Raw genomic sequence first — 52,240 nt, forward strand, 5'->3', positions numbered from 1 at the left:
CAGCGGCAACGAGGTCTACTGGAAGACGCGCTACGAGCCGTCGATCGACCCCAGCCACACCGCGTACCGCACGCTCGTCAGCTACAAGGAGACGTGGGCGAACCAGAAGATCGACCCCTCCGACGAGTGGACGGGGACGTGGCGCGACCCACGGTTCGCCCCGAAGAGCAAGGGCGCCGGCGTGCCCGAGAACGGGTTGACCGGCACGGCGTACATGTCGAACTTCACGGACATGGCAGTGACCGTGTCGGCGGCCGAGGGCAAGACCAGACTCTGGCGCAACACCTCCTTGGCCAACCTCTCCTCGGGCTCGGTGGCGCTCGCCCCGCACACGGTCGGGTATGAGTCGGATGAGGACCTGCTCAACTCCTCGCGCCCCGGTGGCCTGATCCGCATGTCGACGACGACCGGATCGGTGACCGACTACCTCCAGGACTTCGGGAACACCACGGCCCCCGGCACGACCACGCACCACCTGACGATGTACCGGGCCAGCAGCGGAGCCCTGGTCTTCAGCGCCGGCAGCGTGCAGTGGACCTGGGGGCTCGACAGCGAGCACGACGCACCGACCACCCCGTCGCCCGCCGACGTACGCATGCAACAGGCACAGGTGAACCTGCTCGCCGACATGGGAGCCCAGCCGCTGACGCTGATGAGCGGGCTCGCCCCCGCCGCGGCGTCGACGGACACGACCGCGCCGACCGTCTCGATCAGCAGCCCGGCCGCAGGGTCCGCGCAGGCGAACGGTGCCCAGGTCACGCTCTCCGGGACGGCTGCGGACGTCGGAGGCATCGTCGCGGGTGTCGAGGTCTCGACCGACGGCGGCCAGTCGTGGAAGCCTGCCACCGGCACGACGACATGGAGCTTCAGCTACGTCCAGGACGGGATCGGGTCTGTCCCCGTCCAGGTGCGCGCGATCGACGACAGCGCCAACATCGGATCGGCCGTCACGCGTTCGTTCACCGTCGCCTGCCCGTGCAGCGTGTTCGGAGCGACCGCGCCGACCGCCCCCGGCGTTGCTGCGACGACCGACGCGTCCGGCGCCGAGCTCGGGCTTCGCTTCACCCCGGTCGCCGACGGCTACGTGACTGGCGTCCGCTTCTACAAGGGGACCGGCAACACCGGCACCCACGTCGGCTCGCTCTGGAGCTCGGCAGGGGCACGGCTCGGCACCGTGACGTTCTCGAACGAGTCGGCCTCGGGATGGCAGACCGCGTCGTTCGCAAGCGCCGTCCCGGTCACCGCGGGCCAGACCTACGTGGTGTCCTACACGGCACCGAGCGGCCACTATGCGGCGACGCCCAACGCGTTCTCCGCGGATCCGGTCGACTCGCCACCCCTCTTCGTCGACGGCGGCTACGGGGCGCTTCCCGCAGGCGTGTACGCCGCCCCCGGCGGCTTCCCGACCTCCACCTACTTCAACACGAACTACTTCGTCGACCCGGTCTTCACCACCACCGACGACTCGCCGCTGATCGCCATGACCCAGTGGCCGGCCCCCGGCTCGTCCTCGGTGGCTCGTAACACGACGGTCAGCGCTCGCTTCTCGAAGCCTGTCGTGGCCTCCTCGGTCGCACTCTCGCTGAAGGACGCGAACGGCACATCGATCCCCGGCACCACTGCGTACGACGCGGCGACGCGGACCGTGACCTTCACCCCTTCCACCACGCTGGCAGGGTTCGTCGTCCACACCGCGACGGTGACCGCGACGGACTCGCTCGGCAACACCGTGTCGACCGGCAGCACCTGGACGTTCCGCACGGCGAAGCCACCGGCCACGCCGGGAGTCTGCCCGTGCTCGCTCTTCGACGAGGACACGGTGCCGACCGTCGTCGAGGACGTGGAGCACGCCGACCTGACGTTGGGCGTCCGCTTCACGGCGGACACCACGGGCAAGGTCGACGGCATCAGCTTCTACAAGGGCGTGAACAACGTCGCGCCCCACACCGGCACGCTGTGGTCGGCGACCGGCACGGTCCTGGCCCAGGGCACGTTCTCCAACGAGAGCACGTCCGGCTGGCAGACGCTCACGTTCGCGCAGCCCGTGTCGATCCAGGCGAACACGCAGTACGTCGCGTCGTACCGCACGAGTGGCGCCTACTCGGCGACACCGAACGCGTTCGCCAGCGCAGACCTGTCCAAGTCGCCGTTGCACGTGACGGCGTCGTCCGGGGCGTATGCGTACGGGAACAACTTCCCGTCGTCCTCGTCCGCGTCCAGCTATCTGGTGGACGTCGTCTTCGAGAAGGGCACGCCGACGATCTCGGTGTCGTCGCAGGACCCGGCACCGGGTGCGACCGCCGTGCCGCGCGGCACGACCGTGGGCGTGACGCTCAGCAACCCGATCACCAGCGGCTACTCCTTCACGCTGGCCAACGGGTCGACCGCGATCCCGGGCACGGTCGCGCTGAGCTCGACCGGCACGACGCTCACGTTCACGCCGACGTCGATGCTGCCTGCCGACACCGACATCACGGCGACGCTGAGCGGCGTCGTCTCGGTGGACGGCGCGGCGCTGCCGACCCAGCGGTGGACCTTCCACACGCGTGCACCCGAGTCGACGTCGGCCCAGACGATGTTCGGCGACCAGGTCCCGGCGTCGTGGTCGGCGGACGACTCCTCGCCCGTGGAGGTGGGAACGGCCTTCACCCCGACGCGGGACGGCACCATCACGTCGCTGCGCTTCTTCAAGGGAGCGGGCAACGCCGGGACCCATGTCGGCTCGCTGTGGAGCAGCTCCGGTGCACTGCTGGCCCAGGCGACCTTCACCAATGAGACGGCGACAGGCTGGCAGCAGGTCGACCTGGGCACGCCGGTGGCCGTCACGGCAGGGACGACGTACGTCGTGTCGTACCTCGCCCCGCAGGGTCACTACGCCGTCTCGTCCGGCTTCTTCAACAGCGCGTGGACCTCGGGCGACCTCACCGCCCCGGCGGGCAGCAACGGCCGCTATCTGTACGGCGCCGCCGGTGGCATGCCGACGTTCAGCTACAACGCCACGAACTACTTCGTGGACGTCGTGTTCGCCCGCTCCTCGACCGTCTCGCTCTTCGGGGGTGAGCAGCCGACCACGCCGGCGGTGAACGATCCTGACCCGATCGAGGTCGGCACGGCCTTCACGGCCTCCGAGCCGGGGGTCGCGACCGGGATCCGGTTCTACAAGGGCGCGACGAACACCGGCACCCACGTCGGCTCTCTCTGGGACTCGAGCGGTACGCGGCTCGCCTCGGTCACCTTCCAGCAGGAGACGGCCAGCGGCTGGCAGCGCGCGCAGCTGAGCACGCCCGTCCGGCTGACGCCGGGAGCTGAGTACGTCGTCTCGTACCTGGCGCCGAACGGCAACTACTCAGCCACCAGCGGCTACTTCGCCACCAACCCGAAGGTGTCCGGCAGCCTCACGGCACCGGCCGGCAACAACGGCCGCTACATCTCAGGCGCGGCTGGCGGGTTCCCGACGAACAGCTTCAGCTCGACGAACTACTTCGTGGACGTCGACTTCCTGCCCGACAGCGCGGCGACGCAAGCGGCCCTGAGTCCGTCGCCGACCCCGACCCCGACGCCGACTCCGACGCCTACGCCGACGCCTACGCCGACGCCTACGCCGACGCCTACGCCGACGCCTACGCCCACGCCTACGCCGACGCCTACTCCGACGCCTACGCCGACGCCCACGCCCACGCCTACTCCGACGCCGACAGCGACGCCCACACCACCGGCTCTGACGATCACCAGCCGCACGCCGGCCTCGAACGCGACGAACGTCGCGCGGTCGACCAAGCCGGCCGCGACCTTCTCGGCGGCGCTGTCGGCCGGGACGATCAGTCTCCGGCGGGGGACCACGAACGTGACCGGCACCAGTGCGCGCTCGGCCAACAACCTCACGCTGACGTTCACCCCCAGCTCCTCGCTCGCGATCCTGACGACCTACACGGTGACGATCACCGGCGCGAGGACGGCGGCAGGCGCCACCCTCGCCACCACGAGCTGGACCTTCACGACCGGTCTGATCTGACCGCGGCCACTGCCGAGTCGGCGCTTCCTCGCAGCAAGGTCGCGAGGATGCGCCGACTCGACGTGTGTGGGCCGCGAGGATGCGCCGACTCGGTGGTGCTCCCCAATTGAGGGGATACCCGGCGACGGCCCGCCGGAGTCGCTTTACCACTCGATTGCATGGAGCCTCGAGCGTCGGTTGCTCGACGCCGCGTACATCAGGGGGAGACGACACATCATGACCGCAGACGTGACCGCGCCGTTCGGGGTGGCGGTGGTCGGCGCCGGCTACTGGGGCCCCAACCTCATCCGCAACTTCCGCACCAGCCGCGACTGGGACCTGGTCGCCGTGTGCGACCTGGACACCGAGCGCGCCGAGGCGGTGCTGGGGGCCCGCAGCGGCGTCCTCGTGACCGACAGCCTCGACGAGGTGCTCGCCCGCGACGACGTGAACGCGGTCGCGATCGCGACACCGGCCCGGACGCACCAGGCGATCGCGGAGGCCGCGCTCCGCGCCGGCAAGCACGTGCTGGTGGAGAAGCCACTGGCCGACAGCGTCGCGGCCGGCCGCTCGATGGTCGAGACGGCAACCGAGCTCGGCCTGGTGCTGATGACCGACCACACGTTCTGCTACACGCCGGCGGTCCAGAAGATCCGCGAGCTGGTCCACAGCGGCTCGCTCGGCGAGATCCTGTTCGTCGACTCGGTCCGCATCAACCTCGGCCTGGTCCAGCCCGACGTCGACGTGTTCTGGGACCTCGCGCCGCACGACCTCTCGATCCTCGACTACGTGCTCCCCGACGGGCTGCGGCCCACCGGCGTCGCCGCCCAGGGGGCCGACCCGATCCGAGCCGGCAAGTCGTGCGTCGGCTACCTGTCGCTGCCGCTCCCGGGCGGCGCGCTCGCCCACGTGCACGTCAACTGGCTCAGCCCCACCAAGATCCGCCAGATGGTCGTCGGCGGCAGCGAGCGGACCCTGGTCTGGGACGACCTCAACCCGCAGCAGCGGCTCAGCGTCTTCGACCGGGGCGTCGACCTCGTCCAGCAGACCGTGGACAGCGCCGACCGGCGTACGGCGTCGATCAGCTATCGCCTCGGCGACACCTGGGCTCCCGCGCTCCCGGAGCGCGAGGCGCTCGGCCAGATGGTCACCGAGTTCGCCGCGAGCATCAGGGAGGGCCGCCCACCGGCGACCGACGGCGCGGCCGGTCTGCGGGTGCTCTCGGTGCTCGAGGCGGCCGCGACCAGCCTGCGGGCCCGCGGCGCGCAGGTCGAGATCGCGGAGCAGGCGCCGGCGCTGGAGCTGGTCCGATGACCGCCCTCGCAGGTGCCGACGTCCTGGTGACCGGCGGCGCCGGCACCATCGCCTCGACGATCACCGACCAGCTCCTGGAGGCCGGCGTGGCGCACGTCGACGTCCTCGACAACCTCGTCCGCGGTCGGCGTGCCAACCTCGACGACGCCCTGGCCACTGGCCGCGTCACCCTCGTCGAGGGCGACATCCGCGACCGGGACCTGGTGCAGGACCTCACTCGCGGCAAGGACCTGGTCTTCCACCAGGCCGCCATCAGGATCACGCAGTGCGCCGAGGAGCCTCGGCTGGCACTCGAGGTGCTCGTCGACGGCACGTTCAACGTCGTCGAGGCGGCGGCGGACGCGGGCGTCGACAAGCTGGTCTACGCCTCGTCGGCCTCGGTCTACGGCCTCGCCGACGAGTTCCCGACCACCGAGCGCCACCACCATCACAACAACGACACGCTGTACGGCGCCGCGAAGTCCTTCAACGAGGGCCTGGTCCGCAGCTTCCGGGCGATGCGGGGCCTGGACTACGTCGGGCTCGCCTACTTCAACGTCTACGGCCCGCGGATGGACGTGCACGGCGCGTACACCGAGGTCCTGGTGCGCTGGATGGAGCGCATCGCCGACGGCCTGCCGCCGCTGATCTTCGGCGACGGCCGCCAGACCATGGACTTCGTCTGCGTGCCCGACATCGCCCGGGCCAACATCCTCGCCGCGGCGAGCGGAGTCGTCGACGGCCGCTACAACATCGCGAGCGGAAGCGAGACCAGCCTCCTCGAGCTCGCCGAGGCCCTGCTGCGGGCGATGGGCTCCGACCTCGGCGTCGAGCACGGTCCCGAGCGCGCTGTGAACGGCGTGACGCGGCGGCTCGCCGACATCGACGCGGCCCGCGTGGACCTCGGCTGGGCGCCGACCATCGGGCTCGAGGACGGGCTGCGGATGCTCGTCGAGTGGTGGCGCCCGCTCCGCGAGGAGATCGCGGCCGGACGGCTGGTGACGGCCCGATGAGCCGCCTCAACGTCATGCAGCCCTGGCTCGGCCAGGAGGAGGCGGACGCGCTCACCGAGGTGATCGAGTCGGGCTGGGTCGCGCAGGGCCCGCGGGTCGCGGCGTTCGAGCTCGCGTTCGCGGAGAGCCAGCAGGCGGAGCACGCCGTGGCGACGTCCAACTGCACGACCGCGCTGCACCTGGCCCTGCTCGTCGCGGGAGTCGAGCGCGGCGACGACGTGGTCGTCCCGTCGTTCTCGTTCATCGCGACCGCCAACGCCCCCACGTACGTCGGCGCGCGGCCCGTCTTCGCGGACGTCGACGGGGTCACCGGCAACCTCACCGCCAGGACCGTCGAGCAGGCGCTGACCGAGCGCACCAGCGCGGTGATCGCCGTCGACCAGGGCGGCGTCCCGGTCAACCTGGACGCGATCCGCGCGGTGTGCGACCCCCGGGGCATCGTGGTCATCGAGGACGCGGCCTGCGGCGCCGGGTCGACGTACCGCGGGCGGCCCGTCGGGGCCGGTGCCGACATCGCTGCCTGGTCCTTCCACCCCCGCAAGATCCTCACCACGGGCGAGGGCGGCATGCTGACGACCTCGCGCCGGGACTGGGCCGACCGCGCCCGCCGGTTGCGCGAGCACGCGATGAGCGTCTCGGCGGCCGCGCGCCACGCGAGCGTGCTCGCGCCCCCGGAGCAGTACGACGAGATCGGCTTCAACTACCGGATGACCGACCTGCAGGCCGCCGTCGGGCTCGTGCAGCTGCGCCGGTTGCCCGAGGTGGTCGCGCGTCGCCGCGAGCTCGCTGCCGCCTACACGAAGGAGATCACCGAGATCTACGGCCTGCGTGCCGTGGCGGACCCGGTCTGGGGCACGTGCAACTTCCAGTCGTTCTGGGTGGAGGTCGAGGCCGGCTACCCGCTCGACCGGGAGGAGCTGATGGGGGCGCTCGCGGCGGCCGACATCTCCGCGCGACGCGGCATCATGGCGGCCCACCGCCAGCCGGCGTACGCCGGTCGCGACACGTCGCCCCACCACGACGGGGCGCGGCTGCCGGTCACCGAGTGGTTGACCGACAGCACGCTGATCCTGCCCCTCTTCCACCAGATGTCGGAGTCCGAGCAGGCGCGGGTCATCGACGTGCTGCGCGATCCGAGGAGGGCCCTGTGAGCGCCCTGCTGCTGCTCGCGGCGAGCGGCCTGGCGCGCGAGGTGATCGCGGTCGAGTCCGCCATCGGCGCCTACGACGAGCTGTACCTGCTCGACGACGACCCGGCCCTGCAGGGCACATCGGTCGACGGCGTGCCCGTCGTCGGGCCGATCGCGCTGGCGGCCGACGAGTTCGACGGCGACCTGCTGATCTGCGCCGGCAGCGGCCTGGCCCGCCGGCACATCGCCCGTCGGCTCGCGGCGATGGGCGTCGGGTCGTCGGCGTACGGGCGGCTCGTCCACCCGACGGTCGAGCTGCCGCCGGGGTGCAGCGTGGGACCCGGCTGCATCGTCCTCTCCTCGGTCGTGATGACCACGGCGGTGCACCTGCACCGGCACGTCGTCGTCATGCCGCACGCGATCCTCACGCACGACGACGTGGTCTCCGACTACGCGACGCTGTGCGCCGGCGTCGCGCTGGGCGGTCGGGTCACCGTCGAGGAGGGCGCCTACCTCGGCATGAACTCGAGCGTCCGCCAGGACGTGAGGGTCGGGCGCGACAGCGTGCTCGGCATGGGCGCCGTGCTGCTGGAGGACCTGCCCGCCGAGCAGACCTGGGCCGGAGTGCCCGCCCGCAGCGTCGCCTCGAGGAAGCAGATGGTGCCATGAACGTCCCCTTCGTCGACCTCGCCTCGCAGCAGGCGGAGATCGCCGACGAGGTCCGCCTCGGTCTGGACTCCGTCTTCGAGCGGACCGCCTTCATCGGCGGCGCCGAGGTGGCCGACTTCGAGCGGGAGTACGCCGCGTACGTCGGCGTCGAGCACTGCGTCGGCGTCGGCAACGGCACCGATGCCCTCGAGCTCGCCCTGCGCGCTCTCGGGGTCGGCGCGGGCGCCGAGGTGATCCTGCCCGCCAACACGTTCATCGCGACGGCCGAGGCCGTGTCGGCCGTGGGCGCGACGCCGGTGCTCGTCGACGTCGACGAGGAGCACCTCCTCATCGACCCGGCGGCCGTCGAGCGGGCGATCACCGACCGCACCCGGGCGATCGCGCCGGTGCACCTGTTCGGGCAGTCGGCGTTCGTCGAGCAGCTGCTCGGCTTCGGCATCCCGGTCCTGGAGGACGCCGCCCAGGCCCAGGGCGCTCGCCGCGCGGGCCGTCCGGCCGGGTCGCTGGGCAGGGTCGCCGCGACCAGCTTCTACCCGGGCAAGAACCTGGGTGCGGCGGGCGACGCGGGCGCGGTGATGACCGACGATGCCGGCATCGCCGAGCGGGTCCGGGTGCTGAGCGCGCACGGCTCGCCGACCAAGTACGTCCACGAGGTCGTCGGCCGCAACTCGCGCCTCGACACGGTCCAGGCCGTCGTACTGCGGGCGAAGCTGGCGCGGCTGGAGAAGTGGAACGAGCTGCGCCGTCAGGCGGCTGAGCGCTACGCCACGCTCCTCGCCGACGTCCGGGGTGTGCGGGTGCCGGCCTCGGCCCCGGGCAACGAGGACGTCTGGCACCTCTACGTCGTCCGCGTCGCGGACCGCGACCGCGTGCTCGCCGCGCTGACCGAGGCGGGCGTCGGCGCCGGGATCCACTACCCGACCCCCGTGCACCTGACCGAGGCGTACGCCGACCTGTGCCTGCCCGCCGGCACCTTCCCCGTCGCTGAGCGGGCCGCCGGCGAGATCGTCTCGCTGCCGATGTTCCCGCACCTGACGGGGGAGCAGCAGGAGTACGTCGTCCAGCGGCTCCGCGCGGCGGTGAACCGGGTGTGACCCGAGAGCTCACCTCGGACCTACGGGAGGTCCGGTCCGTCGCAGGGGGATCCGAGGATCGCCTGCGAGTGCTGATCGGTCTCGCGGGTCTCCAGCTCGGCGGGTGTCAGATCAACGCCGTGGACCTCGCCCGCGAGCTGCGCAGGCTCGGCCACGACGTGAGCCTGTTCGCGGTCGCCGACGACTCGGTCGAGCTGACGATCCTTCCCTATGCCGAGGCCGCCGGCTTCTCCGTGGTCACGCTGCCTGTCCGTCCAGGGCTGCGTGACTCGGCCCGCGAGATCGCGGCACTCGCCGATGCGCGGGACGCGGACGTGGTCCACGTCTTCGCGCCGTGGCTGGCCCGTCCGCTGGGCGTCGCCGCCGCGGGCTGGTCGCGGCGCGCCGCGGTCGAGACCAACTGGAACATGGTGAATGCCTTCTGGGGCTCCCCGCGGGTGCCGCTCGTCGTGGGGACCGGCGCGATGCGCGACGAGGCACAGCAGCGCCGGCGCGCGGCCGTCCACCTGATGGAGCCACCGGTGGACCAGGAGACCGACCGTCCCGATCCCGCCCAGGGTGCCGCCTTCCGGGCCCAGCACGGAGTCGCTCCCGACGACTTCCTCGCGGTCGTCGTCAGCCGACTGGACCGTGAGATGAAGGCCGAGGGCATCCTGCTGACCATCGACGCACTCGAGCGCACGGCCGGGCGCGACCTGCGGCTCGCCGTCGTCGGGGACGGCGACGCAACCCGAATGATCGCCGATGCGGCCGACCGCGCCAACGCGAGGCTCGGTCGCAAGGCGGTGCTGCTGACGGGCGCGCTGCTGGACCCCCACCCGGCGTACGCCGCCGCGGACGTGGTCCTCGGCATGGGCGGGGCCGCGATCAGGGGTCTCGCCCACGGGAAGCCGGTCGTGGTGCTCGGCGAGCGCGGGTTCTTCCTGCCCTACGACGTGAAGCACGTCCGGCACTTCCGGCGCGAGGGCTTCTACGGCATCGGGGGCCCGCTGCGTCCTGCCGACGAGCTGGCGCGACTGCTCGAGTCGTTGAGCGCCGACGACCTGCGCCGCGCGAGGATGGCGCGGTTCGGTCTCGAGGACGTCGACCGACGGTTCGGCCTCGGTGCCGCGACGCGGTCCCTGGTCGACATCTACCGGGCGGCGCTCGACGCAGTGCCCGGACGCCTCCCGCGCAGCGTGGCGGCGCGGCGCATCATCGCCCGTGACGCCGCTGCGTCGCTGAGGGCCCGGGTCTCCCGGAGGTCGTCGTGACCTCGACGACCGATCGCGACACCGGTGTGGGTGACGCGACGGTGCCGGCCCTCACCCGCTCCGCGGTCTTCTCGGGTGCGCTCTGGACGGCCGCGAGCAGCCTCCTCATGCGCGTGGCGAACATCGGTGTCACCGCCGTGGTGGCCCACGTGCTCACCCGCGCCGACTTCGGCGTGTTCGCCGTCGCCGCCGCCGTCTACCTCGTCGTGAGCAGCCTGGCCGAGCTCGGCCTGGGTGCCGCCGTGACACGGTCGACCGAGGATCCTCGCGCGATCGCCCCGACCGTGACGACCCTCGCGGTCGTGTTCGGCGGCGCGCTCGCGGTGCTGATGTATGCCACGGCCGGCCCCTTGGCTGACCTCCTCGGCTCGCCCGGCGCCGCGGGTCCGCTGCGCATCCTGTCGCTGTGTCTGGTGCTCAACGGTCTCCTCGCGGTCCCGTGCGCCCAGCTGACCTGGGAATTCCGGCAGGGCCGGATGTTCTTCGCGAACGCCGCCGCGTTCATCCCCTCCAACATCGCGCTCGTCCTGCTGGCGATGCATGGCGACGGTGCGACCGCGTTCGCCTGGTCGAGGGTCATCGGCCAGGTGGTGACCGGCGTCGTCGTGGTGACTGGGCTGAGCCGCTTCTACTGGCCCGGGATGGCCCCGCGCCTGGTCAAGGGACTGGTGTTCTTCGGGCTGCCGCTCGCCTTCGCCAACCTGGTGAACTGGACGCTCCTCAACGCCGACTACCTCGTCATCGCCCATGCGTCGAGCGAGGTCCTCGTCGGCACTTACATGCTTGCCTTCACGGTCGCGAGCTGGCCGACAGTGGTCATGGGCAGCGTGCTCAACGGCATCGTCGTGCCGGCTCTGGCGCGCGTCGGTGACGAGACCCGCGCGCGTAAGGCGGCGCTGGTGACCTCCCTGCGGATCGTGTCCCTGTGCGCCCTACCGGTGGGCGCGCTCGTTCTCGCGCTCGCCCGTCCCGTCGTCCTCACCCTGTACGGCGACAAGTGGGCCGAGTCGATCCCGGTGCTGCAGGTGCTGGCGGTGTACGGGACGGTCTTCGCCTACTGCCTGCTGCTGGCCAACGTGATGGTGGCCCTCGGGCTCACCTGGCGGCTCCTCGCGATTCAGGTCGGATGGATCGTCGTGCTCACCCCGCTCATGCTGCGGCTGCTGGACGTGTCCGGCCTGGTCGGCGTCGCGTGGGCACACGTCCTCGTGGTGACGGTCGTCGCGCTCCCGCTCTACGTGCTGAGCGTGCCGAGGTCGCTGCGCTGGACCGTCCGCGACCTGCGCGCCGCGGTCACCCCCGCACTGCTCGCCTCCGCTGCTGCGGGGGTCACGGCCTGGGGCGTCGCGGCCGCGACGAACGCGTGGCTGCACGCCGACCCCGTCGCCCTCCTCGCCGGCGGGACGGCCGGCGTCGTCGTCTACTTGCTGGCGGTCGGCCGCTCGATCGTCCGTGAGCTCCCCGATCCCGTCGAGAGGCGGTTGGTGTCCATGGTGCACAGACTCGTCCTGTCCCTGCAGCGCAAGGCCGTCCTGCTCCCCGGCCCGGTCCGGCGCGCCCTGCGCGCCCTGGTGCCCGGTGCGCTGCAGGGTCGACGCACGGGGCCGCGGGACTGGTCCTCCCCGCTCATCCCCGGCTCCGGGGGAGTGGGGCTGGACCGACCGGAGCCGACGCCGCAGCCCGTCGTCGGACTCGTCGGGGCGCCCGCGCAGCCGCTGTCCTGCCTGGTGGTGACCGGCTCGCTGGACGTCGGTGGGATGGACGGGTTCGTCGACTTCCTCGCACGAGGTCTCCGGTCCCGCGGTGTGCGCACCGAGGTCCTCGTCGCGGCGGACCGGCCGGACCAGGTCGTGGGCAGGTTCGCCGAGGGTCTCCGGGCGGACGGCTTCGACGTGCTGGTCTCCGACCCTGAAAGCGCCGCGCAGAACCTGGACGGTGGCTCCTGGGACTGCCTCAGCGTCCACGGCGTGCCGGACTGGATCGTCGAGGCCGCCCACGACCGGGGCATCCCCGTCGTCGAGACCCTGCACGGCATGCACACGTTCTACGACCGCGAGCGGCTGGCCGCCCGCGCCCAGATGCTGACCGCGGTCGTCGCGGTCAGCGAGCTGGTCGGCCGGCAATACCTCGAGTGGGTTCCCGCCTTCGAGGAGCGCCGTCTTCTGGTCGTACCCAACGGCGTGCCGTCGCGGTGGCGGCCGACCGAGGTGCGAGACGACGCCCGCGCCGCGCTCGGCCTGACCGGCGAGTTCGTCTTCACGTGCCTGGGCCGGTACTGCCTGCAGAAGAACCAGTACGGGCTCGTCGTCGCGTTCGACGCCGTCGCGGACGCCGTGCCCGACGCCCATCTCGTCCTCGCCGGGCGCGTCGACGACGAGGCCTACTTCGCACAGGTCGCCGACCGCCGTGAGCAGTCGCCGCACCGGGACCGGATCCACGTCCGTCAGCACTCGACCGCCCCCGGAGCCCTGCTCGCCGCCTCGGACGCCTTCGTGCTCGACTCCTTCTTCGAGGGGTGGTCGCTGGCGTCGACCGAGGCGCTGACCGCCGGGCTGCCGGTGGTCCTCGCGGAGGTCGGCGGTGCGGTCGAGCAGGTCGACTGGGACGTGGCGCCGGGGGTCGTCGTGCCGAACCCGCTCAGCGACCCGCTGGGCGTGACCTGGGACCGCATAGCCGCCGCCCGGTTCCGTGACCAGCCGAACGCCGCGGCGCTCTCCGAGGCGATGATCGGTATGGCTACGCAGCGCGCGACGTGGGCGGCTCGCCGGGAGCCGATCGCGCATGAGGCCGAGGCGCGGTTCTCACCCGAGGTCTGCCTCGACCGGCACCTGGAGATCCTGGTCCGGTCCTCCCAGCCGGTCGGAGTGGTCAGATGAGCGCGCGCGCCCCTGGCGGGGCCGTGGGGAGCCTGGTGCGACGCCTGCGCCGCGAGACGCCGAGATCGACGGCACAGCGGGTCGTACGCCGCTTGCACGCCCGGCTCGGCGCCGCGGAGCTCGACTTCCCCCTGCTGCCCGGCGACGTCGCCGACTCGACGAGGCTGGCCGCGCGAGCCCCGGCTCCGCGCGACGACGGTCGGCACACGGTGGGGTTCCTGTGCACGCCGCCCAGCCGAGGGTCGGGTGGCCACACGACCATGTTCCGGATGGTGAAGGCGCTGGAGGAGCGCGGTCACCGGTGCGTCGTGCTCCTGTACGACCGGCACGGCGGCGACGCGGTCGAGCAGGCCGCCGTCGTCCGGGCGGGATGGCCGTGGGTGGCAGCGGAGGTGCGCTCGGTCGACGACGGCTTCGCCGATCTCGACGCCTGCGTGGCCACCGGCTGGCCGACCGCCCACGTGCTGGCGAGCCGGGCGCCCGACGACGTGCACCTGCTCTACCTGGTGCAGGACTATGAGCCGTTCTTCTTCCCGCGGGGCTCGGAGCACGAGCTGGCCGCCGACACGTACCGGTTCGGGTTCACCAACGTCGCGCTCGGCCACATGGTGCAGGACCGGCTCCGCGTCGAGCTGGCGGTCGGGTCCGAGCTCATCCCGTTCTCGGTCGACACCTCCGTCTACCACCTCCACAACGTCGGTGCGCGCAGCGGGATCGTGTTCTACACCAAGCCCGACGTCGCGCGCCGTGGCTACCGGTTGGCGGCCCTGGCCCTCGAGGAGTTCCACCGGCGCCACCCCGAGCAGCCGATCCACACGTACGGCGACGAGGCGGCCGGGCTGACCGTCCCCGTCGTACGCCACGACCGGATGAGTCCGGAAGACCTCAACGCGCTCTACAACCGCTCCGTGGCCGGCTTCGCGATGTCGTTCACGAACATCTCGCTGGTCGCGGAGGAGATGCTCGCGTCGGGCTGCGTGCCGATCGTCAACGACCACCCCGACGCTCGCGCCGACCTGGACAACCCGCGCGTGGCGTGGTCGCTCCCCACGCCCGGGGCCTTGGCCGACACGCTCTGCCGCGTCGTCGAGGGCTGGACCGCGGGGACGGCGGTGGCCGCGGCCGGGTCGGTGCGTCGTGACGGCTGGGAGGTGCCGGGGACGGAGTTCGCGGCGATCGTCGAGCGGGTCGTGCGCGGGCAGGCCCTCGAGCTCAGCGGGGCACCAGGCTCCCTGACAGACCGAGCTCCGCGGGACGCGCCGGCCTCCACACCAGCGCCCTGAGCGCACCGCGCGAGTCGCGGTGGCCGCGCAGCACCCAGGAGATCTCGCTCAGCACGCTGAGCAGGTAGTAGGCGGTCGAGGCGACAGCACTGTGGCGACGTCGGTAGAGGCGCACCCGATTGAGGATCTGCATCGCGTGGATGCGCGGGCTGCGGCCGGACTGGCCGGCGATGTGCATCGCGACGGCCGAGGGCTCGTACCGGGTCACGAAGCCGCGGTCGCGGGCGCGCAGGCAGAAGTCGGTCTCCTCGGAGTAGAGGAAGAAGGACTCGTCCCAGCCGCCCAGCGCCTCGTGGCACTCGCGGGAGACGAGGAGGACGGCGCCCAGCGCCCAGTCGCACACTGCGGGGGCGTCGTACGCGCCGGGCTCCTCGACGTACTCGGCAAAGCGGGGCCGGCCGGTGCCGCCCAGGCCCAGGTTGCGCGCCAGGGTCGGCTCGCGGCGCATGGAGGGGACGAGGGCACCGGTGCTGTCGAGGACCCGCGGGGCTGCGACACCCGTGCCTGGACGGCGCAGCGCCTCGAGCAGCGCTCGCACCGAGCCCGGCTCGAGCCGTACGTCGGGGTTGAGGATGAGGATCGGTCCCGAGCCGGCCGACGCCGCCACGCCCCGGTTGATGCCCGCGGCGTAGCCGAGGTTCGGCGCCCGCACCAGCGTGACGTCGTCGCGGCGGCCTACGACGTCGACCGTGCCGTCGGTGGAGGAGTTGTCCACCACGACGGTGTCGGACGCCAACCCGTCGAGGGCCGGGCCCAGGCTGTCGAGGAGCCCGTCGATGACGTGGGCGCTGTTGTAGGTGACGACGACGGTGGTGACCGGCTCGGACACGTCATCAGCCTAGGGGTAGTCGGCGCCGATCGTCGGCGCTCGCCGGGATTCGTCGTTACTGTCCGTGCATGGCGCGGATCCTGCTCGTCGCTCCCGGCGTGGATCGTCGCGACGTCGGCGAGGCGTGGGTCGGGTTCCAGTGGGCGAGCCGCCTGGCCGAGCGGCACGACGTCACGCTGCTCACCCATCGCAAGCGTGGGCGCGCGTCGGCCGTCGATCAGCTGCCCGGCGTCGAGGTCGTCGAGTGGGACGAGCCGAGGCTGATCGCGCGCCCCGAGCGCTTCAGCAGCCTGCTCAAGCCGTGGTACCCCTACTTCCACCACCGCTGCGTCGGCTGGATCCGCGACGCGCTCGCGATGGGACGGACCTTCGACATCGGCCACCAGCCGACGCCGGTCGCGATGCGCTACCCCTCGCCGCTGGCGCGCAGCGGCATCCCCTTCGTCATCGGTCCGGTCGGAGGCAGCCTCGGCACGCCACCGGGGTTCCGCGACGAGGAGACCGCTCCGTGGTACGTCGGCCTGCGCGGGCTCGACGGATGGCGGATGCGTCGCGACCCGCTGCTGCGCCGGACCTACGAGCGGGCCGGCGCGGTCTGCGGCATCGCGTCGTACGTCGGCGACTTCCTGTCCGACGTCGCCCTGCGGCGGTTCGTCGTCATGAGCGAGACCGGGCTTGAGTCGGTGCCCGACCCGGTCGACCGGTCGCCTGACCCGGACCCGGTGCGCCTGCTGTTCGTCGGCCGGGTGATCAGGACCAAGGGCGTGCGCGACGCGGTCCGCGCGATGGGGTGCCTCACCGACCTGCCGGTCGTGCTGGACGTCGTGGGTGACGGCTTCGACCGCGCGGCGTGTGAGGAGCTTGCGCGCGAGATCGGCGTCGCTGACGCTGTGGTCTTCCACGGGCAGCGTCCGCGGGTCGAGGTCGACGAGTTCTATCGCCGCGCCGACGTCTTCGTGTTCCCGAGCTATCGCGAGCCGGGCGGGAACGCGCCCTTCGAGGCGCTCTCGTGGGGCCTGCCGCTCATCGTCGCGGACCGCGGCGGACCGGCCTCGGCCGTCTCGCGCGCCTGCGCGACGCTCGTGACGCCGCAGGACCCGGACCAGTTCGCGGCCGCGATCGCCGACGCCGTACGCGCGCTCGTCACCGACCCCGAGCGGCGACTGTCGATGGGACGGGCGGCGCGCGATCGGGCGCTCGACGTGGGCACGTGGGAGCAGCGCGTCCGCGCTATGGAGCAGGTGTACGCCGAGGTGCTCGGTCGCCCGTTGCCGTAGCGCTTGGCGCGGCTGGCGGCCGGCGCTCTCCAAACTGTCACGGTGATAGTTCGGGCGGTCGGTGACAGTTGGTAAGTGTCACCGACTGCGCAAACTGTCACGGTGATAGATCGGGGATGCCCGACGCGGGTTCAGCCGGCTAGGTGGATGCGCGTCGCAGCCTGCGTACGGTTGCGGCCGCCATTCGGCGCCCCTCCTCGGCACCGCGCAGCGCCACACTCGGCGCGCCCCGCGTCCACGTCGCGACCGGGCGGCCGAGGAACTCCGGCCGGACCCTGCCGGCCCGCAGCGCGGTCACGACCGTCGAGGTCTCGAGCGGACCGTCGACGTCGATCCGCGTGGCCAGCGGCGCGAGCTGCCGCCGCCGGTGGAAGTCCAGCGACGCGAGGGCGGGCAGGTCGCGCTCGCGGGCGAGGGTCGCGCCGGGGTCGCTCGGCCGCAGGCCGTCGTACTTCCTGTTCCAGACCTCCACGCCACTGAGCAGCGGAACCCACTCCGGGCGCACCAAGGTCCAGGCGGCGCGGCGGGCGGGGTGCGCCAGGACGGCGGCGCCGCCGTGGCCGGCGACGTCGGCGAGCAGCTCGCCGGTCTCCCGGCGGTCGCCGAGGTGGGGCATGCGCTCGCCCCACACCGGGACGTGGACCACGTTGTCGGCGTCGCGATACTCCAGGCCGGGGACGACGAGGAAGTCCGGCGTCGTCAGCGCGGCGCACGCCTCCTGGTAACGCTCCCACTGTTCAGGCGACAGGCTCTGCGAGTGCTCAGCGGTCAGCATCGCGTCGTAGCCGCGGCGCCGCAGGATGCGCACGAGCCGTTCGAGGGGCCAGTGCCCGTCGAAGGACCAGCCGGTGTGCAGGTGTACGGCGACGCGGGCCGACATCATCGACCCCGTGCCGGGATGGCGTCGCGCAGGGTGGCGAGCGTGTCGGCGGCCAGGACCCGGAGCCGTCGTCGGCGGGCGTTGTAGAGGCGAGATCCGCGGCTCCATGTCAGCAGGCTGCGCAGCGTCGTCAGGACCGTGGGATACAGGGCCAGGTCGGGCCTCGGGGAGAGACCGTGCCGGCTGCGCCTCCTGGCCTCGATCCGGCCGCGTACGACGAACGCGAGGTGCAGCGCCTCGCGCCCCAGGTGGCGCGCGAGGACCGGCCGCGTGTCCGGTGAGGGACCCACGTCGACGGGCCGGCCGAGCGCGGCCGCAACGGTCCACGACGGGTAGTGCAGTCCGCGCGCCGTGGCGAGCGCCATGCTGCCCCACGGGCGGCCGTTGAGCTCCATGAACCAGGCCTGCCGGTCGGCGTCCTCGAGCAGCTCGAGCATGAACAGACCCTGCCAGCCGACTATCCCGACGAACGTGTCGGCGGCCTCGCGCATCGTCGCCGCCGGCTCGCGCGACACGCAGGCGCTCGATCCCGAGCCGCTCGGGTTCATCATCCGCACCCGCTCGTGCCCGCTCACGGCCAACGCCGAACCCGACACGGCGACTCCGAAGACGCCGATCCCGCCGCCGCGCAGCGCTGGCTGCACCAGCACGGTGTCATGCCGCGACCCGAGCTCCTCGTGGAGCTCGTCGAGGGTTGCGACGAACCTCGCGCCACCTTTCGTCACGCGACCGCCGACGACCTCCAGCGCGAGCGCCGGCTTGACGATCCACGGCGGCGGGCCGGGAGGCAGGCCGGGCGTGCTGCCGGGCTCGACGACGAGCGTCGCCGGTACGAGCAGTCCCGCCCGCGCGGCCGCGTCGAGCTGGACCCGCTTGTCGAGGGCGAGCCTGGCCTGCGCGCGGACCGGACCCGCGACGACCAGGTCCGGGCGCTCGGCCGCGACCCTGTCGAGCACGAGTACTGCGGCGTCGTCCAGCGGCATGCAGACCGGCCCACCGAGCCGGTCGGCGAGCCGTACGACGTCGCGGATCGTCGCGTCGACGTCACGCTCGGGGGGCGTCACCGGCGTCACCCGCACGCGCCGGTCGTGGCCGATGGGCGGGGTCCGGCCGCCGCGCGAGAACGCCCGCACGTCGTGGCCGCTGTCCAGCAGGTCCCAGATCGTCTCGATCGCCGCGAGCGACTCGGCGAATCCGACGAGGACGACGGCCATCAGCGCAGGCTCTTGGCGAGGATGCGGGAGTTTGCGCTCCAGGTCGGGATCCGGCCCGGAGGTCGGAGCAGCTCCGCGACGTACGCCGCGTCGTCGCCCGCGCGGAGGCTGAACCGCGGCTGCATCCAGGCGTCCGGGCGAGCGACCGCGCGGTCGCTCGTCATCACCCTGGTGTAGCCCAGCCTGCGCAGCGCGCCGAGGACCCGGCGGTCGTAGAGCCCGAGCGGGCAGGCGGCCGTGTCCACCGGACGGTCGACGACCTCGCCGATCGCTCTCCTCGCCGCGACGAGCTCGTCCTCCAGGCCGGCGTCGGTCGCATCCCGCCAGGACACGTGGTCCCAGCCGTGCGACCCGATCCTCATGCCGGCTGCGGCCAGGGCCCTCATGTCGGCGGCGGAGAGGCTGCCCGGCTCGTCGATCCGCCCCGCCAGGACGAAGAACTCAGCGCTCAGGCCGCGCTCGAGCAGGCCTGGCAGCCCGATCGCCACGTCGGAGCGATTCCCGTCGTCGAAGCTCAGGCGCACGTCGTCGCGGCCGACGACGAGGTCGAGTACGTCGGCATAGGTCCGGGGCGTGATCCAGTAGTCGGCCTCACCGGGCTCGAGAGGACGCTCGGGCGTGCCGATGCCGTGGAAGCAGAGGTTGTAGAGCACGCGCCCGCTCATCGTGCCCCCACCGGCACCCGGTCGACCCGGCGGACCGCCACCCGCGCCCGGCGGCGACGGACCAGGACACTGTCCGCCGCGACGGTGAGGACGACGGTCAGCCAGAAGCCCAGCAGGGCCGTCACCGCCGTCGCCCGGGACGTGTTGCCCTTCCGGTAGAAGATCTGGGCGGACGTGGGTGCGGAAAGCGTCTTGACCTGGTCCTCCGCAGGGATCCCGTCGGCGTTCTGCAGCTCGGCGAGGACACGGTCGATCTCCGCCACGACGGTGACCACACGCTGGCGGACCATCTCGGGCTCTGCTCCGATGGCCTGCACGTCCAGCACCGGTCTGTCGAAGTTCCGCGACCACTGGCCGCCGTCGCTCGGCAGGCGCACCTGGTAGCCGTCACGGACGCCCTGCCCCGCCAGCGTGGCACCTGCCGACGCGGTGACGGGGGTGTTGGAGGCCTTGTTCACCTCCGCCGCGACCATGCCGGCGATCGAGACCAGACCGCTGGCGTTGGCCTGGATGGTGTTGGGCGCCACGCGTGTCGGTGGCGCGGTGAACACCACGTCGACCTGGGAGAAGAACACGCCCTGCTGTGCACGGACCTGCTGCATGCCGAGGACGGTGATCGCCAGACCCAGCCCGACGACGTACCACCGTCTGAGCAGGATCCTCACCAGTCGCTCGGTCGTCATGCTGACTCCGTCACCTCAGGGCTGCGTGGCACGTGTCGTCAACGACGTCCGCGCCGCTTGGAGCTGTCGAACATGGCGACGGGGTCCTCGACGGGCTCGTCCGCGTGGACGGTCGGGAGGTCGGCCTGCTTGAGGCCGGCGGCCGGGCGTCGCCGACCGGACGACCCGCGGTCGGTGCCCGGCTCGTCCTCCTCGGCCGCGGCGCTGGAGGCGCGGCGTTGCAGGAAGCCGTCGAGGCCTCCGATCAGCATCAGCAGCATGGCGGCCAGAACCGCGGCGCAGGCACCGACGGCCCGCACCTGCTTCTTGACGACCTTCACGGGCTTCTGCGAGGTGGTCACCGCGACGGCCGTGATCTGTGCTGACTTCTCGATGCCGACCGAGGCCTGCAGGCGGGTGAGGATGGCCGGGACCTGCGTCACGATGCGCTCGAGCAGCTCCTGCGCCGCCGCCGGGCTCTTGGCCGTCGCGGTGAGCACGACGAGCGGGGCGTTGGTCGTGTAGTCCGGAGCCGCGCTGTAGTCGACGCCGGTCAGCCCCTGCCCGATGATCTGGTGGGTCTCGTCACCGTTCAGCGCCCGGATGACCACACTGCTCGCCTGGCCGACGTTTCCCAGCATCAGGTAGCGGTTGGTGCTGGGGAACTGGGTGTCCCTCGGCGGGATGAGCACCAGGCTCGCCTTCGCCTCGTACGTCGGGGTGACCAGGTGCGCCACTCCGACGGACGCCCCGGCGATGAGCAGGAGCGCGACGACCACCAGGTACCACCGGCGGATCAGGCTCATCAGCAAGTCGCGCACGTACACGTGAATCCATCCCCCGTTTGCCCCAATGACCTCGTGCTATGAGGGTCCCGGGTGGGGTGCTCGCACTGGAGCAGCATGCTCCTGACATACCCAACTCTGACTATAGGGACGGTCGGCGCCGAGGATCGGCTGTGGCCGACAGCGGCGATGGCTAGCATCCAGACATGCCCCGGGCCCTGCTGCTGACCATGCAGGACCTGGGCGCCTGGCGGGCCAAGGCCGACGATGGCGAGAGGCCCGGCGGGGCGCTGCCGTACGGCCTCGACGAGTTATCCGGCGACTTCGATCTCGTCTGGGACGAGTCCTACCGCCACCACCGGGCCACGGCGTACGCCGCGCGGGCGATCGACCGTGGCGCGCGGGCCGCGGCGCCCGGGCTCCAGGGCCTCGTCCCGGCGGCGAACGGGGTACGCGTGCGGCCGCGACCGGACGTCGCGCTGTCGGTGTTCGAGAACATCGGTCTCGGCTATGCGCGGGTGCAGGCCGTCCTTCCGCGGGACCGTCGCGTGGCCCACGTGATGATGGTCTGCTGGCTGGCGGAGGACGCCACCACGATGAGCGGCGGCCAGCGTCGCTCGGTCGCCCGGTCGCTCCGAGGCGCGAGCCGGATCGTGGTCTTCTCCAGCAACCAGGTCGCGGCACTGGCGGACCTCGGTGCCGACCAGGAGCGGATCGACGTGGTCCCGTTCGGGGTGGACGCCGACTACTACTCGCCCTCCCGCGTGGCGTCGCCGCCGGGCGGACGCGGCCTCGTAGCCGTGGGCAGCGACTCGCGCCGCGACTACGCGACGCTCTTCGCCGCAGCGGAGCTGGCACACGTGCCGGTCGCGGTCCTGTGCCAGCCGCGCAACGTCGAGGGGCTGCGGCCACCGCCGGAGGTCACACTCCTGCACGACGTGTACGACGCCGACTACCGGCGACTGCTCCACGAGGCGGACCTGGTGGTGACGACGACGACGGCGCCCGCCTACCCCAGCGGCCAGAGCGTGGTCCTGGAGGCGATGGCGATGGGTCGCGCGACGCTCACGACGGATTCCCCGGCGATGCGCGAGTACGTCCACGACGGCGTGACCGGTGTGCTGAGCCCGCCCGGCGACGCGCCCGTGCTCGCGCGGCACATGACGGAGCTGCTGGCGGCCGCCGACCGACGAGAGTCACTGGGAAGAGCGGCCGGAGAGGACGTCAGGCGTCGGTTCACGCATCGGTTGATGTGGCGTGGCGTCGCCGACGTGATGCGCGCAGCGACCGTGCGCGAGGGTCGCTGAAGCCCGGTTCGCGACGGGCTATGCGCCACTGCGCACCCGCGATCCCGAGGACGAGGAAGAGGAAGCCGGCCGCCATGGGGAAGCCGAGACCGTCGTAGAACGCGAGTCCGACCCCGCCGGCCGCGACCGATGCGAACATCGCCTGACCGGTCAGCTTCACCCTCTCGTCGGAGGTCGTCCCCACCACGAGGCGGGAGCAGACCATGGCCGTGATGACCAGGCTCAACATGGCGATGAGACCGAGCGCCCCGACCTCGATCAGCAGGCCGAGGTACTGGTTGTCGAGGATCCGGTACTTGGGCAGGAATGTCCCGAAGCCACGACCGTAGATCGGTGAGCGGGCGATGAACTCGCCCGCGAGCGCGTAGGAGTCGACCCGGGATGCGGCGCTCGAGTCCTGCCCGATGCCCGTGAAGAGTCGCACGATCGTCTCGATCAGCCCGGGGATCATCACGTACACGAACCCGACGAAGCCGATCGAGCACGCCAGCGCTCCCCACCGCATGGAGCGCGTCCAGCTGGGGACGAGCAGCAGCAGCCCGACGACCGCGCAGATGACCGCCGACCGTGAGATCGACACGACGATGGACATCGCGATGACGAGCGGGGGAGCCCAGCGCAGGACGAAGTCGCGCGACTTGTCCGCGATCGCCAGGTTGACCGCGATCGGAAGCGCCATCGTGAGCACGGCACCGAACTCGATCGGGTGGATCGCGGTCCCCGCCGGGCGGTGGAAGCCCTCACGGGAGGTGAGCGTGGAGAGCGCCTGGTTCGCCGTCAGGCCGGGGATCGAGACCATGTCGACCCAGGTCCTCCCGGTGACGAACTGGATGAGCCCCAGGGCTGCGAGCGCGCCCGCCCCGTAGACCACACGTCGCAAGAGTGTCTCGAACCGCGCGCGATCGGGGATCCCGTCGTTGGCAAGGACCATCGCGCCGCACCAGGACAGCAGCACCACCATGCTCAGCTGGGCGCTGCTGGACTCGTCCGGGTCGATCGCCCGGTTCATCGCGCCGACGTAGCTGATCGCGAAGCAGAAGAGCAGGCAGAAGAGCGCCGTACGCACCGGTTGCCGGCCCTGCCCCCACGGACGGTTCCGCATCACGTGGAAGTAGCTCCACGTCCCGAAGCCCATCAGGCCGACGACGACGGCGGGCGACCCTGCGCCGCCCAGCGGCGCGAACGACAGTCGCGACGGGATCGCCAGGAGCACCACGAGGTAGCAGGTGAGGAGAGAGACGCCGTCGATCCGACGGCGGATCCGTTGCGCCGGCCCCAGCGGGAGCACCGACAAGGCGACGGCGCCCGTCTTCGTACCCCCCATGTCGGCACCGTAGAACGCACGATCACCCGAGAAGCGAGATGGCCTCCTTATCCCCAAGGAAGGGGATAAGGAGGCCAGGTCGCCGGGGCTCGACGCTCAGGTCAGGAGTGGGTGACAGGTCTCCCGTTCATGTCCCAGACGTTGCGGCTCCAGATGTTGCGTGCCCCGTTGGCGTCCCAGGCGGTGACAGGACCCCAGTGCCCAGAGTTGGGGAAGTACGACCGGGCGAAGCGGTTGCCGGTGATGGTGATGTGGTTGCTGAGGCCCTTGTAGCCGCCCCCGGCGTAGATGGTGTAGCCGCCGCCACCGACCAGGTTGTCCGTCACACGACGGTTGGCCTGGATGTTGAAGTCCTGGAACAGGCTGATCGCGTCGGTCTGGTCGTAGGAGTTCAGGATGGTGTTGTGGTGGACGACCAGCGGTCGGGTGCCGCCGTTGGAGGTGAACCCGTTCAGGTGGTCTCCGGCCTTGTAGCCCATGTCGTGGATGTAGTTGTCAGCTACGGTGCCGGAGTCCATCTGGATGCCGGTGGACATGCGCGAGATGTCGTTGTGGTCGACGACCGGGCTGGTGACGGTGCCCGAGATGTCCTTGACAGCCACCATGCCGCGAGTGCTGCCGGTGGCGCTCGGTGCCGTGATGAGGTTGTGGCTCACGTGGATGTTCGACCCCTCGCGGAGCCCCACGGCCCAGTTGTCACCCACGACCGTGATGCGGTTGTTGCGGATGGTGACGTTCGAGGCGTGCACCTCGATGGAGATCCCGCTCAGGCGCAGGTTCTTCAGGACAGCGCCGTTGCCACTGACCGTGATCCATCCGCGCGGGTCGTAGGTCCAGCCGGGACCGCTCCTGACGTCGCCCGGCACGCTACGGAAGACGGTGCCGCGGGCGGGGCCGGTGTTGCTGCCGTCCGGGAAGCCGCACGTCCGGGGGCGCCAGACGCAACCCCGATGGGCGGTCACGGTCTTCCGGGCGCTCGACCCGAGGCTGTGGCCGCCGGCCTTGAAGACGGCGTACACACGGTGGCTGCCCGCCCGGATCGGGCGCAGTCGCACCGCGACCTTGACCTTCCTGGCCGACTTCGTCGTCCGAGCCGTCCCCAGCACCTTCGTACTGGTTCGGACGACGACGATGCCCGGCGGCAGCTTGCTGACGCCGCGGGTCAGGGTGACGACCGCTCGTGGCTTCGCCTGGTCGGAGACCTGCGTGGCGACGGAGAGTCGCACGGAGACCGGTCCGGTCGCCCCCGTCCGCGCCACGGCCGGGGCCGTGGACACGCCTGGCGCGAGCGTCGCGACCAGGAGGACGGAGGCGAGCAGGGCGCCTACCTTGGAGCCGCGGACGAGCGCGGCGACGGTTCGCTGGTTCATGAGCCGGAGACCCCTGCCCCGTTGTCGTCCCAGATGTTCCCGCTCCAGGTGTTGCCCGTGCCGTTCGCGTCCCAGGCGGTCACGGGGCCCCAGTGCCCGGAGTTGGGGAAGTAGGTCCGGGCGAAGCGGTTGCCCGTGACGGTGATGTGGTTGCTGGTGCCCTTCGGCCCACCGCCGGCGTAGATGGTGTAGCCGCCGCCGCCGATGAGGTTGTTGGTCACGCGACGGTTGGCCTGGACGTCGAAGTCCTGGAACAGGCTGATCGCGTCCGTCTGGTCGTAGGAGTTGAAGATCGTGTTGTGGTCGATCACCAGGGGACGCGTGCCGCCGTTGGAGGTGAACCCGTTGAGGTGGTCACCGCTCTTGTAGCCCATGTCGTGGATGTAGTTGTCGGCCACGGTGCCGGCGTCCATCTGGATGCCGGTGGACATGCGCGAGATGTCGTTGTGGTCGACGACCGGGTCGACGACCTTCCCGAAGATGTCCTTGACAGCGACGAGGCCGCGGTCCGTCCCGGTGGCGCTCGGGGCCGTGATGAGGTTGTGGGTCACGTGGATGTTCGTGCCCTCGCGCATCCCGACGGCCCAGTTCTCGCCGACGACGGTGAGCCGGTTGTTGCGGATCGTCACGTTGGAGGAGTGGACCTCGATGGAGATGCCCCGGATGTCGAGGTTCTCCAGGACAGCGCCGTCACCGTCGACGGTGATCCATCCGCGCGGGTCGTAGGTCCAGCCCGGACCGCTCGTGACGTCGCCGGGGACACTGCGGAAGACCGTGCCGGCGGCGGGGCCGGTGTTGCTGCTGTCGGGGAACCCGCACTTGCTGGGAGCCGCGGCGCAGCCGTTCTGCGTCGGGGCCGCGGAGGTCGACGGGCTGGCCGGCGCAGTCGTCGTGGCCGGCGCCGTCGGGGTGGGGGTCGGCGTCACGGTCTTGCTCGGCGACTGCGTCGGGGTCGAGGTGCTCGTGGTCGGAGGGGCCGAGGTCGGCGTGCTGGCCGGCGACCCGGTCGCGGTGCCCGTGGGCACGGACGTCGTGGTCGACGTCGCGACACCACTCACTGCGTCCGGCACGAACCGCACGTCGACGAAGTAGTTCGCGCTCTTCCACGTGTCGCGCGGGAAGCCGCCGGTGGCGCCGTAGGCGTAGACGCCGCCGTTGCGAGGCACCGTGATGTGGTTGCGGGTGACTCCCTGCTTGAAGCCCCAGTCGTCGACGGCGTACCGCCCGGTGGGCGCGAGGTAGGAGGCGGTGTAAGTCTGCCCCGGGTCGACGTGGACCGGGGTGGCGAACCCGACGCTCTGCCAGCCGGCGCCCGTCGAGCTCTTGAACGTGGCCGTGGCGAGCCGCTTGCCGCTGGCCGACCACAGGCTGCCGGTGTGGGTCCCGGTGTTCTTGTCGGTGCCGTAGTACTTCACCCCGACGACCGTGCCGGGGACGGTGACGGAGAATCGCATGCCGAGCTCGACGCTGGTGCGGTCCGGGTCGGTGTGGGCGGGGGGCGCGGTGTTGGGGAAGACGGTCTCCTCGGCGGCGTTCGCACCCGGCTGCACCAGGAGCGAGATACCGAGGGCGGTCGCTACCGCGACGACCGTGGAGAAGATGAGAGCGAGTCGCTTGCGGGCATGGCGAAGCGACCGAGGTTCGGTGTGTTTCATGAGGATCCAGTCAGTCTCGAGGGGGGCGGGGCTGGCATGGGCCTAATCAAGACCTGCGGGCCGAGAACAGCCGCAACTAAAGCACCGAAACTGACAGGATCCACCCGCGAGGGACCCCAATCCGGGATCCGGTGGCCGTATTTACCGCATATGGGGGATGGACGGCTCAGGTCGCCCAGTCGGGCAGCCGCTCACCGCTGCCGAAGAACGCCTCGACCGCCGCACGGATGCGCATCGAGGCCCGGCCGTCGCCGTACGGGTTCACCGCTCGCGCCATGGCGTCGTACGCCGACGGGTCGGTGAGCAGCGCGGACACCTCGCGCACGATGAGGTCCTCGGCGGTCCCGACGAGGCGCACCGTGCCCGCCTCGACGGCCTCGGGGCGCTCCGTCGTCTCACGCAGGACGAGCACCGGCTTGCCCAGGCTCGGCGCCTCCTCCTGGACCCCGCCGCTGTCGGTCAGGCAGACGGAGCTCATGGCCATCGCCCGGGCGAAGTCGGAGTAGGACAGCGGCTCGGTGACGGTCACGTTGTCGAACCCCTCGAGCGGGGGCAGCAGCACCTCGCGTACGGCGGGGTTCAGGTGCGCGGGCAGCAGGAACCGGACGTCGGGGAACTCCTTGGCCAGGCGTGCGATCGCGTTCGCGGTCCGCGCCATCGGCTCGCCCCACGACTCCCGGCGGTGGCTGGTGATCAGCACGCCGGTCCCCTCGGCGAGCACGGACACGGCGGGGTCCTCCAGCGGGAGCGAGCGGGAGACGACGTCCACGAGCGCGTCGATCACCGTGTTGCCCGTGACCACCACGTCCCCGGCGGCGATGCCGTCGCGCAGCAGGTTGGCCCGCGAGGAGGCGGTCGGTGCGAGGTGCAGCGAGGAGAGCTGCGACGTCAGCCGCCGGTTGATCTCCTCGGGGAACGGGTTGTAGCGCTCGTCGGTGCGCAGGCCTGCCTCGACGTGGAGGACCGGCACCTTCTCGTAGAACGCCGCCAGCCCGGCCACGAACGTCGTCGTCGTGTCGCCCTGGACCATCACGGCGTCGGGGCCGATCTCGCGGATCGCGTCGGTCAGGCCGGACAGGATCCGACCCGTCATCTCGTGCAGCTGCTGGCGGGGTCGGATCACGTCCAGGTCGACGTCGGGGACGATGTCGAAGAGGCCGTTGACCTGATCGAGCATCGCGCGGTGCTGGCCGGTGACGGCCACGATGACGTCGACGTACGGCGACGCCTGCAGCTCGCGGACGACGGGTGCCAGCTTGATGGCCTCGGGACGGGTCCCGTAGATGACCATCACCCGGGGTCGTGCAGCCACGACTACCTCCAGAACCCGACGGTGTCGTAGACGACCTTGCCGGCGAGCCGCGACCGGCTCAGCGACTTGAAGTGGTCGTGCCCGACGAGGAGCACGACGATGTCGGCCGCGGCGATGGCGTCGCACGCGGGCTGGAGGCGGACGTTGAGATGCTCCTCCAGGTGGTGCGGTAGGACGTTGACGTGCGGCTCGGCCACCCGGATGTCCAGGTCCGGGCACGCAACGGCCAGGTGCTTGACGATCTCGATCGCGGGGCTCTCCCGCAGGTCGTCGACGTTGGCCTTGTACGCCAGCCCGAGCACGGCGACGGTCGGGTTGACGAACCTCGACGTCTTGGCCGCCACCTGCTCCGCGACGTGGACCGGCTTGTGGTCGTTGATCTCGCGCGCCCGGCGGATCAGCTGTGAGCGGTCCGGGTCGGCGCCGACGATGAACCAGGGGTCGACGGCGATGCAGTGTCCGCCGACGCCCGGGCCGGGCGTCAGGACGTTGACCCGCGGGTGGTGGTTCGCGAGCCGGATGACCTCCCACACGTCGAGCTCGAGGTCCTCGCTGATCAGCGAGAGCTCGTTCGCGAAGGCGATGTTGACGTCGCGGTAGGCGTTCTCGACGAGCTTGGCCATCTCGGCGGACGCGGCGTCCGAGATGACGAGCTGGCCCTGGGTGAAGACCCGGTAGACGCTCGCAGCCTTCTCCGCGCAGCGAGGAGTGATGCCGCCGACCACGCGGTCGTTGGTGACCATCTCGATCATGATCCGTCCGGGCAGGACGCGCTCGGGGCAGTGGGCGACGTACACGTCGGGGACGCCCTCGGAGGCGTGCGGGAGCACCAGGTCGGGACGCAGGTCGGCCAGCCACTGGCTGATCGCGTGCGTCGTTCCCGGCGGCGACGTCGACTCGAGGATCACCACCTCGCCACCGCGCAGCTTCGGGGCGATCGCCTCGGTCGCTGCGCGGACGTAGTGCAGGTCCGCCTGGTGGTTCGCCTCGAACGGGGTCGGTACGGCGATGATGTACGCGTCGGCCTCGGGCATCTCGGACGTGGCGGTCAGCCGGCCCATCGCGACGGCCCCGCTGACGGCGGCCGAGAGGTCGGGCTCGACGAACGGGACCTCGCCGTTCGCCACCGACTTGACGGTCGCCTCGTTCACGTCGATGCCGACGACCTCGACGCCCCGTGTCGCCAGGCAGGCGGCCGTCGGGAGGCCGATGTAGCCGAGGCCGACGACGGCTACGCGTCCGTTGAACTGTGTGTCCATGACATGTCCTCGTGGTGGTTGGTTCGCTCGGCGTCCCCGGCCGGGCGGGTGTAGATCGGGCGGGGCTTGACCAGCTCGCGGGCGAGCAGGCCGATGAAGCTGACGTTCGTGGTGAGGTAGCGGCGCCAGAGCCGCCGCGGCTCCTGGACCAGTCGGTAGGCCCACTCGAGGCCGAGGCGCTGCCAGCGCAGCGGGGCGCGCTTGGTGACGCCGGCGAAGACGTCGAACGAGCCGCCGACGCCGTGCAGGACAGGCACGCCGAGCAGATCGCCGTGCCGGCCGAGGAAGATCTCCTTCTTCGGCGTCGTGATGCCGAGGAAGAGCATGTCGGGCTTCGCCTGCACGATGTCGGCCGCGACGTCGGCCGACTCGCTCTCGGTGAAGTAGCCGTCGCGGCTGCCGGCCAGCACGATGTTCGGCCAGCGAGTCCGGACCACGTCCTCGAGCCGGGCGAGCACCTCGGGCTTCGCCCCGAGGAGGTAGACCCTCAGGTGCTGACTGTCGGCGAGCTCGAGGAGCGACTCGAAGAGGTCGATGCCGGCCACGCGCTCGGGGAGCGGCTGCCGCAGCAGTCGGCTGGCCCAGACCACGGACTGACCGTCTGCCAGCAGCACGTCGGCCTCGAGGAGCGAGTCGCGGAGCAGGTCGTCCCGGGTCAGCTTGACCACCTTGGCGGCGTTGAGGACACCGAAGAGCAGACGCGTCCGGAGCGCGACCGCGTCCGCGGCGAGTGCAGTGGCCTCGGCGAGGGTCAGTGGCGCGACCTGGAGCCCGAAGAGTCGGCGCAGCTCGGTCGTGTGCTCAGTCATCTGCGGCCGCCTTCGCGGGGGAGAGCCAGGCGTAGAGCAGCCAGCCGAGCTCGTAGGGCCGACACTCGCGGTCGACCACGCCGGCCGGCATGAGCCGGTCGAGTCCCGGCACGTGCAGCCCCTGCTTCAGCGACGTGCTGAGCGCACCGATCGCGCGGGCGGCCTTCGGCGGCTCCCGACGCCCGACCTTGCGCCAGACGAGGTGGTGGCGCTCGCTGACCAGCTCGTCGACGACCTCGGGATGACGGTTCAGCCAGCCCAGACCCCGGGCGATCCGCGCCCGGTGGTCATCACCGCCGGCCTCCCAGAGGTCGAAGAGGACCATCGGCGCCATGGCGTGCTGGTGCACGCTGTAGACGGGGAACGCCTCCACGACGGAGCCGTCGCGCGAGTCGTAGTGCCACCACCACTGACCGGCCGCGCCCTGCACGTCGCAGAGGCGGCGGGCGATCGTGTTCGCACGCTCGAGCAGGCTGCGATCGCCGGTGAGCACTGACGCCCGTGCGAAGGCCTGCAGCGGGTAGACCTGGTCGGCGAAGCTGCCGACGTGGGCCCGCCAGCGGGCCTGCGCCGACGCGGGCAGCGTGTGGGGGAAGAGCCCGGAGCGACCCGCGTGGGACGCCAGCAGTCTCGTCGCGCTCGCGACCACGTCGCTCGTGTCGGCGTACGACGACGCCGCGACCGCGGCCGTCAGGATCCAGGCGGCGTCGACCGTCGGCAACGCCCTCCCGTCGAGGAAGCCGCGCAGGCGGGCCACGAGGGTGTCGACGGAGTCGTTCTCGACCTCGGCCACGGCCCATACCGCGAGGGCGACGGCGCCCGGGTCGGCCGACGTCTCCGCGCGCTCCGCCGCCAGCCTGACGATCTCGCCGGCGGTGCGGCCCGCGAGGACGCTGCGCTGCGCCTCGTCCGACGTGCGCGCCAGGCCGAGGGCGGCCATCGCCGCGTACCGCAGGTTGACCCCCTCGCGCTGGAGTGCGACGCCGTCGGGGCGCGTGACCCCGCGGACGGTCTGCGCGAACTCACCGGTCGCGGGGTAGTAGGCGTGCGGCAGTCCGGCGACGGCGAGTGCCGTCAGGCGCTCGACCTCGCCGCGAACGGTCACGTCGACCGCGCTCATGACGTCCGATCGCGTCAGAGCCCCGGTCTCGGCGGTCGGTGCCGACATGCCCCCTCCAAGTCCCTCACCTGCCGGGCTCGCTACGTCCCCCCGGATTCCCTCAAGGCTGGACGGCGAGGGCGGGATCCTCGGGGCCGCTCGTGGCATCTACCCAAGAAAGGGGAGTAAAGGACGGCGCGATCCCGGCGGCCGGCGAACCCGCGCCCGCGCGGCAGGACGAGGGGCCACGGCGATCGTCATCGGATCCCGCACTGGTGTTCATCTGACGTCCACCGGTTCACGAGCGTGGGGTCGCCGATGCTGTCCACCCTTGCGCGATGTGGGGCTGGCAATCGAACTAGACGACGCACCCGCCGCTGAGGACCGGCCTCGCAGGATCAAGCTCGTTCGGGACACGCCCGACAAGATCTTCCGAGGTGTCGCGACGGGCAGTGGCGTGGTGGTGCTGTCCATCATGCTGCTCGTCGGCGTCTTCCTGAGCGTGCGCGCGTTCCAGGCGCTGAAGCGGGCGGGGCTGTCGTTCCTGACGACGCGGGCCTGGGAGCCGGACGCCGGTCACTTCGGCGTGGCCGCGGTGCTGACGGGGACGATCCTGATCGCGTTCGTCGCGGTCCTGATCGCGTTCCCGCTGTCGACCGCGACCTCGCTCTACATCACCCAGTACGCGCCGGACCGGATGCGCAGCCTGCTGGTCTCGGTGATCGACCTGATGGCCGCGATCCCGTCGGTCGTCTACGGCCTGTGGGGGTTCTTCTTCCTCCAGGCCGAGGTGGCGCCCGTGGCCGCGTGGATCTCGCGGCACTTCGGCTGGATCCCGCTCTTCCGGGTCGACGGCGTCCAGAAGGACGACCCGCTGCCCTCGATGACGGTGTTCACCGGGTCCACGCTCATCGCCGGGCTGGTCGTCGGCATGATGATCACCCCGGTCGTCACCTCGATCATGCGCGAGGTCTTCTCGCAGGTCCCGATCGGCGAGCGTGAGGGCGCCTTCGCGCTCGGCGCCACGAAGTGGGGCGTCATCCGGTCCGTCGTGCTGCCGTTCGGCAAGGGCGGCATGATCGGCGGCACGATGCTCGGCCTCGGCCGCGCGCTCGGCGAGACGATCGCCGTCTACATGATCATCACGCCGGTCTTCGCCGTGCAGCCCCACATCCTGCAGAGCGGCGCGATCTCGGTGTCCTCGCTCATCGCCCTCCACTTCGCCGAGGCGAGCCCGTTCGGCCTCTCGGCGCTGATGGCGGCGGGCCTGACGCTCTTCCTCCTCACCCTGATGATCAACTTCGCGGCATCCTCGGTCGTCGCCCGGTCCCGATCCGGAGCAAGCAGTTGACCGAGCTCGCACAGCGTGAGGTGGTCGAGCCTCTCGTGGCCTCCACCGTGCTGCCCCGGACGCACGCCCGCCCCGACACCGCCGAGGTCCGTCGCTTCACCAGCGGCGTCCGGATCGGTGACCTGCTCGCCCTGCTGGGCGCGGCGGCGGCCGCCCTCGCACTGACGACGCTGATCTCCTCGCAGATCGCGCCGATGCGCGGTGTCCTCGCGTTCGTGGTGGTGGCGTACGCCCTCTTCCTCGTCGTGTACGCCGTCCTGGTCTCCCTCGACGAGACCGGGCCGGTGGTGCGCGACCGGGTGATCGCGGTCCTCGTCCAGTCGGGTGCGTTCCTGCTCGTGGGGACGCTGGCGTCGGTGCTGGTCTACACGGTCGGCCGCGGCTTCCGCTCGATGCTGCACCTCAACATGTTCACCCAGGACATGACGCTGGCCGGTCCGCTCGACCCGCTGACCAGGGGCGGCGTGATGCACGCGATCGTGGGCACCCTCATCCAGATCTCGATCGCCCTGGCGATCACCATCCCGCTCGGCGTCACGACGGCGCTGTTCCTCTCCGAGGTGCCCGGAAGGTTCGCCCGCTTCGTCCGCACGATCGTCGAGGCGATGACCGCGCTTCCCTCGATCGTCGCCGGCCTCTTCATCCTCGCGACGTTCGTCCTCATGCTCGGGTTCGACAAGTCGGGCCTGGCGGCCGGACTCGCCATCACGGTGATGATGCTGCCGATCATGATCCGGGCGGCGGACGTCGTCTTCCGGCTCGTGCCGCACACGCTCAAGGAGGCCAGCCTGGGCCTGGGCGCCGGTCAGCTCAGGACGGTCCTGCACGTCGTGCTGCCGACCTCCCGGTCGGGCCTGACCACGGCGATCATCCTGGCCACCGCCCGCGGCATCGGGGAGACCTCCCCGGTCCTGCTGACCGCCGGCTTCACCGCCTCGCTGAACGCGAACCCCCTCTCGGGCCCGATGGTCTCCCTGCCGCTCCTCACGTTCCAGTTCGTGAAGTCGCCGCAGCAGACGATGGTCGACCGTGGCTTCGGTGCTGCGGTCGTGCTGATGGGCCTCGTGCTCGTCCTCTTCGTCCTCGCGCGCGTCCTCGGCTCCCAGGACGTCGCCAAGCGCGCCGCCCGGCGTCAGCGCAGACGCGCCCGCGCGGTCCGTCGCCAGGCGCTCACCCGCAGGGCCGCCGCGCTCGTCCGCCGTTCCGCACCCGCAGACCCCGACCACTCCGGGTCCTCTCACAGGAGCACCAGTGCCTAGTCGTCTCCGTGGCCTCGTCGTCACGGCGGTCCTCGCCACCGTCGCCTGCCTCGGCCTCACCAGCGCCCCCGCGATGGCGGACGCCTACACCCCGATCACGGGGGAGGGCTCGTCGTGGGCGGCCAACGCCATCGACGACTGGCGCGCCTCGGTCGTCAACGCCGGCATCAAGGTCAACTTCGCGGCCGCCGGGTCCGTCGCCGGCCTGACCGGGTTCGCCCAGGGCAACAGCGACGACTTCGCGGCCAGCGACATCCCGTACGGCGTCAAGGACACGAGCCCGGACCCGCCGGGCCGTGCCTTCGCGTACATCCCGGACGTCGCCGGCGGCACCGCCCTGATGTACAACCTGACCGTCGCCGGCAAGCGCTTCACCAACCTGAAGCTCTCCGGTCCCACGATCGCGGGCATCTTCGCCGGCAGCATCACCCGGTGGAACGACCCGAAGATCGCCGCCGAGAACCCCGGCGTCGCGCTGCCGCCCCTCAAGGTCACGCCCGTCGTCCGCTCCGACGGCTCGGGGTCGACGGCGCAGTTCTCGCTGTGGATGGCGAAGCAGTTCGGCTCGGTGTGGAAGTGCGGCCAGATCTCGTTCTTCACCCAGTGCGGCAGCTACAAGGCCACCACCCACCAGGCCAAGTCGGGCGACAACGGCGTGGCGGGCTTCGTCGCGCAGGCCGGCAACGCCGGCAGCATCGGCTACGTCGAGTACTCCTACGCGCTCCAGAGCGGCTTCCCGGTCGCGAAGGTGCTCAACAAGGCCGGCTTCTACACCCTGCCGACGGCGTCGAACGTCGCGGTCGCGCTGCTCAAGGCGAAGATCACCATGACGCCGGGCCCGACGTACCTCACCCAGAACCTCGACGGGGTGTACGTCGACCCGGACCCGCGCAACTACCCGATCTCGTCCTACTCCTACTTCGTGGTGCCGACCCAGCTTCAGAACGGCTTCACGAACCCCAAGGGGAAGACCCTGAGCGCCTTCGTGCGCTACGCGCTGTGCGACGGCCAGCAGAAGGCGCCGACGCTCGGCTACTCGCCCCTGCCGATCAACCTGGTCCAGGCGGGTCTCAACCAGGTCAAGCGGATCCCGGGGGCCGAGACGGCGGCCATCGACATCAAGAAGTGCAACAACCCGACCTTCTCCGCCGACGGCACCAACACGCTCGCGAAGAACGCGCTCTACCCCGACCTGTGCGACAAGAGCACGGCGAAGGCGGGCTGCGTCTACGGCACCCCGTCCAACGGCTCGAAGTCCGCCAGCACGGGCGGCCAGGGCGATCAGAACTCGGTCGGCGCGAAGCCCACCGGCACCGGCTCGACCACGACCAGCACCGGCTCAGCGACCACCGGTGGGGCGGGCACCCCCGTCGTCGGCGGGGCGGCGCCCGGTGCCACGACTGCGGGCGCGGCGTCCGGCGCCGGTGCTGGCGCGGCGGCAGGAGCCGGCGCAGGTGCGGGCACCGGCAGCGGCGGTCAGGTGAGCATCCTCAACCCCGACGGCAAGACGTCGTGCGACCCGGACACCGGCCAGTGCACCCAGCTGGCGGCCTCCCCGGCCGAGCTGCCGCTCGACCACGTCTCCGCCGTGTCGAGGTGGGCGGTCTGGCTGATGATCGGCCTCCTGCTCTGCCTCATCCTCGCCCCGCCGGCGCTGGTGCTGTCGAGCCGGAAGGCGAAGTCCTGATGCGGACGACGCCCTGGTTCCTGCGCTCGCGCCGGCTGCGCCGCGTCGCCGCGGCCGCTCTGGTGGTCGACCTCGGTCTCGGCGTCCTGTTCACTGCCCTGGCCGTGTCGGCCGGTGCTGCCGAGACGTCGTCGGCCACTGCCTCCGCTGCGTCCACGGGCAGCTCGGTGACGGTGAGGTGGGTCGAGGACCGTGCCTCGTTCGACCCTGACTACGTCGACGCCACGACGCCCGACCCGCAGGACAGGAACCAGCCGCTCTTCACCGACCTCGAGGTCACGGTCTCCCAGACCAAGGACCTGACGGACCAGGGCCTGCAGGTGTCCTGGAAGGGCGGCAGGCCGAGCGTCGGCAGCGGCGCCGGCGCCGACTTCCTCCAGCTGATGCAGTGCTGGGCCGGTCCCGGCGCGTCCGGACCCACCCCGGAGCAGTGCCAGTGGGGCACGCCGAGCGGAGCGGTCGCCGCCCAGACGGGGACGGCGACGTCGACGCGGCTGCTCTTCGAAGGAGACGAGGCCGACCCGAAGCAGGACCTGGGCGCGGACCGCACGCACGCCCAGTTCGGCCGGGACCCCGAGAAGCTCGTCCCGTTCTGGTCGGTCGACGACCCGGAGAAGAAGGACCTCGGCTGGGTCAACGACGCCTACAACCAGCCGCCGTACAACTCCGCGCAGTCGAACGAGGTGACCTACGCCAGGACGGCCGCCGACGGCACGGGTCAATACATCGTCAACCTGCAGAGCGCGCTCAGCTCGCCGTACCTCGGCTGCGGCAACCCGACCCTGACGAGGGCGGGCTACTCCTGCTGGCTGGTCGTCGTCCCGCGCGGCGAGTTCAACCTGAACGGCGCCAGGGCGGACACCCACGACGACTCGCTGCCGCAGAACTCGCAGTACGTCGCCGGCTCGCCGCTGTCCGCGTCCGCGTGGCAGGACCGGATCCAGGTCAGGCTCTCGTTCACGGCGATCGGCGCCAGCTGCCGGCTGGGGGACAACGAGATCGCCACGGCCGGCTCCGAGCTGGTCGCCGCCGCGTTCTCGTCGTGGCAGTCCGCCCTCTGCTCGCAGGGCACGACGCTGGGCTACTCGCAGGTCGGCGACGGCCAGGCCCGCTCCGCCCTGCAGGCGGGCGGCGACGGCTCTCCCGGCCTGACCTTCATGACGGACCCGATCGACCCCGCGACGACGGGCGACGCCGACATCGAGTACGCGCCCGTGTCCACCTCGGGGCTGGTCGTCAGCTACCTGATCGACAAGAACTACACCGGCGACACCGACAACCCCGACCGGGGCGCCAACGGCACGCTGGTCACCGACCTCCGGCTGACACCGCTGCTCGTGGCGAAGCTGCTCACGCAGTCCTACCGCGGGGACACCCCGGGCAACGGTCAGACCTCCCAGGTCTCGAAGGACAACCCGGTCAGCATCCGCACGGATCCCGAGTTCCTCGCCCTCAACCCGGACTTCGCGTACTTCTACAAGTCGTCGGCCCCGGACGGGCTCGTCGTGCCGTTCGGCGACACGGACGCCGCGCAGGCGGTGTGGGCGTGGCTGCGCTCCGACACCGCGACGCGTCGCTTCCTGAGCGGCCAGACGGTCGGGGGAGTCACGATCAACCCGGCGTACAGGGACCTCGGGCTGGAGTCCGACGAGACCCTCGCGTCGTTCCCGAAGGCGGACGGGGCCACGTTCCTCCCCGCGTCCGCCCCGAAGACCGCCCCCGAGTTCGGCACGCTCGACATGCGGCCCTACGCCTCGAGCTTCACCGACGGCGCCCGCAGGACGGTCACGGCCAGTTCGGGCTCGAAGACGACCTGGGACGTCACCAAGGTGCCCGCCCAGTACGTCAGCGACGGCTCGCAGACCCCGGGCACGCGCTTCGAGATGGCGATCACGACCTCCCAGGCGGCGAGCCTCTACGGCCTCCCCGTCGCCTCGCTGGTCTCGGACCGGACCGACACGGGCCCGGGCGTCGCCCCGACCGCGGACGCGATGACGAAGGAGCTGGCCCGGCGGGTCGCCACGGCGGCCCCCGGCGTCTACCGGGTCGACCCGATGAAGGACGTCGAGGGCGGCTACCCGCTCACGATGCAGACCTACGCGGCGATCAACGTGTGCGCGGCCGGCACGACCGAGCTGACGGCGTACGCGCGGCTCCTCGACTACGTGGCGGGCGGCGGGCAGAACCCCGGCACGAAGCTGGGTCAGCTCCCGCTCGGCTACGCACCGCTCGGAGCGGCCGACAAGGCCCAGGCGAGGTCCGTCGCCGCCGACCTCCGAGCGGAGATCGCCAAGCCCCGGTGCCCGTCGCACCAGGCGACCGCCGACCCGTCGCCGACCTCGGGCCCGACGACGACACCCCCGACTCCGACGCCGCCGCCGACGCAGGCACAGCCGCCGCTCTCGGGGCCGACGGCCCCGGCCGTGGTCCAGGCCCCGGTCGCGGCGCCGACCGCCGCTGCGCCCGGCGCCGTCGTCGACGCGCGGGCACTCGGCATCACGCCCGTCGCCCAGGTCAGTCCGGCCGCCCGGTACGCCGTGCTCGCAGCCCTGCTCTTCGCCCTCCCGTGCCTCGTCGCCGGGCCGACGATCGTCCGGGCCGGGCGGCGGAGCCGCTGATTCACAGGGTGTTCCTCGCCCATTCACCGACAGCACCCCCCACGCTCCCGCGCCCCTTCTAGCGTCCGGAGCGCTTGCCACCGGCCGGGCGGTCGCAACACTCATTCACCTTCGAAAGGACACCACTCGATGAAGGTCACCACCTTCGCGAAGGCCGCCGTGAGCGCGTCCGCAGTCGCGGCGCTGACGCTCGGCCTCAGCACGACGGCGTTCGCCGTCACCGGTCCGACCGCCACGCAGGAGGACCCGACCGGGACCCCCGCGGCCACGACTCTCGTCGGCGTCGGGTCGGACACCACGCAGGACGTGATGTACGGCGTCGCCCAGGCGATCAACGCCGGGCAGGCCACGCCGGTCATCGCGTCGTACACCGCGACGGGTGGGACCACGATCACCTACCGCAGCGGCAAGGCCACGGCCAGGCCCAACGGCTCGGGCGCCGGCTACAAGGCGCTCAACGACTCCATCGGCCTGACCGCCGCCGGCAACGCCAACGCGGGCGACGTCGACTTCGCGCGTGCCTCGGGCACCCAGGGCATCGCGGCCACCGGCACCTCGGGCGTCACGACGGACATCCCGTTCGCCGTCGACACGATGGGTGTGGCCGTCCCGGCCGGCAGCCCGTTCCTCCTCACCAACGCCGGCGCGGGTCTGACGATCACCGACCTGTACAACATCTACGCGGGCGTCGACACCTACGTCGACACCACGGACGGCTCGCTCGAGACCGCCGCCGGCACGAACAGGATCCCGATCCACGCGTTCGTGCCGAAGCCGACCTCGGGCAGCCGCCAGTTCTTCCTCACCCAGCTCGCCACGCAGGGCCAGGGCATCGCGGTGGGCACGAACAAGGGTGACAGCCTCTACACCGCCAACACCTACTCGGCGACCGGGCCGTTCATCGGTGCCGTCGACTCGGCCGGCGCGGCCGTCCAGGAGCACGACGCCACCGTCCTCACCTCCGAGCCGTCCACGGTCGCCGCCATCGCGCCGTTCTCGGGCGCGAAGTTCATCGGCTACCACAACGGCAAGATCGCCGACCCCGACGCGGGCAGGACCGCCGGCACCGACTACAAGCTGGTCCCGTTCAAGTCGACCGTCGCGGGCGGTGAGAGCGGCGTCCTGCCGTACACGGACAACGCGGGTGTCTACGCACCGAACGCCGGCTACAAGACCTACGCCACCAAGGGCACCGAGGGCGCGGCGTTCAACCTCTTCCGCGACGTCTACAACATCATCCCGACGGCCGCGTGGAAGAACCCGACGGCGAACGCCAAGTACGCGCTGCTGAACTCGACCTTCGTCGGCGCGACGTCCAAGGTCTGCCAGGCCGCCAGCGCCATCACCGCCTTCGGCTTCCTGACCGCCGACAACTGCGGCGCGACCACGAAGACGTACGACACCCCGTCGACGGCCACCGTCACGCCCAGCGTCAAGACCGCCGGAGTCGCCGGCAAGTCGACCGTCTTCAACGTCAACGTGCAGTCAAACGGCAACGGTGGCGGCACCGCCACGATCACCGTCGCCGGCAAGGACTACACCGGCACGGTCGCCGCCGGCCAGACCGACGGCACCGTGACGGTCCCGACCCCCGCGGCGGGCACCTTCGCCTACACCGGCACCTTCACCCCGAACCTCGCCGGCGTGGCTCCCGCCCAGATGGCTCCCGGCTCCTTCGCCGTGGCGAAGGCCCCGGTCGTCGCGCCGGTCAAGGTCAACGCGACCATCAGGGCCGTCGCCCCGAAGGTCTCGCACACCAAGAAGGCCAAGGTGGCCGTGACCGTCACCGCGTCGCGCACCGTCCCGACCGGCAAGGTCACCGTCGTGGTCAAGAAGGGCACGCGGACCCTCGTCACCGTGGCGAACAGGCCGCTCGTCAGCGGCAAGGCCGTCGTTACCCTGACCAAGAAGCTCAAGAAGGGCTCCTACGCGGTGTTCGTCTCCTACACCGGCGACGCCAAGGTCAACCGGGTCGCGCTGAGGTCCGTCACCACCCTCAAGGTGAAGTGACCTTGTCGGACCACGCGTCGAGCGACTGGAGCACCGCACCGGCGAAGGCCGGGGCGGTGCTCCGCCGTACGACGACGGCCGTGCGCGCGCGCCTCGCACAGGCGTCCCGCCGCACTCGGGACCGGCTCGGGGTCGTCGACACCTCGGCGCCGGCGGACCTCAGGCGCGCCGTCCCGCTGCCCTCGGAGAGCACGATGCTCCGGGTCTCCGGGTGGGCGATGATGCTCTTCGTCGTCCTCCTCGCCGGCTTCGTCGCACACCTGACGCTGATGTCACACCTCGCGGAGGAGCGGAGCCAGCGGCTCCTCTACGGCCAGTTCCGCTCGGAGCTCGCCGCCGGCACCGCCCCCGTCGGGCAGGTCGGCGTCGACGGCGCCCTCCTCGCGCCGGGCTCGCCGGTGGCGCTCGTCAGGATCCCGGCGCTCGGGCTCTCCCAGACCGTCGTCGAGGGCACGTCCTCACGGGCGCTGCTCGACGGCCCCGGGCACCGTCGGGACACTCCGCTGCCCGGCCAGCAGGGAGCGAGCGTCGTCTACGGCCGCCAGGCGGCGTACGGCGGCCCGTTCCGCGCGATCGACACGCTCGTGCCCGGTGACCGGATCACGACGGTGACCGGCCAGGGCACGGCGACCTACGAGGTCACCGCGATCCGCCACGCCGGCGACCAGGTCGCCGCGCTGCCGTCGGCCAAGGCCGGTCGGCTGACGTTGGTGACCTCGTCCGGCTCCCTGTTCTCCGGCGGCCACGTCGTGCGCGTCGACGCAGACCTGGTCGGCACGGCCCAACCCGCTCCGCAGCCGGTGCTACGCCTCGGGTCGCTGAGCACGGCGGAGGATCCGCTCGGCACCGACCCGAGTGGCTGGCTGCCGCTGTTCCTGCTGCTCGAGCTGGCCATCGTGGTCGGCGTCGGGCTCGTCTGGTCACTGCGACGCTGGGGCAGGTGGCACACCTGGATCGTCGCCGTGCCGGTCGTCCTCGCGCTCGGGGCGCAGATCGCCGAGCAGGCCGTCGTGGTCCTGCCCAACCTGTACTAGCCGGACCCCTCGCCCGCGGCGACATCGCGGGCGAGCTTCGCCCAAGGAGAGCCATGCCCGCCTCGAACACGCAGGACAACACCCTGGTGATGCCCGCTCTGCCCCCGGACGTCGACCTCGACGTGGTGCCGAACGTCGCGCCCCCCGGCGAGGGTCTCGCCCAGCTGGAGGCGGTCGACGTCTCCTGCTGGTTCGGCGAGCGGAAGGTGCTCGACCGCGTCTCGCTGACCATGCCCGCCGGGAGGATCACGGCCCTCATCGGCCCCTCCGGCTGTGGCAAGTCGACGTTCCTGCGTGCCCTCAACCGGATGCACGAGATGGTGCCGAGCGCGTCGATGGCCGGCCGGGTGCTGCTCGACGGCGAGGACATCTACGACACCTCCGTGCGCATCACGAGGGCCCGACGCGACATCGGCATGGTGTTCCAGAAGCCGAACCCGTTCCCCGCCATGTCGATCGCCGACAACGTCCTCGCCGGGCTGAAGCTCACGGGCACGAAGGCGACGAAGGCGGAGAAGGAGGACCTCGTGGAGCACTGCCTGCGCCTCGGCGGGCTGTGGAACGAGGTCAAGGACCGTCTCGACGCCCCCGGCGGCGGTTTGTCCGGCGGTCAGCAGCAGCGCCTGTGCATCGCGCGCTCGATGGCCATCAAGCCGCGCGTGCTGCTCATGGACGAGCCCTGCTCGGCCCTCGACCCGACGTCGACCCGCGTCATCGAGGAGACGATGAAGCAGCTGGCGGAGGAGGTCACGATCGTCATCGTCACCCACAACATGCAGCAGGCGGCCCGCGTCTCGGACCAGTGCGCGTTCTTCCTCGCCGCCCAGGGCACCCCGGGCGCCATCGTCGAGCACGGTGACACCACGGCCATGTTCACGAGCCCCCAGGACCAGCGGACGCACGACTACGTCAACGGCCGCTTCGGCTGACCCCCTCCCCGCCGAGACGTCAATCCATCCGGTGCGAGACGTCAATCCGTCCGGTCCGAGACGTCAATCCGTTCCGGAACGCCTCGACCGATTGACGGCTCGGGCCGTGGGGATTGACGGCTCGGGCCGTGGGGATTGACGGCTCGGGCCGTGGGGATTGACGGCTCGGCGGTCAGGTGCCGTTCTGGCTGAAGTGCTGGAGGTCCTTGAGCGAGTGCCAGTCGCCGCCCCAGGTCCAACCGATGCGGGCGAAGGCGCGTACGACGGGACCGCCGGGAAGGATCATCCCGGGCCGTACGTCGCTCCGGTCGACGTACGACGACGACAGCTCCGGCAGCACGAGCGAACCGTTGACGTAGGGGTTCTGGAACGGGTCGACGTCGACCGCCAGGCCGTAGGCGTGCTGTGAGAAGCCGGTCTTCTGGCCCGCCTTCGGGCGGCAGTTGAAGGAGCCGGTGTCGTTGCCGTCGCCGGTCGGTGGGGCGGTGAGCTCGGCGCGCGTGGTGATCCGCATCTCCTCGATCGGGAAGCGCGCTCGGTAGAGGTCGCCGAACACCTGCACGATCTGGTCCGCGACGGAGGCCTTCACCAAGAGCTCGCCGGTGTGGCGCCGGTCGTCGAAGCCCCAGAAGGTCAGCCGCACCCAGGCCAGGTCGGACGCGGCGACGGGGCACCCCTGCACCCAGGTGGACCGCGCGATGACGTCCGCCGGCGCGATCTCGACGCGGCTCGCGAAGCCCGTCCCCGGCAGCATCGGCACGGTGTCGGGCAGCGTGAAGCGGCGGTCACGCAGCTCCCGGGGGGTGGGCCGGATCTCGCCGTACCCGGCGGCCGTCCTCGGCAGGACCCGCGTGCCGAGCCACGCCGGAGGCACCGTCCCCACCGCCGGGCGGGCGGTGGCCGACGCTGTCGCTGCGGCCGACGACGGCGGCCGCGTGGTCGGCGGCGTTGACCCCCTGGTCGTCGGCGTGGCCGTGACCGTGGTCGTCACGGTGACCGTCGGCGTGCTCGGTCCCGCCGTGGTCGGCTCCGAGGAGCAGCCGGCGACGAGCGCGAGCACGGCTAGCGCAACGCACAGCGAGACCCCTCGCGCCGCCCTCTCCAGCCTCACACCCCCAACCGTAGACTGAGGCAGTTCCCACCCCCTGTCGTGCCTTGACCGGGGGCTGTCGTCGTGCCGCTCGGAGGAGTCAGCATGCCCCGCCCACTGCCGGTGCTGTCAGCCCTGGTCGATGCCGTCCTCGCCGAGCCGACCCTCGCGGAGGTGCTCGCCGACGCGCGCGGTGGCGCCGTCGCGACGCTCGACGTCACCGGGCCGGAGGCGCTGCGCCCCTTCCTGGTCACGGGGCTGGCCCGAGCCGACCGGCCGGTGCTCGCCGTGACGGCGACCAGCCGCGAGGCCGAGGACCTGGTCGCCGCGCTGCGGGACCTGCTCGACCCCGAGTCGGTCGCCTACTACCCGAGCTGGGAGACGCTGCCGCACGAGCGGCTCAGCCCGCGCTCCGACACGGTCGGCCGCCGCCTCGCCGTGCTGCGCCGTCTGACCCATCCGACTCCGGAGCACCCGGCCATCAGCGTGGTCGTGGCGCCGGTCCGCTCGATCCTGCAGCCGCAGGTCAAGGGCCTCGGCGACCTCGAGCCGGTCGAGCTGGTGCCGGGCCAGACGGCCCCCCTCGACGACGTCGTACGCCGCCTCGCCGACGCCGCCTACAGCCGCGTCGACCTGGTGGAGAAGCGCGGTGAGTTCGCGGTCCGGGGCGGGATCGTCGACGTCTTCCCGCCGACCGAGGAGCACCCCCTGCGGGTGGAGTTCTGGGGCGACGACGTCGAGGAGATCCGTTACTTCTCCGTCGCCGACCAGCGGGCGATGGCCGCCCCGAACGGGCAGGGCACCGACCGCCTGTGGGCGCCGCCGTGCCGCGAGCTGCTGCTGACCGACGAGGTGCGGGCACGCGCCAAGGTGCTCGGCGAGGTGCATCCGCAGCTCATCGAGCTCACCGACAAGATCTCCGCCGGCATCGCCGCCGAGGGCATGGAGTCGCTCGCGCCGGTGCTCGTCGACGACATGGAGCTCCTGGTCGACCTGATGCCGGCCGGCACCCAGGTCCTGGTGCTCGACCCGGAGCGGGTACGCCGCCGCGCGCACGACCTGGTGGCGACCAGCGAGGAGTTCCTCGGCGCGAGCTGGGCGGCCGCGGCGAGCGGCGGCAGCGCGCCGATCGACCTGGGCAAGGCGTCCTACTGGGACCTCGGCGACGTGCGCGCCCACGCCCTCGCGCGACGGCAGAGCTGGTGGTCGATGAGCCCGTTCGGGCTGGCGGACGACGCCGACGCCGTCGCCGGTCAGATCACCGCCGACACCGCCGGCGTGCCGGTCCGCACCCTCCCGCACAACCCCGTCGACCCCTACCGCGGCGACGTCGAGAAGGCGATCACCGATCTCGACGCCTGGCGCCTGGCCGGCTACCGCACCGTCGTCGTCCACCCCGGCCACGGCCCCGCGCAGCGCACCGTCGAGGCGCTGGGGGAGCGCGACGTCCCGGCGCGGCTCGACGGCGACCCCGACCCGGCGGTCGTGACCGTCACCTGCGGCTCGATCACCACCGGCCTGGTCGACGACGAGACCAAGCTCGCCATCGTCACCGGCGAGGACATCTCCGGCCAGAAGTCGTCCACCCGCGACATGCAGAAGATGCCGGCGCGCCGCAAGCGGCAGATCGACCCGCTCGAGCTCAAGACGGGTGACTACGTCGTCCACGAGCAGCACGGCGTCGGCCGCTTCGTGGAGATGAAGCAGCGGGAGGTCGGCGGCGCGGTCCGCGAATACCTCGTCCTCGAGTACGGCGCCTCCAAGCGTGGCGGCCCGCCCGACCGCCTCTACGTGCCGGCCGATGCGCTCGACCAGGTGACCCGCTACGTGGGCGGCGAGCAGCCGAGCCTCGACCGGCTCGGCGGCGCCGACTGGCAGAAGCGCAAGAGCCGCGCCCGCAAGGCGGTCCGGGAGATCGCGGCCGAGCTCATCAAGCTGTACGCCGCCCGGCAGGCCACCCAGGGCTACGCCTTCGGCCCGGACACCCCGTGGCAGCGCGAGCTCGAGGACGCGTTCCCGTTCCACGAGACCGTCGACCAGCTCTCCACGGTCGAGGAGGTCAAGGAGGACATGCGGCGCAGCGTCCCGATGGACCGCCTGATCTGCGGCGACGTCGGCTACGGCAAGACCGAGATCGCGGTCCGGGCCGCGTTCAAGGCCGTGCAGGAGGGCAAGCAGGTCGCCGTACTCGTCCCGACGACGCTGCTCGTCACCCAGCACCTGAGCACGTTCAGCGAGCGGATGAGCGGCTTCCCGGTCGTCCTGCGCGGGCTGAGCCGCTTCCAGACCGACAAGGAGGCGCGGGAGATCATGGCCGGGATGGCCGACGGGTCCGTCGACGTCGTGGTCGGCACCCACCGGCTGCTCAACCCGGACGTCCGGTTCAAGGACATCGGCCTCATCATCGTCGACGAGGAGCAGCGCTTCGGCGTCGAGCACAAGGAGCAGCTCAAGCGGATCCGTACGGCTGTGGACGTGCTCAGCATGAGCGCGACGCCGATCCCGCGGACGCTCGAGATGGCGATCACCGGCATCCGCGAGATGTCGACGATCACGACACCCCCGGAGGAGCGCCACCCGGTGCTCACCTACGTCGGCGCCTACGAGGACCGGCAGGTCGTCGCGGCGCTCCGGCGCGAGCTGCTGCGCGAGGGTCAGGTCTTCTACATCCACAACCGGGTGCAGTCGATCGAGAAGGCGGCCGCGAAGATCCGCGAGCTGGTGCCCGAGGCGCGGGTCGCCACGGCACACGGCCAGATGAACGAGAAGCAGCTGGAGCAGGTGATGCTCGACTTCTGGGAGAAGCGCTTCGACGTGCTCGTCTGCACGACCCTCGTCGAGAGCGGTCTCGATGTCTCGAACGCCAACACCATGATCATCGAGCGGGCCGACACCCTCGGCCTCAGCCAGCTCCACCAGCTGCGGGGCCGTGTCGGCCGGAGCCGCGAGCGCGCGTACGCCTACTTCCTCTACCCGGCCGAGAAGCCGCTGACCGAGACCGCCCACGAGCGGCTCGCGACGCTCGCCCAGCACTCCGACCTGGGCGGCGGCATGGCGATCGCGATGAAGGACCTCGAGATCCGCGGCGCGGGCAACCTGCTCGGCGGCGAGCAGTCCGGGCACATCGCGGACGTCGGCTTCGACCTCTACGTCCGGCTCGTCGGTGAGGCGGTCAACGACTTCAAGGGTGATGGCCCGAGCGCGGACGACATGAGGGAGGTCCGCATCGAGCTCCCGGTCGACGCCCACCTGCCGCACGACTACATCCCGTCGGAGCGGCTGCGCCTGGAGATGTACAAGCGTCTCGCCGAGGTCCGCTCCGACGAGGACGTCGACGCGATCGAGGAGGAGCTCGACGACCGGTACGGCGAGCCGCCGCAGGAGGTCTCCTCGCTGCTGCTCGTGGCGCGGTTCCGGGCCCGGGCGCGCAAGGCGGGGGTCGGCGAGGTGACGATCGCCGGCAAGAACGTGCGGTTCGCGCCCGTCGTACTCCCCGAGAGCCGGCAGGTGCGCCTGCAGCGGCTCTACCCGAAGTCCCTGGTCAAGACGCAGGTCGACACGATCCTGGTGCCGCGGCCGATCTCATCGGGCTTCCCGGCGAAGCCGCTCGACGGCATCGCGCTGCTGCAGTGGGCGCGCGGGGTGATCGACGCGGTGATCGACCCTGTCAGCGAGGGCGTCGCCGCCGGATAGGGTCGCGTCATGACGATGGAGGCGTTCGGCGAGGAGTTCGGCGAGGAGGCGTCCCGGTGGGAGCTGCCGGCGGACGTCGAGCCCGGCTGGCTGGACGAGGGCGAGCTCGCGCAGACGCGCCGCCGCGTCCCCATGCTGTACGTCGAGGCGCTGCCCGTCCGCGTCGAGCCCGACGGCCGCGTGGCCAGCGTCGGCCTGCTGCTGCGCGGTTCGCCGACCACCGGACGGATCACCCGCTCCCTGGTGTCGGGGCGCGTCCTGCACGGCGAGCGGATCCGTGACGCGCTCATGCGCCACCTGGAGAAGGACCTGGGCCCGACCGCCTTCCCGGTGCTCCCCGTGAGCACCGTGCCTGCGGCCGTGGCTGAGTACTTCCCCTGGCCCGACCGGCTCCACGACCCGCGCCAGCACGCGGTCGCGCTCGCCTTCGTCGTGCCCGTCTCCGGAGAGTGCCAGCCTCGCCAGGACGCCCTCGAGATCACCTGGCTGACCCCCGAGGAGGCGGCTGCCGAGGCGATCGCCGGCGACATGGAGGGTGGCCGCGGCTCGCTGCTGCGCCAGCTGCTGCACCAGCTCGGCGCCCTCTAGCGCCGAGTCGGCGCAACCTCGCAGCTCCAGGGCGCCGAGTCGGCGCAACCTCGCAGCTCCAGGGCGCCGAGTCGGCGCAACCTCGCAGCTCGCTGCGCTCGCGGTGCGAGGATGCGCCGACTCGGCACCGCTCGCGCTGCGAGGATGCGCCGACTCGGCACCGCTCGCACGCGAGGACGCGCCGACTCGGCGACACTCTGAGGCTCATCCTCTAGGGTTCACCCGTGCGCCGCGTCACACTCCTGATCGTCCCTGTCCTCGCTCTCATGCTCACCGCCTGCGGTGGCTCCGGGCCCCGGCCGGGGACCGCGCTCGCGATCGACGGCATGAGCGTCTCGACCGGACACGTGGACAACGTCGCGTCCCACTACTGCTCCGCGCTGGCGAAGGTCGGCACCCAGGCCACGACGCAGACGGTGCGCACCCAGGTCGTCAGCGCGCTCGCCGCGCGGATGGTGGCGGACCAGTTCGCCGAGGTCCGGGGCATCAAGCCGGACTCGTCGTACGCGACGGAGGAGGCCAAGCTGCGCGCGCAGCTGACCTCGTTCGACCAGGCCACCCAGGACGCGATCATCGAGGTCGAGGGCGCGCCGGCGTACGTCACCGCGGTCGTCGGCCAGGTCGGCCAGCAGTCGTTCACCGAGTGGCTCGGCGGCCAGGACGTCGTGGTGAACCCGGTCTACGGGATGAAGCTCGACGGGGCCCAGTTCACCCACGTCGACCCGAGCCTGTCGGTCGCCGCGAGCGACCAGGCGAAGGCCGCGGTCAAGAGCGCCGCGGACCCGTCGGCGTCGCCGGCGCCCGGTAGCCGTAGCTGCTGAGGGCCCGAGCCGTGGCTGACGAGCGCGCCACCGGCGAGGGCCTGGTCGAGTTCCTCGACCTGATGCGGCTCATGCGCGAGCGCTGCGCCTGGAAGGCGTCGCAGTCGCATCGGAGCCTCGCGACGTACCTCCGGGAGGAGTCCGCGGAGGTCCTCGAGGCGATCGAGGAGGGCGACCCGCAGCATCTCGCGGAGGAGCTCGGCGACCTGCTGCTGCAGATCTACTTCCACGCGGCGATCGCGGAGGAGGCGGGCGAGTTCACGATGGACGACGTGATCGCCGGGCTGACCGACAAGATGAAGCGCCGGAACCCGCACGTGTTCGGGCCGGAGGCCCAGGCGGTGTGGGAGTCGGGCCGGCGCTACACGATCGAGGAGATCGAGGAGCTCTGGCAGGCCGCGAAGGCCGCCGAGCGCGCCGAGTAGTCCCCGCGGCCGTCATGCTCCGGCGACGACCGGGTCGCGCCACACGACAGCCGTCCCGTCGAGCACGACGACACCGGCCTGGTTGGTGATCGTGGTGGCCAACGTGGTGACGGGCTTGTCCGTGCGGGCAGCGGTCACCTCGACGGTCGCGGTGATCTCGTCGCCCGGCCGGACCGGCGCCAGGAAGCGCCACGACACCTCGAGGAAGACGCTGCCGGGCCCGGGCAGCTGCTCGGCGACGACGGCGTTGAGCAGCCCGGACGTCACCCCGCCCTGGACGACGACGCCACCGAAGCGCGATCTCGCGGCCAGCTCCTCGTCGTAGTGGATCGGGTTGCGGTCCCCGCTGATCTCGGTGAACAGCTCGATGTCGCGGGCGGACACGAGACGCGTACGCCGTGCGACGGCCCCGACGGCCGGAGTGGTGATGGTCATGGGCCGATCCTTCGAGGGCGACCTTCCCCGAACCTTCCACTCCGGCGCTCCGGCGGAAGGTGACCGGAAGGAAGCATTGCGAACCTCGGCGTCGAGCGGCACCGCACAGGGCGGCGCCGCCCCACCGAAAGGCACCGAGATGACCGTCACCACCACCCCGCGTCCGGCCCGCAACGGCGTGGACGTCCCGACCCTCTTCGCCACGCTCGACGCGGTGAAGGAGAACCCCGCCATCGCGGCGTTCCAGTTCCGGGCCCAGAACACCTGGCAGTCCGGCACCCACAGCCGCACCGTCTACTCCGACTTCTTCGGTGCGATGCAGGAGATGCAGCACCGGGAGGCCACCGTGGTCGAGAGTGACCACCCGGAGGTGCTCGTCGGCACCGACAAGGCTCCGACACCGGTGGAGTACCTGCTCCACGCGATCGCCGCCTGCGTCACCTCGGGCGTCGTCAACATCGCCTCCGCACGCGGCGTCACGCTCACGAAGGTGTCCTCCACGGTCGTCGGCAACATCGACCTGCGCGGCATCCTGGGTCTGTCCGACCAGGTCCGCAACGGCTACCAGGGCATCACGGTGTCGTTCGAGATCGAGTGCGACGCCGACGAGGAGACCCTGCGGGGCATCGTCGAGCAGTCGCGTCGCCGGTCGGCCGTCTACGACGTGCTGACCAACGGCACCACGGTCCGCATCGACGTCGCTGCGCGCCAGGCCGCCTGAGGCCGTGCCATGGTCACCCGCATCGACACCGTCGTCGTCGGAGCCGGCCACGCCGGCCTCGCCGTCAGCCGCCTGCTCACCAGCGCCGGTCGCGACCACGTCGTGCTCGACCGCGGCCGCGTCGCCGAGTCGTGGCGCACGGAGCGCTGGGAGTCCCTGCGGCTGCTCGGCCCGAGCTGGATGGTCCGGCTTCCGGGGTGGCGCTACGACGGTCCGGAGCGGGACGGCTACCTGACGCTCTCGCAGCTCGTCGGTCACCTCGAGGAGTACGCCGCCGGCCTGCCCGTCGAGACGGGCCGGACGGTCCAGTCGGTCGACGCCGTGGGCGACGGCTACCGGGTCGTCACCCCCGGCCGCACCTGGCTGGCGCGTCACGTCGTGGTCGCCACCGGTCCGAGCGGTCGGCCCGCGATGCCGGCCGGGCTCCTCGGCCTCGATCCCGGGGTCGAGGTGATCAGCCCGCTGCGCTACCGGCGTCCGGACGCGCTGGCGCCCGGCGGCGTACTGGTCGTCGGGGCCAGCTCCTCCGGCGTCCAGATCGCCGAGGAGCTCGCTGTCGCCGGCCGCAGGGTCGTGCTCGCGGTCGGTCGGCACACCCGGATGCCGCGTCGCTACCGGGGTCTGGACGCCTACTGGTGGCTGGAGCGCACCGGGCGGCTGTCGCGGACGATCGACACCATGCCGGACCGGGCCGCGGCACGGCGCGAGGCGTCGTACCAGATCGTCGGGCGCGCGCCGGGTGACCCCCGCACGCCCGACCTCGACCTCGGCGCCCTCCAGGCGCTGGGGGTGGAGCTGGTCGGTCGCTTCCACGAGGCCGAGGGACATCGGATCCGCCTCGGAAACGCCGGCGGGCTCGCCGCGACCGTGGGGCTGGCCGACCGCCGGATGCACCGGTTCCTCGACGCCGCCGACCGACGTGTGCACGAGGACACGCTCAGGGGGACGATCGAGGAGTGGCGCACCGCGCCGGAGGGTCCGTCACAGCGACCCGCTCCGGTGCGCGTGGGTCCGACCCGGGAGGCCATCGACCTCCGGGCCGAGGGCATCACCACCGTGATCGTCGCGACCGGCTACCGGCCGCACCACCCGTGGCTGCGCGTCCCGGTCACCGACCCGGACGGCACGATCCGCCAGGTGCGTGGCGCCACCCCGGCGCCGGGGCTGTACGTCGTCGGGCAGCGCTTTCAGCACCGTCGCGACTCGGCGACCATCGACGGCGCGCGGCACGGCGCCCGCGACGTCGTCTCCCACCTCTGCGCCGACGACGTCCGCGGCCTGCGGGCGGCCCTGTTCGAGATGGAGGAGACAGGATGAGCTACGACGTCATCGTGGTCGGCGCCCGTGTCGCGGGCGCATCGACCGCCATGCTCCTGGCCCGTGCCGGGGCCCGGGTCCTGCTGCTGGACCGGGGCCGGCGCGGGGCCGACATGGTGTCCACCCACGCGCTCATGCGTGCCGGTGTCCTGCAGCTGTCGCGCTGGGGGCTGCTGGAGCGCGTCGTCGCGGCCGGTACGCCGGCGATCACCTCGACCACCTTCCGCTACCCGGGGGAGGCGCCGGTGACCGTCGCGATCCGTCCCAGTCCGGGCGTCGAGGCGCTCTACGCGCCCCGGCGCACGGTCCTGGACGCGATCCTGGTCGACGCGGCCGTCGAGGCGGGCGTGGAGGTGCGCCACGCCACGGCCGTGACCGGCCTGCTCCGCGACGACACGGGTCGTGTCCGCGGCGTCCGGACGTCAGGGGGTGACCTCGCGGCGCGGTACGTCGTCGGCGCCGACGGCGTGCGGTCCCTGGTCGCCGCCGAGGCCGGCGCGGCTCTGCTCGCAGCCGGCCGGCACCGCAGCGCCGTGCGCTACACCTACGTCGACCTCGACGCCGACGCCGACGCCGCCGGCGGTGGCACGCAGTGGCTGTACGGCGACGGTGTGGCCGGAGGCGTCATCCCGACCGGCGGGGGCGCGTCGTGTGTCTTCGTCAGCAGCACCCCCGCGCGCCTGGGCCGGATGCGGTCCGAGGACCAGTGGCGCGCCGCGCTCTCCGAGATGGCCCCGGGCCACCCGGCCGTCGACGCCCGTCGGGTCGACCGCTTCCACGGCTGGAGCGGCCTCCCGGGCGTCCTCCGTCAGGCCTCGGGCCCGGGCTGGGTGCTCGTGGGCGACGCCGGGTTCTACAAGGACCCGATGAGCACGCACGGCATCACCGACGCACTGCGGGACGCCGAGCTCGCCGCGAACGCGGTCGTCGCGGCACTCGCGGGCGACCACTCGGCGCTGCCGGCCTTCGGCCACCTGCGGGACGAGCTGGCCCGGCCGATGCTCGACGTCAGCGACCGGATCGCGTCGTACTCCTGGCGCGGAGCCGGCGTCGTCCCCCTCGTGAAGGAGCTGAGCGTCGCGATGGCCGACGAGGTGGTCCTGCTCGAAGGGCTGGCCGCCGTCGCGGAGGGTGCGGCCTGAGGGGCCGAGTCGGCGCATCCTCGCAGCTCACGGGGGCCGAGTCGGCGCATCCTCGCAGCTCGCTGGCGCTCG

Annotated in this window: 40 protein-coding genes; 25 read left to right on the forward strand and 15 right to left on the reverse strand. The window is 71.8% G+C overall.

The annotated features are described in order from the left end of the window. From ABD205_RS16300 to ABD205_RS16340, 9 genes are all read left to right on the forward strand, one after another. A partial coding sequence (locus ABD205_RS16300) for a DUF4082 domain-containing protein (protein ID WP_344046548.1) occupies positions 1 to 4,012 on the forward strand: 4,012 nt, incomplete at its 5' end. Positions 4,013 to 4,228: 216 nt separating this feature from the next. Next, positions 4,229 to 5,305 carry a Gfo/Idh/MocA family protein gene (locus tag ABD205_RS16305; protein WP_344046550.1) on the forward strand — a complete coding sequence of 359 codons (1,077 nt, stop codon included), beginning with the start codon at positions 4,229 to 4,231 and terminating at the stop codon, positions 5,303 to 5,305. Next, a complete protein-coding gene (locus tag ABD205_RS16310; protein ID WP_344046552.1) occupies positions 5,302 to 6,297 on the forward strand; it encodes an NAD-dependent epimerase/dehydratase family protein in 996 nt (331 codons plus the stop codon). Before ABD205_RS16305 ends, ABD205_RS16310 begins: the two co-directional genes overlap by 4 nt. Next, a complete protein-coding gene (locus ABD205_RS16315; RefSeq protein WP_344046554.1) occupies positions 6,294 to 7,448 on the forward strand; it encodes a DegT/DnrJ/EryC1/StrS family aminotransferase in 1,155 nt (384 codons plus the stop codon). The genes ABD205_RS16310 and ABD205_RS16315 overlap by 4 nt, the downstream gene beginning before the upstream one ends. Then, positions 7,445 to 8,095, forward strand: coding sequence for a PglD-related sugar-binding protein (locus tag ABD205_RS16320; protein ID WP_344046556.1), 651 nt, complete (start codon positions 7,445 to 7,447; stop codon positions 8,093 to 8,095). The genes ABD205_RS16315 and ABD205_RS16320 overlap by 4 nt, the downstream gene beginning before the upstream one ends. Beyond that, entirely contained in the window at positions 8,092 to 9,189 is a 1,098-nt protein-coding gene (locus ABD205_RS16325; RefSeq protein WP_344046558.1) for a DegT/DnrJ/EryC1/StrS family aminotransferase, read from the forward strand. The genes ABD205_RS16320 and ABD205_RS16325 overlap by 4 nt, the downstream gene beginning before the upstream one ends. Positions 9,190 to 9,257: 68 nt before the next feature. Further along, entirely contained in the window at positions 9,258 to 10,442 is a 1,185-nt protein-coding gene (locus ABD205_RS16330) for a glycosyltransferase family 4 protein (RefSeq protein ID WP_344046560.1), read from the forward strand. Beyond that, on the forward strand, positions 10,439 to 13,318 hold the full coding sequence (locus ABD205_RS16335) for an oligosaccharide flippase family protein (protein WP_344046562.1): 2,880 nt from the start codon (positions 10,439 to 10,441) through the stop codon (positions 13,316 to 13,318). The genes ABD205_RS16330 and ABD205_RS16335 overlap by 4 nt, the downstream gene beginning before the upstream one ends. After that, entirely contained in the window at positions 13,315 to 14,601 is a 1,287-nt protein-coding gene (locus tag ABD205_RS16340; protein ID WP_344046564.1) for a rhamnosyltransferase WsaF family glycosyltransferase, read from the forward strand. The genes ABD205_RS16335 and ABD205_RS16340 overlap by 4 nt, the downstream gene beginning before the upstream one ends. Here ABD205_RS16340 and ABD205_RS16345 read toward each other — a convergent pair. Then, positions 14,531 to 15,430, reverse strand: a complete 900-nt coding sequence (locus tag ABD205_RS16345; RefSeq protein ID WP_344046566.1) for a glycosyltransferase family 2 protein — start codon at positions 15,428 to 15,430, stop codon at positions 14,531 to 14,533. The two genes, ABD205_RS16340 and ABD205_RS16345, sit on opposite strands and share 71 nt — an antisense overlap. A 68-nt stretch (positions 15,431 to 15,498) precedes the next feature. On the opposite strand from ABD205_RS16345, the gene ABD205_RS16350 reads away from it, so the two are divergent. Then, the gene (locus ABD205_RS16350; RefSeq protein ID WP_344046568.1) at positions 15,499 to 16,707 is read left to right on the forward strand and encodes a glycosyltransferase family 4 protein; all 1,209 of its coding nucleotides are present in this window, start codon (positions 15,499 to 15,501) and stop codon (positions 16,705 to 16,707) included. A 139-nt stretch (positions 16,708 to 16,846) separates the two neighbouring features. On the opposite strand, the gene ABD205_RS16355 is transcribed toward ABD205_RS16350, so the two are convergent. From ABD205_RS16355 to ABD205_RS16375, 5 genes are read right to left on the reverse strand one after another with little or no spacing between them, the layout of a single operon-like run. After that, the gene (locus ABD205_RS16355; protein WP_344046570.1) at positions 16,847 to 17,587 is read right to left on the reverse strand and encodes a PHP domain-containing protein; all 741 of its coding nucleotides are present in this window, start codon (positions 17,585 to 17,587) and stop codon (positions 16,847 to 16,849) included. Then, the gene (locus ABD205_RS16360) at positions 17,587 to 18,801 is read right to left on the reverse strand and encodes a hypothetical protein (protein ID WP_344046571.1); all 1,215 of its coding nucleotides are present in this window, start codon (positions 18,799 to 18,801) and stop codon (positions 17,587 to 17,589) included. The genes ABD205_RS16355 and ABD205_RS16360 overlap by 1 nt, the downstream gene beginning before the upstream one ends. Continuing rightward, a complete protein-coding gene (locus ABD205_RS16365; protein ID WP_344046573.1) occupies positions 18,801 to 19,466 on the reverse strand; it encodes a polysaccharide deacetylase family protein in 666 nt (221 codons plus the stop codon). Before ABD205_RS16365 ends, ABD205_RS16360 begins: the two co-directional genes overlap by 1 nt. Continuing rightward, entirely contained in the window at positions 19,463 to 20,149 is a 687-nt protein-coding gene (locus tag ABD205_RS16370) for a hypothetical protein (protein ID WP_344046575.1), read from the reverse strand. Before ABD205_RS16370 ends, ABD205_RS16365 begins: the two co-directional genes overlap by 4 nt. A gap of 38 nt (positions 20,150 to 20,187) precedes the next feature. Continuing rightward, on the reverse strand, positions 20,188 to 20,955 hold the full coding sequence (locus tag ABD205_RS16375) for a Wzz/FepE/Etk N-terminal domain-containing protein (RefSeq protein ID WP_344046577.1): 768 nt from the start codon (positions 20,953 to 20,955) through the stop codon (positions 20,188 to 20,190). Positions 20,956 to 21,119: 164 nt separating this feature from the next. On the opposite strand from ABD205_RS16375, the gene ABD205_RS16380 reads away from it, so the two are divergent. Further along, a complete protein-coding gene (locus ABD205_RS16380; RefSeq protein WP_344046579.1) occupies positions 21,120 to 22,220 on the forward strand; it encodes a glycosyltransferase family 4 protein in 1,101 nt (366 codons plus the stop codon). Here the strand turns inward: ABD205_RS16380 and ABD205_RS16385 are convergent. From ABD205_RS16385 to ABD205_RS16415, 7 genes are all read right to left on the reverse strand, one after another. Further along, a complete protein-coding gene (locus tag ABD205_RS16385; RefSeq protein WP_344046581.1) occupies positions 22,150 to 23,544 on the reverse strand; it encodes an O-antigen ligase family protein in 1,395 nt (464 codons plus the stop codon). The genes ABD205_RS16380 and ABD205_RS16385 overlap by 71 nt on opposite strands. Positions 23,545 to 23,645: 101 nt before the next feature. Next, on the reverse strand, positions 23,646 to 24,914 hold the full coding sequence (locus ABD205_RS16390) for a right-handed parallel beta-helix repeat-containing protein (RefSeq protein WP_344046583.1): 1,269 nt from the start codon (positions 24,912 to 24,914) through the stop codon (positions 23,646 to 23,648). Beyond that, on the reverse strand, positions 24,911 to 26,569 hold the full coding sequence (locus tag ABD205_RS16395; RefSeq protein WP_344046585.1) for a DUF4082 domain-containing protein: 1,659 nt from the start codon (positions 26,567 to 26,569) through the stop codon (positions 24,911 to 24,913). The genes ABD205_RS16390 and ABD205_RS16395 overlap by 4 nt, the downstream gene beginning before the upstream one ends. Positions 26,570 to 26,735: 166 nt before the next feature. After that, complete coding sequence (gene wecB / locus ABD205_RS16400; RefSeq protein ID WP_344046587.1) at positions 26,736 to 27,881, reverse strand: non-hydrolyzing UDP-N-acetylglucosamine 2-epimerase; 1,146 nt, start codon at positions 27,879 to 27,881, stop codon at positions 26,736 to 26,738. A 2-nt stretch (positions 27,882 to 27,883) separates the two neighbouring features. Next, positions 27,884 to 29,140 carry a UDP-N-acetyl-D-mannosamine dehydrogenase gene (gene wecC / locus ABD205_RS16405; RefSeq protein WP_344046589.1) on the reverse strand — a complete coding sequence of 419 codons (1,257 nt, stop codon included), beginning with the start codon at positions 29,138 to 29,140 and terminating at the stop codon, positions 27,884 to 27,886. Continuing rightward, positions 29,113 to 29,949 (reverse strand): WecB/TagA/CpsF family glycosyltransferase, encoded by an 837-nt coding sequence (locus tag ABD205_RS16410; RefSeq protein WP_344046591.1) that lies wholly within the window; start codon positions 29,947 to 29,949, stop codon positions 29,113 to 29,115. The genes wecC and ABD205_RS16410 overlap by 28 nt, the downstream gene beginning before the upstream one ends. Continuing rightward, positions 29,942 to 31,117, reverse strand: coding sequence for a hypothetical protein (locus ABD205_RS16415; protein ID WP_344046593.1), 1,176 nt, complete (start codon positions 31,115 to 31,117; stop codon positions 29,942 to 29,944). The genes ABD205_RS16410 and ABD205_RS16415 overlap by 8 nt, the downstream gene beginning before the upstream one ends. A gap of 271 nt (positions 31,118 to 31,388) precedes the next feature. On the opposite strand from ABD205_RS16415, the gene pstC reads away from it, so the two are divergent. From pstC to ABD205_RS16450, 7 genes are all read left to right on the forward strand, one after another. After that, positions 31,389 to 32,399, forward strand: coding sequence for a phosphate ABC transporter permease subunit PstC (gene pstC, locus ABD205_RS16420; protein ID WP_425573065.1), 1,011 nt, complete (start codon positions 31,389 to 31,391; stop codon positions 32,397 to 32,399). Continuing rightward, positions 32,396 to 33,658 carry a phosphate ABC transporter permease PstA gene (pstA, locus tag ABD205_RS16425; protein ID WP_344046597.1) on the forward strand — a complete coding sequence of 421 codons (1,263 nt, stop codon included), beginning with the start codon at positions 32,396 to 32,398 and terminating at the stop codon, positions 33,656 to 33,658. The genes pstC and pstA overlap by 4 nt, the downstream gene beginning before the upstream one ends. Next, positions 33,651 to 35,345 (forward strand): phosphate ABC transporter substrate-binding protein PstS, encoded by a 1,695-nt coding sequence (locus ABD205_RS16430; RefSeq protein WP_344046599.1) that lies wholly within the window; start codon positions 33,651 to 33,653, stop codon positions 35,343 to 35,345. Before pstA ends, ABD205_RS16430 begins: the two co-directional genes overlap by 8 nt. Next, entirely contained in the window at positions 35,345 to 37,963 is a 2,619-nt protein-coding gene (locus ABD205_RS16435; protein WP_344046601.1) for a hypothetical protein, read from the forward strand. Before ABD205_RS16430 ends, ABD205_RS16435 begins: the two co-directional genes overlap by 1 nt. Positions 37,964 to 38,092: 129 nt before the next feature. Beyond that, positions 38,093 to 39,973: a hypothetical protein gene (locus ABD205_RS16440; RefSeq protein ID WP_344046603.1), complete on the forward strand. Its 1,881-nt coding sequence runs from the start codon at positions 38,093 to 38,095 to the stop codon at positions 39,971 to 39,973. Continuing rightward, positions 39,970 to 41,007, forward strand: a complete 1,038-nt coding sequence (locus ABD205_RS16445) for a sortase (protein ID WP_344046605.1) — start codon at positions 39,970 to 39,972, stop codon at positions 41,005 to 41,007. The genes ABD205_RS16440 and ABD205_RS16445 overlap by 4 nt, the downstream gene beginning before the upstream one ends. Before the next feature lie 53 nt (positions 41,008 to 41,060). Further along, complete coding sequence (locus ABD205_RS16450; protein ID WP_344046607.1) at positions 41,061 to 41,936, forward strand: phosphate ABC transporter ATP-binding protein; 876 nt, start codon at positions 41,061 to 41,063, stop codon at positions 41,934 to 41,936. A gap of 172 nt (positions 41,937 to 42,108) precedes the next feature. Here the strand turns inward: ABD205_RS16450 and ABD205_RS16455 are convergent, their stop codons facing one another. Then, entirely contained in the window at positions 42,109 to 43,047 is a 939-nt protein-coding gene (locus tag ABD205_RS16455) for a M15 family metallopeptidase (protein WP_344046609.1), read from the reverse strand. Between the two features lie 84 nt (positions 43,048 to 43,131). Here ABD205_RS16455 and mfd point away from each other — a divergent pair, with 84 nt between their 5' ends. The 4 genes from mfd (at position 43,132) to ABD205_RS16475 (ending at position 48,553) form a co-directional block, all read left to right on the forward strand. Further along, entirely contained in the window at positions 43,132 to 46,719 is a 3,588-nt protein-coding gene (gene mfd, locus ABD205_RS16460) for a transcription-repair coupling factor (RefSeq protein WP_344046611.1), read from the forward strand. Between the two features lie 9 nt (positions 46,720 to 46,728). Beyond that, on the forward strand, positions 46,729 to 47,307 hold the full coding sequence (locus ABD205_RS16465; RefSeq protein ID WP_344046613.1) for a DUF4916 domain-containing protein: 579 nt from the start codon (positions 46,729 to 46,731) through the stop codon (positions 47,305 to 47,307). Between the two features lie 224 nt (positions 47,308 to 47,531). After that, positions 47,532 to 48,128: a hypothetical protein gene (locus ABD205_RS16470; protein WP_344046615.1), complete on the forward strand. Its 597-nt coding sequence runs from the start codon at positions 47,532 to 47,534 to the stop codon at positions 48,126 to 48,128. Positions 48,129 to 48,139: 11 nt separating this feature from the next. Then, a complete protein-coding gene (locus tag ABD205_RS16475) occupies positions 48,140 to 48,553 on the forward strand; it encodes a MazG nucleotide pyrophosphohydrolase domain-containing protein (RefSeq protein ID WP_344046617.1) in 414 nt (137 codons plus the stop codon). A 12-nt stretch (positions 48,554 to 48,565) separates the two neighbouring features. Here the strand turns inward: ABD205_RS16475 and ABD205_RS16480 are convergent, their stop codons facing one another. After that, positions 48,566 to 48,988, reverse strand: a complete 423-nt coding sequence (locus ABD205_RS16480) for a MaoC family dehydratase (protein ID WP_344046619.1) — start codon at positions 48,986 to 48,988, stop codon at positions 48,566 to 48,568. 139 nt (positions 48,989 to 49,127) lie between these two features. Here ABD205_RS16480 and ABD205_RS16485 point away from each other — a divergent pair, with 139 nt between their 5' ends. The 3 genes from ABD205_RS16485 to ABD205_RS16495 are packed head-to-tail and all read left to right on the forward strand — an operon-like array spanning position 49,128 to position 52,168. Next, the gene (locus ABD205_RS16485) at positions 49,128 to 49,709 is read left to right on the forward strand and encodes an OsmC family protein (RefSeq protein ID WP_344046621.1); all 582 of its coding nucleotides are present in this window, start codon (positions 49,128 to 49,130) and stop codon (positions 49,707 to 49,709) included. A gap of 9 nt (positions 49,710 to 49,718) precedes the next feature. Then, entirely contained in the window at positions 49,719 to 51,026 is a 1,308-nt protein-coding gene (locus ABD205_RS16490; RefSeq protein ID WP_344046623.1) for a flavin-containing monooxygenase, read from the forward strand. Further along, positions 51,023 to 52,168 carry an NAD(P)/FAD-dependent oxidoreductase gene (locus tag ABD205_RS16495; protein ID WP_344046625.1) on the forward strand — a complete coding sequence of 382 codons (1,146 nt, stop codon included), beginning with the start codon at positions 51,023 to 51,025 and terminating at the stop codon, positions 52,166 to 52,168. Before ABD205_RS16490 ends, ABD205_RS16495 begins: the two co-directional genes overlap by 4 nt. The last annotated feature ends 72 nt before the right edge of the window (positions 52,169 to 52,240 follow it).

It is taken from the genome of Nocardioides panacihumi (assembly GCF_039530925.1).
Classification (GTDB): Bacteria; Actinomycetota; Actinomycetes; order Propionibacteriales; family Nocardioidaceae; genus Nocardioides; species Nocardioides panacihumi.

Excerpts from the sequence above, each read along its gene's own strand:
- ABD205_RS16480 (WP_344046619.1), bottom strand. The coding sequence starts at position 48,988 with ATGACCATCACCACTCCGGCCGTCGGGGCCGTCGCACGGCGTACGCGT.
- ABD205_RS16380 (WP_344046579.1), top strand. The coding sequence starts at position 21,120 with ATGCCCCGGGCCCTGCTGCTGACCATGCAGGACCTGGGCGCCTGGCGG.
- ABD205_RS16485 (WP_344046621.1), top strand. The coding sequence starts at position 49,128 with ATGACCGTCACCACCACCCCGCGTCCGGCCCGCAACGGCGTGGACGTC.
- mfd (WP_344046611.1), top strand. The coding sequence starts at position 43,132 with ATGCCCCGCCCACTGCCGGTGCTGTCAGCCCTGGTCGATGCCGTCCTC.
- ABD205_RS16360 (WP_344046571.1), bottom strand. The coding sequence starts at position 18,801 with ATGGCCGTCGTCCTCGTCGGATTCGCCGAGTCGCTCGCGGCGATCGAG.
- ABD205_RS16435 (WP_344046601.1), top strand. The coding sequence starts at position 35,345 with ATGCGGACGACGCCCTGGTTCCTGCGCTCGCGCCGGCTGCGCCGCGTC.
- ABD205_RS16415 (WP_344046593.1), bottom strand. The coding sequence starts at position 31,117 with ATGTCGGCACCGACCGCCGAGACCGGGGCTCTGACGCGATCGGACGTC.
- ABD205_RS16465 (WP_344046613.1), top strand. The coding sequence starts at position 46,729 with ATGACGATGGAGGCGTTCGGCGAGGAGTTCGGCGAGGAGGCGTCCCGG.
- ABD205_RS16370 (WP_344046575.1), bottom strand. The coding sequence starts at position 20,149 with ATGACGACCGAGCGACTGGTGAGGATCCTGCTCAGACGGTGGTACGTC.
- ABD205_RS16355 (WP_344046570.1), bottom strand. The coding sequence starts at position 17,587 with ATGTCGGCCCGCGTCGCCGTACACCTGCACACCGGCTGGTCCTTCGAC.
- ABD205_RS16395 (WP_344046585.1), bottom strand. The coding sequence starts at position 26,569 with ATGAAACACACCGAACCTCGGTCGCTTCGCCATGCCCGCAAGCGACTC.
- ABD205_RS16315 (WP_344046554.1), top strand. The coding sequence starts at position 6,294 with ATGAGCCGCCTCAACGTCATGCAGCCCTGGCTCGGCCAGGAGGAGGCG.
- ABD205_RS16365 (WP_344046573.1), bottom strand. The coding sequence starts at position 19,466 with ATGAGCGGGCGCGTGCTCTACAACCTCTGCTTCCACGGCATCGGCACG.
- ABD205_RS16305 (WP_344046550.1), top strand. The coding sequence starts at position 4,229 with ATGACCGCAGACGTGACCGCGCCGTTCGGGGTGGCGGTGGTCGGCGCC.
- ABD205_RS16310 (WP_344046552.1), top strand. The coding sequence starts at position 5,302 with ATGACCGCCCTCGCAGGTGCCGACGTCCTGGTGACCGGCGGCGCCGGC.
- ABD205_RS16350 (WP_344046568.1), top strand. The coding sequence starts at position 15,499 with ATGGCGCGGATCCTGCTCGTCGCTCCCGGCGTGGATCGTCGCGACGTC.
- ABD205_RS16450 (WP_344046607.1), top strand. The coding sequence starts at position 41,061 with ATGCCCGCCTCGAACACGCAGGACAACACCCTGGTGATGCCCGCTCTG.
- wecC (WP_344046589.1), bottom strand. The coding sequence starts at position 29,140 with ATGGACACACAGTTCAACGGACGCGTAGCCGTCGTCGGCCTCGGCTAC.
- ABD205_RS16410 (WP_344046591.1), bottom strand. The coding sequence starts at position 29,949 with ATGACTGAGCACACGACCGAGCTGCGCCGACTCTTCGGGCTCCAGGTC.
- ABD205_RS16390 (WP_344046583.1), bottom strand. The coding sequence starts at position 24,914 with ATGAACCAGCGAACCGTCGCCGCGCTCGTCCGCGGCTCCAAGGTAGGC.
- ABD205_RS16440 (WP_344046603.1), top strand. The coding sequence starts at position 38,093 with ATGAAGGTCACCACCTTCGCGAAGGCCGCCGTGAGCGCGTCCGCAGTC.
- ABD205_RS16495 (WP_344046625.1), top strand. The coding sequence starts at position 51,023 with ATGAGCTACGACGTCATCGTGGTCGGCGCCCGTGTCGCGGGCGCATCG.
- ABD205_RS16325 (WP_344046558.1), top strand. The coding sequence starts at position 8,092 with ATGAACGTCCCCTTCGTCGACCTCGCCTCGCAGCAGGCGGAGATCGCC.
- ABD205_RS16490 (WP_344046623.1), top strand. The coding sequence starts at position 49,719 with ATGGTCACCCGCATCGACACCGTCGTCGTCGGAGCCGGCCACGCCGGC.
- ABD205_RS16385 (WP_344046581.1), bottom strand. The coding sequence starts at position 23,544 with ATGGGGGGTACGAAGACGGGCGCCGTCGCCTTGTCGGTGCTCCCGCTG.
- ABD205_RS16340 (WP_344046564.1), top strand. The coding sequence starts at position 13,315 with ATGAGCGCGCGCGCCCCTGGCGGGGCCGTGGGGAGCCTGGTGCGACGC.